This is a genomic window from Pseudokineococcus basanitobsidens, from assembly GCF_037482545.1.
Classification (GTDB): domain Bacteria; phylum Actinomycetota; class Actinomycetes; order Actinomycetales; family Quadrisphaeraceae; genus Pseudokineococcus; species Pseudokineococcus basanitobsidens.
Window position 1 is genome coordinate 65715 of record NZ_JBBIAA010000003.1, and the last position, 57671, is coordinate 123385.

Consider the following 57671-nt stretch of genomic DNA (forward strand, 5'->3'; position numbering starts at 1 on the left):
CCGCGCCGGATGCGGTAACCTCCGCATCCGGCGCAGCGGTGGCGCCGAGAGGGCGATTGGCTCAGCGGTAGAGCGCCTCGTTCACACCGAGGAGGTCACTGGTTCGATCCCAGTATCGCCCACCGCACACGACGACGGCCGGTCCCCGACGGGGCCGGCCTTCGTCGTCCCCGGTCCTCGTCGTCCCCGGTCCTCGTCGTCCCCGGTCCTCGTCGTCCCCGGTCCTCGTCGTCCCCGGTCCTCGTCGTCCCCGGTCCTCGTCGTCCCCGGTCCTCGTCGTCCCCGGTCCTCGTCGTCCCCGGTCCTCGTCGTCCCCGGTCCTCGTCGTCCCCGGTCCTCGTCGTCCCCGGTCCTCGTCGTCCCTGGCCCACCAGTACCCGCAGGAGGCCCCGTGCACGCCAGCCCGACGCTCCCCCCGGACGCCGGTGAGGTCGTCGGCCGCGTCGCCCGCCTCGCCCGGTACCCGCTGCGCTCGGCCGGCGGCGAGGACCTGCGGGCGGTCGCCTGCACGGCGGACGGCCTCGAGGGCGACCGCGCCCACGTCCTCGTCGACGGCCGCGGCACGGCGCTGCGGGGCAAGGACGTCCCCGCCCTCGCCGGGCTCGCCGCCGCGCTCGTCGACGGCCGGCTGGAGGTCCGGGACGCCACCGGGCGGGCGCTCGACGACGCGGCCCTGGCGGACGCGACCGGCGTCCCGGGCGCGCGCGCGGCCGCCGCCGCGGAGCACGGGGCCGCCCCCGGCGGGGACGCCGTGGCGCCGCTGCACGTGGTGAGCGAGGGGGCCGAGCAGGGGCCGGGCGGGGACGAGTGCGACCCGCACCCCCGCGCGAACGTCGTGCTGGCCCTCGCGCCGGACCGGGCTCCCGGTGCCGAGCGGGGCTGGGTCGGCGCCGAGCTCGCGGTCGGGACGGTGCGTCTGCGCGTGGCGCGGACCCCTCGCCGCTGCCTCGGCGTCTACGCCGACGTCCTCGAGCCGGGGGAGGTCGCGGTGGGCGACGAGGTGCGGCTGGTCGAGAGGCCCCCAGGGCGCTGACCGTTCGGCTCCGCGGGGAGACCGGGCGCGCCGGCGCCCGTGGCTAGCATCGCCGCCGTGCCCGAGATCCCCAGCTCCCCAGCCGCCGACGGTCCCGACGAGCCCAGGAGCGACGAGCCCAGGAGTGACGAGTCCGGGCGCGCGACGCCGCCGGGCGCGGGGTCCGAGGGGCCCGCGGGGCCGCCGGTGCAGGTGGTCGTGGTGGGGCCGGACGGCAGGGCGGGGCGGACGCTGCCCGCGGGCTCGACCGCGGGGGACGCGCTCGCCGAGCGCCGCGGCGACCGCGGGGAGGACGCGCTGGTCGTCGCCCGCGTCGGGGGCGAGCTGGTCGACCTCGACACCGTGCTCGCGGACGGCGACGTCGTCGAGCCCGTGACGGCGGGCTCGGCGGACGGCCTGCAGGTGCTGCGGCACTCGGCGGCGCACGTGCTGGCGCAGGCCGTGCAGGCCGCGCGACCGGACGCCCGGCTCGGCATCGGCCCGCCCGTCGTCGACGGCTTCTACTACGACTTCGACGTCGACGTGCCTTTCACGCCGGAGGACCTGCAGGCGCTGCACAAGGCGATGGGACGCATCGTCAAGGAGGGGCAGCGGTTCTCCCGCCGCGTCGTCACCGAGGAGCAGGCGCGCGCCGAGCTGGCGGACGAGCCGTACAAGCTCGAGCTCATCGGCCTCAAGGGGCCGGCCGGCGGGGGCGAGGTCGCCGAGGGCGCCGCCGTCGAGGTCGGGGGCGGCGAGCTGACGATCTACGAGAACCTGCGGCGCGACGGCTCGGTGGCGTGGCGCGACCTGTGCCGCGGCCCGCACGTGCCGAGCACGAGGGCGCTCGGCAACGCGTTCGCCGTGACCCGGTCCGCCGCGGCCTACTGGCGGGGGGACCAGGAGAACGCGCAGCTGCAGCGCGTGTACGGCACCGCGTGGCCGACGAAGGAGGCGCTGACCGCGTACGTCGAGCGCCTCGCCGAGGCCGAGCGGCGCGACCACCGGCGTCTCGGCACCGAGCTGGACCTCTTCTCCTTCCCCGACGAGATCGGCTCCGGCCTGCCCGTGTTCCACCCGCGCGGCGGCGTCGTCAAGCGGGAGATGGAGGACTACGTCCGTCGCCGGCACGTCGAGGAGGGCTTCGACTACGTCGGCACCCCGCACATCTCCAAGCAGCAGCTCTTCGAGACGTCCGGGCACCTGCCGTACTACGCGGACACGATGTTCCCGCCGATGGAGCTCGAGAACGCCGAGTACTACCTCAAGGCCATGAACTGCCCGATGCACAACCTCGTCTACCGGTCTCGCGGGCGCTCCTACCGCGAGCTCCCGCTGCGGTTCTTCGAGTTCGGGTCGGTCTACCGGTACGAGAAGTCCGGCGTCGTCCACGGGCTCACCCGTGTCCGCGGGATGACGCAGGACGACTCGCACAGCTACTGCACCGCCGAGCAGGCGCCCGGGGAGATCTCGAAGCTGCTCGGGTTCGTCCTCGGGCTGCTGCGCGACTTCGGGATCGACGACTACTACCTCGAGCTGTCCACCCGCGGCGACTCAGCCAAGTTCATCGGCTCCGACGAGCAGTGGGAGCAGGCGACGGAGGTCCTGCGGCAGGCGGCGGTCGAGACCGGGCTGGAGCTCGTCCCGGACCCGGGGGGCGCCGCGTTCTACGGCCCGAAGATCTCGGTCCAGGCGCGCGACGCCATCGGGCGGACCTGGCAGATGTCGACCGTCCAGTACGACTTCAACCAGCCGGAGCGGTTCGGCCTGGAGTACCAGGCCGCCGACGGCTCCCGGCAGCAGCCGGTGATGATCCACTCGGCGAAGTTCGGCTCGATCGAGCGCTTCCTCGGCGTGCTCGTCGAGCACTACGCCGGCGCCTTCCCGCCGTGGCTCGCGCCCGTCCAGGTGGTCGGGATCCCCGTGGCCGGCGACTTCGCCCCGTACCTCCACGACGTCGCCGCCCTCCTGCGCCGCCGCGGCGTCCGGGTCGAGGTGGACGACTCCGACGACCGGATGCAGAAGAAGATCCGCACCCACACCAAGCAGAAGGTGCCCTTCCTGCTCATCGCCGGTGGCGAGGACGTCGAGAAGGGCGCCGTGAGCTTCCGCTTCCGCGACGGGCGTCAGGACAACGGGGTGCCCGTCGACGAGGCCGTCGAGCGGGTGCTCACCGCGATCACGACGAGGGCGCAGGTGTGAGCGTCGAGCCGGCCGCGGGCCTGCCCGGCGACCCGGACGGCTTCGAGCGGCTGTGGACGCCGCACCGCATGGCCTACATCGGCGGCCAGGACAAGCCGGCCGACGCCGGCGAGGGGCCGCAGTGCCCCTTCTGCCGCGCCCAGCACGCCGACGACGAGGACGGCCTCGTCGTCGCGCGCGGCGAGGAGTGCTTCGCCGTGCTCAACCTGTACCCGTACAACCCCGGCCACCTCATGGTCTGCCCCTACCGGCACGTGGCCTCCTACGTGGACCTCACCGAGGCCGAGACGGTCGAGGTGGCCCGGATGACACGGACCGCGCTGCGGGTGCTGGCGGACGTCAGCGCCCCCCACGGCTTCAACCTCGGGATGAACCAGGGCGAGGTCGCCGGGGCCGGCATCGCCGCCCACCTGCACCAGCACGTCGTGCCCCGGTGGGGCGGGGACGCGAACTTCCTGCCCATCGTCGGCCGCACCAAGGCCGTGCCGGAGCTGCTCGCCGACACCCGCAGCAGGCTCGCCGCGGCCTGGCCGGGGCCGGACCGCACGCAGCCCTGAGGGAGGGCCCGAGCGCCGGCCCGAGCGCCGGCAGGGCCGGCGTCGGCCGGGCGCGGCGGGCAGGTCGGGCCCGCCCCGCTGGCTAGGGTCTGCCCACGATGCTGAGCCGCTACGCACGCGCCGTGATGTCCGCCGTCTTCGCACCGCTGGCCCGGGCGCTCGTGCGCCGTGGGGTCAGCCCCGACGTCGTCACGGTCGTCGGGACGCTCGGCGTCGTGCTGTCGGCGCTGCTGCTGCTGCCGACCGGCCACCTCGTCGTCGGGCCCCTCGTCATCACCGTCTTCGTGCTCTCCGACACCCTCGACGGCGCCATGGCCCGCGAGACCGGCCGGTCGGGCCCCTGGGGCGCCTTCCTCGACTCCACGCTCGACCGCTTCGGCGACGCGGCCATCTTCCTCGGCGTCGCGCTGTGGTTCCTCGGTCGCGGCGACGACGCCCTGGCCGGCGTCCTCGCCCTCGCCTGCCTCGCCCTCGGGTCGGTCGTGTCCTACGCGAAGGCACGCGCCGAGGGCCTCGGCATGACGGCCGACGTCGGCGTCGCGGCCCGGGCGGACCGGCTCGTCGCCGTCCTCGTCGCCACCTTCCTCGTCGGCCTCGGTGTGCCGTCCGTCCTGCTCGTCGTCGTCCTGGCGGCCCTGGCCGTCCTCAGCGCCGTGACGGTCGGCCAGCGGGTCGCGACGGTCCGCCGCCAGGCGCTGCCGCGGCGCCCCGTCGCATGAGCCGTCGGACGAGCCGTCGGACGAGCCGTCGGACGGGTCGTCCGGCGGGCGCTCGAGGTCGCGGTGCCGGGCGGGGGCGCGGCCGGCCGGGCCGGCACCCGCTGCTCCTGGCCTGGCGGGCGGCACGGGCGCTGCCCGAGCCCGTCGTGCGGGGCGTCGCCGCGGCGGTGGCCGACGGGCTCTGGGCGGCCTCGGCGGTCCCGGGGCTGCGCGGGGCGGCGGCGCTGTCGGGGCTCCGCGTGCTCGCCGAGAACCTGGCGGCGGCGCGGCCGGGGGCGGACCGGCGCACGTCCCGCCTCCTGCTGCGCGCCGCGCTGCGCTCCTACGCCCGGTACTGGGTGGGCTTCTTCCGCCTGGACGGCTGGGACGAGCAGCGCCGCCGCACGGCCTACCGCCCGCACGGCTTCGAGGGGCTGCGCGCCGAGCTGGCGGCCGGCCGGGGCGTCGTCGTCGCCCTGTCGCACTCGGCCAGCTGGGACGTCGCGGGCGCGTACGCGGCGCTCGAGCTGGCGCCCGTGACGACCGTCGCGGAGCGCGTCGAGCCGGCGGTCGTCTACGACGCCTTCGTGGCGGCCCGCGCCGCCGTCGGCGTGGAGGCCCTGCCGCTGACCGGCGGGAGCCCACCGCTGCCCCGGCTCGTGCGGCGGCTCCGGGCCGGCGGCATGGTCCCGCTGCTGGTCGACCGGGACCTCGGCGGCGCCGCGGTGGAGGTCGACCTCCTCGGCGGGCGCGCGCGCGTCGCGTCCGGCGCGGCGGCGCTCGCGGACGTCGCCGGCTGCGCGCTGTTCGCCCTGGAGTCCTGGGACGAGCGCGACCCCGCCGCCCCCGGCGGCTGGGTCGTGGCCGGGCGCGCGCACCTCGTCGAGCGCGCGACCGAGGGGACCCGCGCGGAGCGCGTCGCGGTGACGACCCAGCGCGTCGCCGACGTGCTCGGCGCCGCGCTCGCCCGGCACCCGCAGGACTGGCACGTGCTCCAGCCCGTGCTCCTGACGCCGCAGGGGGGCGCGGCGTGAGCGACGGGGCCCCGCGGGGCCGGTCGTGAGGATCGGGGTCGTCTGCCCCTACTCCGTCGACGTCCCGGGCGGCGTCCAGCTGCACGTCCGCGACCAGGCGCGCGAGCTGCGGGCCCTGGGGCACGACGTCGCGGTGCTCGCGCCGGGGGAGGAGCGCCCCGCCGGGTGGGACGGGCCGGCGCCGGAGCTGGTCGGCCGAGCCGTCGCGGTGCCCTTCAACGGCTCCGTCGCCCGGCTGTCCTTCGGGCCGGTGGCGAACGCCCGGACCCGCCGGTGGCTGGGGGCCGGCCGCTTCGACGTCGTCCACGTGCACGAGCCCGCCTCGCCGAGCCTGGGTCTCCTGGCGCTGCTGGCGGCCGACGCGCCCGTCGTCGCCACCTTCCACAGCGCCCTGGACCGGTCCCGGGCGATGCTCGCGGCGCAGCCCCTGCTGCGGCCCGGGCTCGAGCGGCTCTCGGCGCGCATCGCCGTCAGCGAGGACGCGCGTCGCACGGTGGTCGAGCACCTGGGCGGCGACGCCGTCGTCGTGCCCAACGGCGTCCGGGTGGCCGACTACGCGGGCGCGGCCCCGCGCCCGCGGTGGCAGGGCCTGCGGGCCGGGCGTCCGCCCGTCCTCTGCTTCCTCGGCCGCGTCGACGAGCCGCGCAAGGGCCTGGCCGTGCTCGCCGGCGCGCTACCCCGGCTGCGCGCGCAGCACCCCGGCCTGCGGGTGCTCGTCGCCGGCACGGGCGACGGCGCGGGGCTGCGCGACCTGCCGCGCCGGGACGCGGCGGCCGTGGAGGTGCTGGGCGCGGTCAGCGAGCAGGACAAGCGCGCGCTGCTGGCCTCCGTCGACGTCTACGTCGCCCCGCAGACCGGCGGGGAGAGCTTCGGGGTCGTGCTCGTCGAGGCCATGGCGGCGGGCGCGCCCGTCGTCGCCAGCGCGCTCCCGGCCTTCCGGCGGGTGCTGGACGACGGCCGTCTGGGCGCGCTCTTCCCCGTGGGCGACGCCGCGGGGCTCGCCGACGCCGTGCAGGCCGTCCTCGCCGACACCCCGGGGACGGAGCGACGCCGTCGCGCCGCGACGACCGCGGTGCGGCGCTACGACTGGTCGGTCGTCGGGCGCGAGCTCGTCGCCGTCTACGAGACCGTGCTGCAGGGCGTCGGGGCCGTCGCGCTCGTCGCACCGGCCCCGGACGACCCGCCGCCGTCGTCGCGGTGGCGCGCCCGGCTCGTCCGGGGTACCCGTCCGACCTCCGCCCGTCGGGGACCGGGCGCGTCGGGACGCCGGAGGTCCGGGGGCGCAGGGGGCTCGCGGTGAGCGGGGGGTGGGCGGTGCTCGTCGACGTGCGGGTGCTGCTGCTCGTGGGCCTGCTCCTCGTCGTCCTCGCGCTCGCCACGCTCGTGCTGAGCACCGCGGCGCGGCGCCTGGACCGCCTGCACCGGCGCGCCGACGGGGCGCGCGCCGCCCTCGTCGAGCAGCTGGTGCGACGGGCCGCGGCGACCGACCGCCTCGCGCGCAGCGGCCTGCTCGACCCGGCGGCGTCGGTGCTCCTCGCCGGGGCCGCCGCCGAGGCCCTCGGCGTCGGCGAGCCCGCCCGGACGGCCCCGGTCGTGCCCCCGCCCGACGGAACCGCCGAGCCGGCCGGTGCGGTGCGCCTGGCGCAGGGGCGCGAGAGGGCGGAGAGCGACCTGTCCGCGGCGCTGCGGGCGGCGCTGCCGCCCGAGGTCCTCGCCGACCTGACCTCGCGGCCGGAGGCGGAGGGGCTGCTGGGCGACCTCGCGACGTCGTGCCACCGTCTCGCCCTGGCCCGGCGCCTGGCCAACGACGCGCAGGTGCAGGTGGCCCGCCGCCGGCGCTCCCGCCTCGTGCGCTGGGCGCACCTGGCCGGCCGCGCCCCGGCGCCCCGCACCTTCGAGGTCGACGACGAGCCGCCCCCGGGCCTGCTGCCCTGAGCCGGGGCCGCCGAGCGGGGCCCGAGCGGGCCCGGGGGCCCCGGGGGCCTCCGCGTCGGAGGCCTACCATGGCCCTGTCCGGCGCCCCCGCCGCGCGCGGCCCGGGGGAGCGGTGCGAGACCCGCCGGACGACTCCCGCCACGACCACTGCGAGGTACCGGTGCCCACGCCCGAGACGACCCAGCCCTCCGCCGACCAGGCCCCCGGGGCGCAGCCGCCCACGGGTCCCGGCGAGGCGGCCCGCGACAGCGCGGCGCGCGGCACCGCCCGGGTCAAGCGCGGCATGGCCGAGATGCTCAAGGGCGGCGTCATCATGGACGTCGTCACGGCGGAGCAGGCGAAGATCGCCGAGGACGCCGGCGCCGTCGCGGTGATGGCCCTCGAGCGGGTCCCCGCCGACATCCGTGCCCAGGGCGGTGTCGCGCGGATGAGCGACCCCGACCTCGTGCAGGGCATCGTCGACGCCGTCTCCGTGCCGGTCATGGCCAAGGCCCGCATCGGGCACTTCGTCGAGGCCCAGGTCCTGCAGAGCCTCGGCGTCGACTACGTCGACGAGTCCGAGGTGCTCACGCCCGCCGACTACGCCCACCACATCGACAAGTGGCGCTTCACCGTGCCCTTCGTCTGCGGCGCCACGAACCTCGGGGAGGCGCTGCGCCGCATCACCGAGGGCGCGGCGATGATCCGCTCCAAGGGGGAGGCCGGGACGGGCGACGTCTCCAACGCCACCGGGCACATCCGGACGATCCGCGCGGAGATCGCCCGGCTGACGTCCATGAGCAGCGACGAGCTGTACGTCGCCGCGAAGGAGCTGCAGGCGCCGTACGAGCTCGTCGCCGAGGTCGCCGCGGCCGGGAAGCTGCCCGTCGTCCTCTTCACCGCCGGCGGCATCGCGACGCCCGCCGACGCCGCGATGATGATGCAGCTCGGGGCCGAGGGCGTCTTCGTCGGCTCGGGCATCTTCAAGTCGGGCAACCCCGCCGAGCGCGCCGCCGCGATCGTCCGGGCCACGACCTTCTTCGACGACCCCGACACCATCGCCAAGGTCTCCCGCGGCCTGGGCGACGCGATGGTCGGCCTGAACGTCGACGCCATCCCCGAGCCGCACCGGCTGGCCACGCGCGGCTGGTGACCTCCGCCCGCGCGGTCGTACACGGCGCCCCGACCCCCTCACGGCGGCCGGGGCGCCCGCGGCCCGCGGGTCTTCTCCGAAACCTCTCAGACCGAAACCTCTCAGACCGGGCACCCGCTGCCGATAGGGTCCGGGCACCGCGGGCACGGAGCCCGCTCCCACCCCGAAGGGGCCTCCATGCGCCGCACGACCACCCGCCGAGCCGCCTCCACCGGGCTCGGCGCCCTGGCCGCGACCACCGCCCTCGCGCTCGCCGCGCCCAGCGCGAGCGCGGCGACGAGCGAGATCGTGCTCGACCCGGCCGCCGAGGAGGTCTTCCTCAGCCTGTCGGCCTACCCCACCTCCTCGGACCTGCAGGAGTCGGCGGACTACGCGCCGGTCCCCACCTCCGGCGAGGTCACCATCGCCCTGCCCTCCCTGGCGCGTGCCTCCGGCGACCTGTCCGCCGGGGTCTACGAGCTCGACGCCTACGAGCAGGCCGCCGGGGACGACGACCTCGAGCCGATCGCGACGACGGAGACGGCCCCGGACGACTTCACCGTCGCCCCGGGCGAGGACGGTGCCTCCTCGGTGGACGTGGTGCTCCCGGTCGAGCTCTTCGACGACCTCCAGGTCGACGAGGTGGTCGTCCTCGTGGACGGCGTCCAGGTCGACGGCTTCACCGAGGGCCCGGTGCTCGACTTCGCCGTGGAGGCCACCCCGTCGGCCTCCTCCGGGCGCGACGACGTCGTCCCGCTCGAGCTCGCCGCCGACCTGTTCGCCGTCGCCGCGCTCGAGGACACCCTCGAGGCGACGGCCGGCGCCCCCTTCGACCTGGCGCTGCCCGAGGAGTCGTCGTTCACGGCGCTCGGCGTGACGTCGCTGGAGGACGCGGCCCTCTCGCTCTACCCGTTGGGCGACGGGGACGACTTCGCCTGGGTCTCCGAGGTGGGGACCGACGCCGGCGCGGCCGTCGCCGCGAGCCCGTCGGGTGCCGCGGCCGCCGCCGCGCTCGCCGAGGGCGCCGACGCCGTCACCGCGGTCGAGGCGGCTGCCGCGGCGCCGGTGGCGGCGACGGACGCGGACGACATCGACTACGAGGACCTCGAGCCCGACGTCGAGGTCTCCGACGACGGGCGCACGGCCCAGGTCACCCCGTCGGCGGACCTGCCGGAGGGTGACTACCTGCTCGAGCTCCTGCTCCCCTCGACGACGGACGACGCCGTGCTCACCGTCGTCTTCGGCGACGTGGAGCTCGCCGCCGCCGCGCCGGAGCCGACGCCCACGGTCACGGTGACGCAGCCGGCGCCCACGACGACGGTGACCGCGGCGCCGCCGCGGCAGAACCCGGGCCTGCGCTCGAACACCGGTGTCGAGGACGCCGCTCCCGGCCTGCCCGACGGCGGCCTCGTCCTGCTCGGCTCCGGGATGCTCGCCGTCGCCGGGGCGACCGGTGCGGCGGCGGCCCGCTCCTCCCGGCGCGCCCGCCGCTGAGCGTGAGCACGGACAGCACCCCGCCGACGGGCGGCGCCTCCCCCTCGCGGGGGCGGCGTCGCCCGTCGCGGCGCGCTGCGGCGCTCGCCACCGCCGCGGTCCTGGCGGTCGGCGGAGCGGTGCTCGTGGCCGCAGGCCTGGGCGACGCCGAGCCCGTCGTCGCGTCCGCGCCCGTGCCGGCCCCCACCGCGCCGCCACCGAGCCCTCGGCCGACCCTCGCGCCCAGCCCGTCACCGTCACCGTCACCGACGACGTCCCCCGCCGTCGTCACGCCGCAGCCCGAGCCGGAGGCCCAGCCGACCGCCGTGCCCTCCCTGGAGGCCGACGCCGACACCCGCCTGCGAGTGCCGTCGGTCGGGCTGGACCTGCCCGTGCACGAGCTGCGCCCGGACGACGGGGCCATCAACCCGCCGACCATGACGGACGCCTACTGGATCGCGCCCTACGGCGAGCCGGGCGCCGGTGACGACGCGCCGGACAACACCGTCTACGTCGCGGCGCACTCGTGGAGCCGCGGCGACGCCGCCTTCGACCCGCTGCTGGACGCCGACTTCGAGGGCGGTGCCGTCGAGCCGGGGGACGAGGTCGTCCTGGACACGCCGTCCGGGGAGGTCGACTACGCCGTCACGGACGTCCGCCGCTACGGCAAGGACGCGCTCCCCGACGCCGACGCGGTCTGGCAGGTGCACCCCGGGCGCCTCGTCCTCATCACGTGCTTCCAGCGCGAGGACGGCCGCCGCTCGACCGAGAACCTCGTCGTCACCGCCGAGCAGACCGGCCCCGCGGCGGGCTGAGCCCGGTCCCCTGTCCCCGCGCGGTGAGCCCCGCAGCGGCGGGGCTCACCCCTCGAAGGAGTGCTCTGCCGCCGGGAAGGCCCCGCTCTCGACGTCGTGCACGTACGCCTGCGCCGCGGCGGAGAGCGCACCGCGCAGGTCGGCGTACTGCTTGACGAACCGGGGGGTGCGCCCGCCGCCGAGGCCGGCCATGTCCGTCCAGACGAGGACCTGCGCGTCGGTGCCAGGGCCCGCCCCGATGCCGACCACGGGCACGACCAGCTCGTGGGCGAGCCTCGCGCCCACGTCCGCCGGCACCATCTCGACGACGACGGCGAAGGCGCCGGCGTCCTGCAGCGCCCGCGCGTCGCGGACGAGCCGCTCGACGTCCTCCCCCCGGCCCTGGACCCGGTAGCCGCCCAGCGCGTGCTCGGACTGGGGCGTGAAGCCGACGTGCCCCATGACGGGGACGCCGGCGTCGACGAGGGCGCGCACCGACGGCGCCACGGCCGCCCCGCCCTCGAGCTTCACCGCGGCGGCGCCGCCCTCCTTGAGCATCCGCACCCCGGTGCCCAACGCCTGCGCCGGTCCCTCCTGGTAGCTCCCGAAGGGCAGGTCGGCGACGACGAGCGCGCGCGAGGTGCCGCGCACGACCGCCCGGGTGAGGACGAGCATCTCCTCGACGGTCACCGCCAGCGTCGAGGTCTGGCCGAGGACCGTCGTCCCGGCGGAGTCCCCGACCAGCAGGACCGGGACGCCGGCGTCGTCGAGGACGGCGGCGGTGAGCGCGTCGTAGGCGGTGAGCATCGCCCACCGCCGGCCCTCGTCCTTCCAGCCCTGCAGGGTCCTCGTGCGGACGACCCGGGGCCGGCGGGTCGGCCCGGGGGCCGGTGCCCCCTCGTCGCTGCCGGTCGCCGGATCGCCGCCGTAGGGGGCGGGCACCTCGTCGCTCACTCGTCCTCCTCGCGCCAGTGCGTCGTCACGGGGAGCCGGCGGTCGCGGCCGAAGGAGACGGGTGTCGTCTTGGGACCGGGGGCGCCCTGGCGGCGCTTCCACTCGGCGCGGTCGACGAGGCCGACGACGCGCCGGACGTCCTCGGGGTCGTGGCCCGCCTCGAGCAGCTCCGAGCGGCCCATGGCCCGCACGACGTAGTCCTCGAGCAGCGCGTCGAGGACGTCGTACTCGGGCAGGGAGTCCTGGTCGGTCTGGTCCGGGCGCAGCTCCGCGGACGGCGCCTTCGTGATCGAGGCCTCCGGGATCGGCTCCCGCTCGCCGCGGGCCCGGGCGTCCTCGTTCCGCCAGCGGGCCAGCCGCCAGACGTCGGTCTTGGCGACGTCCTTGAGCGGGGCGAAGCCACCGACCGAGTCGCCGTAGATCGTCGAGTAGCCCACCGAGAGCTCGCTCTTGTTCGACGTCGTGAGCACGAGCTGGCCCTCGGAGTTCGAGATGCCCATGAGCAGCGTCCCGCGGACGCGCGCCTGCAGGTTCTCCTCCGCGACCCCGCTCATCGGCACGTTCTCCAGGAAGGCGTCGACCATCGGGGCGATCGGGTGGGTGCGGTAGTCGATGCCCAGGCGCCCGGCGAGGTCGTCGGCGTCGCTGCGGGAGTGGGCGGTCGAGTACCCGCTCGGCATGGAGACGCCGACGAGCCCCCCGGGGCCGAGGGCGTCGACGGCCAGGGCCGCGCAGACGGCGGAGTCGACGCCCCCGGACAGGCCGAACAGCACCTGCGTGAAGCCGTTCTTGCGCACGTAGTCCCGCAGGCCCAGGACGAGCGCCGCCCAGAGCTCGGCCATCTCCCCCAGCGGCTCCGCCACCGGGGCGGGGACGGGCTCGCGGTGGGGCGCCGGCTCCTCGCCCACCACGACGCGGTCGACGCCGGGGACGTCCGCCGGGGACGCCGAGCCCTCGGGCAGGTCCAGGTCGACGACGACGAGCTGCTCGACGAAGGCCTCCCCGCGGGCGAGCACCTGCCCGTCGGCGGCCACGACGAGCGACCCGCCGTCGAAGACCAGGTCGTCCTGGCCGCCGACCGTGTTGACGTAGGCCAGGACCGCGCGGGCTTCGCCCGCCCGCCGGCGGCACAGCTCGAGCCGCGTGTCGTCCTTCGACCGCTCGTACGGCGAGGCGTTGAGGACGACGAGCAGCTCCGCGTCGGCGTCGTGCGCCGCGGCGACCGGGCCGCCCTCCTGCCAGAGGTCCTCGCAGATGGCGACGGCGACGTCGACCCCGCGCACGCGGGCCACCAGGAGGTCGCGGCCGGGGACGAAGATGCGGAACTCGTCGAAGACGCCGTAGTTGGGCAGGTGGTGCTTGGCGTAGCGACCGACGCGCGCCCCGCGGTGCAGCAGCCCGGCGCAGTTCTGGGGCAGCCCCTTCGGGACCCCGGTGCCGCCGCCGTCCCGTCGGCCGCCCTCGCGCTGCAGGCCGTGCGGCGGCGCCGACGCGTCCCCGCCCTCGCGCTGGCCGCGGCCGGCGGCGCCGACGCCCTCGGCGAGGGGGCCCTCGACCCGGTCGACGTAGCCGACGAGGACGGGCAGCTCGCCGAGCCCGTCGGCGGCGAGGTCGGCCGCGAGCTGGTCCAGCGCGGCGCGCGAGGCGTCGACGAACGAGCGGCGCAGCGCGAGGTCCTCGACGGGGTAGCCGGTGAGGGCGAGCTCGGGGAGCACGAGCAGGTCGGCCCCGGCCGCGGCGGCCTCCGCCGCGGCGCGGCGGACGCGGGCGGCGTTGGCCGCGAGGTCGCCGACCGTCGTGCCCACCTGGGCCAGGGCGAGGCGCAGGGACGGCATGGCGCGAGCGTAGCCACGCAGGCCGGGCGCCCCGGCGTGCTCCCGGCCGGTGGCGCGCGCCGTCAGGCGTCCTGCCGCTGCTGCCGCCGCTCGTCGCGCAGGTCGGCGACGGCGGGCACGAGGCTGAGCAGCACGAGCGCGACCGCGACGAGCAGGCTCGCGACCAGGCCGGCCGTGAGGTCGGCCCCCTGCAGCCCGCCCCCGGCGCCCGAGGCCGCGCCCCCGCCGGCCACCCCGGCGACGCCGAAGAACACGGCCCCCACGACGGCGATGCCCACCGAGGAGCCGATGCGCTGGCTGGTCTGCAGGACGCCGCTGGCCGAGCCCGACCGCGGGCCGGTGACGACCGACAACGTCAGCGTCGTGTTGGGCGAGATGACGACGCCGCTGCCCGCGCCGGCGACGAGCAGCGGGACGACCAGGGCGAGGCCCAGCTGCCACGGCGGCAGGACGTCGGCCAGCGTCGCCACCACCGCGAGGGTGCCCAGCAGCCCGACGGCGACGGTCGAGAGGCCGCCCACGACGAGCCGGCGCCCGAGCCGGCTCACCGCGCTCCCGGCGACGACCGGCGTGAGCGCACCGCCGACGGCGAACGGCGTCTGCGTGAGCCCGGCCTGCAGCGGGGTCATCCCGAGCCCGTCCTGCAGGTACAGGGACAGCACGAAGAAGATCGTCGTGAAGCCGGTGAAGTACACGAGCCCGACGAGGACGCCGTTGCGGTACCGGCTCGTGCGGAACAGGGACAGGTCGACGACGGCGTCCCGCCCGCCGTCGGTGCGGCGGCGCTCCCAGCGGACGAAGGCGACGCCGAGCCCGGCGGAGGCGAGCCAGAGCAGCGCCCAGACGAGTGCGGGCGGCTGCTCCAGCAGCGGCAGGAGCAGCGCGGTGAGGGCGCCCGCGAGGAGGGCGACGCCGACGACGTCCACGTCGGCCCGGCGCCCGCCCTCCGGGCGCGACACCGGGAGCCAGCGCATCGCGAGCACGGCACCGGCCACGCCGATCGGGATGTTGACGAAGAAGACGAGACGCCACGCCGAGGGGTCGGGGTCCAGGCTCAGGATGGTCCCGCCGAGCAGCGGACCGACGGCCGTGGACAGCCCGATCGAGGTGCCCAGCAGGCCGAAGGCGCGCCCGCGCTCGCGGCCCGAGAAGAGCGTCTGGATGAAGGCGGCGACCTGCGGCTGCAGCAGGCCACCGCCGACGCCCTGGAGCAGCCGTGCGGCCAGCAGGAGCCCCGGCGTGGGCGCGAGGCCGCACAGCAGGCTCGCCGTGGTGAACGTCGCGAGCCCGGCGACGAACACGCGCCGGCGGCCGCGGGCGTCGCCCAGCCGCCCGGCGGGCACGAGCACGAGGCCGAAGGCGAGCGCGTAGCCCGACAGGACCCACTGCAGGTCACCGCCGCTCGCCCCCAGGTCCGCGCTGATCGAGGGCAGGGCGACGTTGATGATCGAGACGTCGAGCAGCGTCATGAAGCCTGAGACGAGGCACACCGCCAGCGCCTTCCAACGCCGTGGGTCCGGCTCCGACGGGGAGCCGTCGGGGCGCCCGGACGCGGGCCTGCCCTCGTCGGGACCGCTGGAGGAGGAGGCGGGCTGCTCGCGGCGGTCCGTCGTCACCGCGGAACGGTATGCCGGGGCACCGGCCGGCACGCCGCCGGGGCGGGAGGCGGGGTCGGCGGCGAGCGCGCGTCCTCGGGCGTCGGCCGGCCCCGCGGCGCTGGCAGGATGACGCGGCAGCAGGGGCACCAGGCCGGCCGCACCAGGTCGGCGTCAGGTCAGGCACACCGCACCGAGCACCGAGGCAGGGGGACGGATGGACCGTCAGCAGGAGTTCGTGCTCCGCACCATCGAGGAGCGCGACATCCGCTACGTGCGGCTCTGGTTCGCCGACGTCCTCGGGAGCCTGAAGTCGGTGGCCGTCGCCCCGGCGGAGCTCGAGAGCGCCTTCGCGGAGGGCATCGGCTTCGACGGGAGCGCCATCGAGGGGCTCGCCCGGCGCTCCGAGTCCGACATGCTCGCCCGCCCCGACCCGTCGACGTTCCAGGTGCTGCCGTGGCGCGGCGAGGACGGCCAGGCCGGCGTCGCCCGCATGTTCTGCGACATCCTCACCCCGGACGGCGAGCCCGCCCTCGCCGACTCCCGCAACGTGCTCAAGCGCACCCTCTCCCGGGCCGCCGAGTCGGGCTTCACCTTCTACACGCACCCCGAGATCGAGTTCTACCTGTTCCGGGGGACCCCGGCGGACAGCGTCGGCGCCGAGGGCGGCGCCGTGCACGCACCCGTGCCGGTGGACACGATGGGCTACTTCGACCACGTCCCCGGCGGCACCGGGCAGGACTTCCGCCGCGCCGCCATCGCCATGCTCGAGGCGATGGGCATCTCGGTCGAGTTCAGCCACCACGAGGGCGGTCCGGGCCAGAACGAGATCGACCTGCGCTACGCCGACGCGCTCACGACGGCCGACAACGTCATGACCTTCCGCACGGTGGTCAAGGAGGTCGCCCTCTCCGAGGGCGTCTACGCCTCCTTCATGCCGAAGCCGCTGGCCGACCACCCGGGCAGCGGGATGCACACCCACCTGTCGCTGTTCGAGGGCGACCGCAACGCCTTCCACGAGCCGGGCGCCCAGTACGAGCTCAGCGCCACCGCGCGGCACTTCATCGCCGGGCTGCTGCGGCACGCGCCCGAGACCTGTCTCATCACGAGCCAGTTCGTCAACAGCTACAAGCGGCTGTGGGGCGGGTCGGAGGCCCCCTCGGACATCGCGTGGGGGCACAACAACCGGTCCGGCCTCGTGCGCGTGCCCCGCTACAAGCCCGGCAAGGCGCAGTCCTCGCGGGTCGAGCACCGCGGCATCGACACGGCGGCCAACCCCTACCTCGCCTTCGCGGTCCTCCTGGCGGCCGGCCTCAAGGGGGTGGCGGAGGAGTACCCCCTCGCGGAGGGCGCGGAGGAGGACGTGGCGCTCCTCACGGACGCCGAGCGCCGCGCCATGGGCATCGGCCAGCTGCCCGCCAGCCTCGACCACGCCATCCACCTCACCGAGGGCAGCGAGCTCGTCGCGGAGACGCTGGGCGAGAGCATGTTCGAGCACGTCCTGCGCAACAAGCGGGCCGAGTGGGTGGACTACCGGGCCCAGGTGACGCCCTTCGAGCTGCGGCGCTTCCTGCCCTGGCTCTGAGGCGCCGCCCCGTGGACGCCGACCTCCGGACCGCTCCGGGCAGCCCCGCCGCCGGCGACGGCCCCGGCGCGCTGCGCGTGCTCGTCGTCCAGCACGAGGACGGCTGCCCGCCGGCCCTGCTGGCCGACGCCCTGGTCGCGCTCGGCGCCGTCGTCGACGTCGTCCGCCCCGACCTGGGCCTGCCCCTGCCCACCTCGCTCGGTCGCCGGGGGCCCGGCCGGCCGGCCGGGGGGCACGACGCCCTCGTGGTCCTCGGCGGCAGCGCGGCCGCGGACGACGACGCGGCCTGGCCGTGGCTGCCCGCCGTGCGGGGGCTGCTGGCGGCCTGCGCCGCCGACGGCACGCCCGTGCTCGGGGTGTGCCTGGGGGCCCAGCTGCTCGCCGCCGCCACGGGCGGTCGCACCGGCCCAGCGCCGTCGGGGCCCGAGCACGGCCCGGGCGACGTCGAGGCCGTGCCCGGCGCCGGGCAGGACCCCCTCGTGGCCGCCGTGGGGAGCCCGCCGCCGCCCGGGGCGACCGTCGGCGGCGGGCCGGGGCACGAGCCGACCGGCGCCCCCGACGACCGCACCGGCGCGGACGACGCGGAGCAGCCCGTCCTGCGCTGGCGGGCCGTGCAGTCGCACGGCGACGCCGTGCTGGAGCTCCCGCCCGGGGCCCGCCTGCTCGCCTCGTCGACGGCCTGCCGGGTCCAGGCCTTCGCCGCCGGTCGCGACGGCACCGCCTGGGGCGTGCAGTACCACCCGGAGGCGACGTCCGAGCTCGTCGCGGGCTGGTGCGCCTCGGAGGGCACCCGCTCGCAGCTGTCCGCGCTCGGGCTGACCGCCGAGGACGTCGTCGCCGCCGTCGTGGGGGAGCAGCCGGCGCTCGTCGTCTCCGCCCGGCGCCACGCCCGGGTGCTGCTCGAGGCCGCCGCGGCGCGGCGGGCCCGCGCGGAGGAGCCCGCGTGAGCGCCCCGGTCGTCTCCGTGGGGCTGCTGGCCCGGCGCGGGTACACCGACCCGGAGGCGGCGCAGCGCGTCCTGGCCGACCCGGCGCTCGCCGGCGCCCTGCGCCGGTGGGGGGCGGGCGAGGCGTCGACCCCGCGCCGGTCCGCCGCGGACGGACGGCGCGGCCCGGCGCAGCGGCCGGCCCCGCGCTCGCCGCAGGAGGCGGCCGACGAGCTCGTCGACCTGCTCGCCGGGGCGGCGGACCCGGACGCCGCGCTGCGCGCCGTCGCCCGCCTCGCCGAGCACCCCGGGTCCCCGGCCCTGCGGCTGCTCGCCCGCCCCGGACCGGCGCGGGCGCGCCTCGTCGCGGTGCTCGGTGCCTCGTCCGCCCTCGCCGACGGGCTCGTGCGCCACCCCGGGGACGCGGACGTGCTCGAGGACGACGACGTCCCCGTGCCCGCGGCCGCGCTGCGCGCCGAGCTGCTGCGCGGCGTCGGCGCCGACCCCGACGACGACGGGCCGGTCGCGGCGGACGGGGCGAGCCGTGATGACCTGCGCCGCGCGTACCGCCGGCGCCTGCTGAGCCTGGCCGGGCGCGACCTCGCCGCGCCCGCGCCCGAGCGCCGCCTGGGCGACGTCGCCCGCGAGCTCGCCGACCTCGCCGCCGCCGCCCTGGAGACGGCGCTGGCGCTGGCGCGACGGGACGTCGGCCCGGAGCACGCCGGCGCCCGGCTCGCCGTGATCGGGATGGGCAAGTGCGGCGGGCGCGAGCTCAACTACGTCAGCGACGTCGACGTCGTCTACGCGGTCGAGCCCGCCGACGGGGTCGCGGAGCAGCAGGCCCTGGCCGTCGGCACCCGGCTGGCGCGGCTGCTGGCCCAGCACTGCTCCGCCTACACCGCGGAGGGCGCGCTGTGGCCGGTGGACGCCAACCTGCGACCCGAGGGCGGCGCGGGACCGCTCGTCCGGACGGTGGACAGCCACCGGGCGTACTACGAGCGCTGGGCGAGCACGTGGGAGTTCCAGGCGCTGCTCAAGGCCCGCCACGTGGCCGGGGACCCCGTCGTCGCCGAGGCCTACCTCGAGGCGGTGCGCCCCGGGGTGTGGACGGCGGCCGAGCGCGCGGGCTTCGTCCCCGACGTCCAGGCGATGCGGCGCCGCGTCGAGGAGCACGTCCCGGCGAAGGAGCGGCCGCGCCAGCTCAAGCTCGGCCCCGGCGGGCTGCGGGACGTCGAGTTCAGCGTCCAGCTGCTGCAGCTCGTGCACGGCCGTGCCGACGCGCACCTGCGCAGCGGCACGACCCTCGACGCGCTCGAGGCGCTGGCCGCCTACGGGTACGTCGGGCGGGCCGACGCCGGGCGGCTCGACCGGGCGTACCGCTGGCTGCGGGTGCTCGAGCACCGCGTCCAGCTGGCGCGGCTCACGCGGACGCACCTCATGCCGGTGGACGAGGACGACCGGCGCCGGCTCGCGCGCGCCGCCGGGGCCGGGGACGTGGCCGGGCTCGACGCGCGGTGGGCCGAGACCCGGCGGACCGTCCGGCGCCTGCACGAGCGGTTGTTCTACCGGCCGCTGCTGGGGGCCGCCGCCCGGCTGTCCACCGAGGACGTCCGCCTCGGGCCCGACGCCGCCCGGGCGCGCCTGTCGGCCCTGGGCTACCGGGACCCGGCCGGCGCGCTGCGCCACCTGCAGGCCCTCTCCGGCGGGGTGAGCCGGCGCGCGGCCATCCAGCGCCAGCTGCTGCCGGTGCTCCTGGGCTGGTTCGCCGACGGCGCCGACCCCGACGCCGGGCTGCTGTCCTTCCGGCGGCTGTCGGAGTCGCTCGGGGGCACGCACTGGTACCTGCAGATGCTGCGGGACGACGGCGTGGCCGCGGAGCGCCTCGCGAACCTGCTCGCGGGCAGCCGGATGGCCGCCGACCTGCTCCTGCAGGCGCCCGAGGCGGCCCGGTGGCTGGAGGGCGAGGTCGAGCTGCGCCCGCGGCCCGCCGCGCAGCTGCGCGCCGAGGTCGGGTCGGTCGTCGCCCGCCACCGCGACCCCGTCGACGCGGTGAACGCCGCCCGCGCCGTCCGCCGGCGGGAGATGACGCGCACGGCCGTCGGAGACCTCTCCGGGGTCCTCGGCCTGGAGGAGGTGGGCGAGGCGCTCACCGCGGCGACCGAGGCCGTGCTCGCCGGCGGTCTCGCCGCGGCGCTGCGCTCGGTGGCGGGCCGTCGGGGCGAGCCGCTCCCGGTCCGGATGGCGGTCGTCGGGATGGGCCGCCTCGGGGGGCGCGAGCTCACCTACGCCAGCGACGCCGACGTGTTGTTCGTTCACGAGCCGGTGGGCGGCGCGCCCGAGGCGCTGGCGCAGGAGGTCGCCGTCGCCGTGGCGGGGGAGACGCAGCGGCTGCTGACCTCCCTGGGCCCCGAGCCGCCGCTGGCGGTGGACGCCGCGCTGCGGCCGGAGGGGCGCAGCGGGCCGCTGTCGCGCTCGCTGTCCTCCTTCGCCTCCTACTACGCGCGGTGGTCGGACGTGTGGGAGGCGCAGGCCCTGCTGCGCGCCGAGCCGGTCGCCGGGGACGTCGAGCTCGGCGCCGCCTTCTGCGCGCTCGTCGAGGGCGTGCGCTACCCCTCGGCGGGCCTGGACGGGGCGCAGGTGCGCGAGGTGCGCCGGATCAAGGCGCGCGTGGAGTCCGAGCGGCTGCCCCGCGGCGTCGACGCGCGACGGCACGTCAAGCTCGGCCCCGGCGGGATCTCCGACGTCGAGTGGACGGTCCAGCTGCTGCAGCTGCAGCACGCCCACGTCGAGCGCGGCCTGCGCACGACGTCCACGCTGGGGGCGCTGGCCGCGGCGGCTGCGGCCGGGCTCGTGGACCCGGAGGACGCCTCCGTGCTCGAGGACGCCTGGCGGTGGGGCTCGCGCGTGCGGGCCGCCCTGGCGCTCTGGACGGGCCGGCCCGGCGACGTCGTCCCCACCGACCTCGACGACCTGGAGGGCGTCGCGCGGCTGCTGGGGATGCCCGCCGGCTCCGCCGGCGCGCTGGAGGACGAGCACCGCCGCCGCACGCGCCGCGCCCGCGCCGTCGTCGAGCGGCTGCTGTTCGGGTGGCAGGACGGCTGACGCCCGGGCCCGTGCCGGCGGCGCCCGGAGGGCCGCCAGGTCGCGTCAGTACTCGGCGCCGCTGTCGAGCGGCGAGCCGTGGCGACGGCGCAGGTGCACCTTGCGCGTCAGCCGGATGACGGGACGGATCATCAGCTCGACGCTGCCGACGAGGAAGAACCAGGTGCCGACCGTGCTCGTCGACTCCCAGAAGAACAGGACGCTCCCGGCGATGAACCAGGCCGCGACGAGGACGTCGTTGACGATGCTCAGCACCTCGTAGCGCTGCCGCAGCACGAGCTCGTCGTGGCCGAGACGGACCTGCAGGTCCTGCGGGTGGGTGCTGCTGCTCACGGGAGGGACCTCTCGGGTGCGGGTGCGGACGGCGGCCATGGTGGTCACCTCGAGATCTCCTGCGCGAGCCGGTGGGACGGCCGCGGCGACGGCGCTACCGTCCCGGCGTGGCCCTCACCGTGCCCGTCGACCGCGCGCGTCCCGCCTTCCTCGACTCCGTCACCTCCTTCGTCGACGCCGTCGGCGCGCTGGACGAGCTCGCGCTGCTGGAGGCGTCCCGCTGCCGCGGCTGGACGCGCCTCGACGTCGTGGTGCACGTCCTGACGGGGTGGCAGGAGGTCCTCGCCGGGCTCGTCTCCCCCGTCGACGACCCGCCGACGGTGGACGCCGCGAGCTTCTGGACCGCCTTCGCGGACGCGGCGGACGCGGACGAGGTCGCGGTCCTCATGGCCCAGCGGCGCCGCAGCGCCGCCTACGCCCGGCCCTCCGCGGCGGTCGAGCACCTGCGCGACGTCGCCGGGTCCGTGCGCCGCGGGACCGCGGCGGCCGCGTCGGGAGACCGGCGGTGGCTCGGCGAGGTCTTCGACGTCGGCGACTTCCTCGCCACCTGGGCGGTCGAGGACGCGGTCCACCAGCTCGACCTCCGGTGCGCCGGCCCGGTGCCGCCGGACGCGCTCGCGCTCGCACGGGAGACGGTCGAGGCGCTGGCGGGTCGGGCCCTGCCGACCGACGACCACGTCGAGGCCGTGCTCGTCGGGACCGGACGGCTGGGCGCCCCCGTGGGCTGGGGCGAGGACCTCCGCGGGCGGCTCCCTGCCCTGGGGTGAGCGGACCCGTCCGGCGGGCGGGGTCAGGCGTCGAGGGCGCGGTCGACCGCGGCGGCGAGGTCCCGGAGGTCGCCGAGGTGGTCGAGCGAGGCCAGGACGAGGTCCGGGTCGACGTCGACGTACCCGTGCACGAGCACGTTCCTCATCCCCGCGGCGGTCCGTAGCCTCGCGGCCAGGGGGCCCGGGAGGACGCCGCGCTCCGCGAGGGCGACGAACGCGTCGCCGTAGCCCTCGACGCGGCGTCCGGGCTCCTCGGCCACGAGGTGGAGGGCCACGTCGATCGCCGCCTGGAGGGCGAGCTGGAGGTGCCGCTCGACCTGGGCCTGCAGGGCTACGTCCCGCCGGTAGTCGGGCAGGGACGTCCCGCGCAGGTCGTCCAGCAGGAGCAGGCGGCGGTCGAGCTCGCCCAGGCGGCGGCGGACGCGCTCAGCGTCGACCAAAGGTGCCCTCCGCGAGGCGGCGACCCAGGGCGTCGGCCAGCTCACGACGCAGCGGCTCGGTGTCGAAGTAGCGGTCCAGGACCTCGGCGTGGTGCCGCACCCGTGCCTCCTCGTCGGCCCGGACGAGCACGACCCCCTCCTGGACGACGCGGACGCCGAGAGCCGGGGGGACGTCGTCGAGGAGGACGAGGTCCACGCGCCGGCCGCCCGCCGCGCTCTCGAGGTCCGCGAGGAGCTCGAGCCGGCGCGCCGGGGCCAACGGCGCCCGGGGGAGCACGGCGACGTCGACGTCGGAGTCGGGTCGCGCGCTCCCGCTCGCGCGGGAGCCGAAGAGGTACGCGACCGCGACCTCCGGTGCGGCTCCCAGGACCCCCGCCAGCGCCACGACGTCGACGGACGCCGGGGACGCCGGGGACGCCGGGGACGCCGGGGACGGGGGCACGGCGACGACGGTAGCGCCGGCCCGTGGCGTAGGAGAGCGGCGACCGGTGCTCAGCCCGCGGCGGCGAGCGCCCGCAGCCCCGCCTCGACCGCCGGCGGGTTCGGGCGCCGGGCCCGCAGCGCGGCGGGCAGGGACGTCACGGCCGCGCGCAGCGCGGCGGGGTGCGTCCGCGCCGTCCGTAGCGCGGTGCGGGCGACGACGCGCCACGGCCGGCGCATCACGGCGGTCAGCAGGGCCGAGCGCGCGATCCCCGCCGCCCGCACGGACGGGGCGTCCCGGTGCGGGGAGGGGTGGTGGTGCACGACGAGGTCGTCGACGTAGGCGAGCCCGCGCCCCGCGGCCGCCAGGTCCCAGGCGAGACGCTCCTCCTCCCCGGGGAAGACGACGACGTCGTCGAAGCCTCCGGCGGCGAGGAAGGCGTCGCGGCGGACGGCGGCGGCGCAGGCCACGAAGCCGAGCAGGGAGGGACCGGGGAGGTCGTCGTCGGTCCCGAGCGCCGAGCGGGCCATGACGCCGCTGATGCCGTCGGGACGCTCGTCCGGGCCGACGAGGACCCGCGCGTTCACCAGCGCCAGCCGCGGTGCGGCGTCGAGGAGGTCGGCCACGCGCCCGAGGGCCCCCGGCGCCCACCACGAGTCGTCGTCGGCGAAGGCGACGTACGGGGTGCGGGCCCGCTCGACGCCGAGCGTGCGCGCGGCCGCCCCGCGGTTGGTCGGCAGCGCGAGCACGTCCACGTGCGGGAGCTCGGCGCGGACGGCCTCGACCGTGCCGTCGGAGCTGGCGTTGTCGACCAGGACGACCGGCCCCTCGTGACGGCGCAGGCTGGCGAGGAGCTCCTCGCGCCGGTCGCGGCTGGCCACGACGACCGTGACGCGCGCACCGCGGCGCCCGGACGGGGCCGGTGCCGTGGGCGCCGCAGGGGGTGGGGAGGACGTCCCGGGAGGAGACGTGGGATGGGGGCCGGGAGGGGACGCGGGGGAGGTGGCGGGCGGGGGCTGCGTCACGGCGGCGGACGCTAGCGGCCGGTCGCCGCGCGGGCCGCGGGAGGGCACGGCAGAGTGTCCGGCGGCCGGCCCCCTGCTCCCGGGCCGGGGACCGCACGAGGGCCGTGAGCCGGTGCTCCACCGTGCCGCCGGCCCGACCCGTACGCACAGGAGGACCCATGGCGAACCGCCCGAACCCGATCGAGCTGCAGAAGCACCTCTCCGGCCTGGACTACCCGGCCGGCAAGGACGCCATCGTGAGCAAGGCCCAGGACAGCGGTGCCCCCGAGGACGTGCTCGAGGCGCTGCGGGGGATCCCCGACCGCGAGTACGAGGGCCCCAGCGGCGTCAGCTCCGCCTTCTCCGACCAGGCCTGAGGCACGGCCCGCCCGTGAGCGACGAGACCCCGAGCCCCGCCGCCCCCGGGCGGGCCGACCCGCCCCGCCGCGCCGTCGTCACCGGCGCCGCCGGATTCCTCGGCAGCCACCTCGTCGAGGAGCTGCTCCGACGTGGCACCGAGGTCGTCGGCCTCGACAGCTTCCTCACCGGCACGCCGGAGAACCTGGCGCACGTCGCGGAGCACCCGGGCCTGCGGCTCGTGCGGTGCGACATCACCGACTACGTGCACGTGCCCGGCGACGTCGACCTCGTGCTGCACCTGGCCTCGCCCGCCTCGCCGGTGGACTACCTGAAGCTCCCGATCGAGACGCTGAAGGTCGGCTCGATCGGCACCCTGCACGCCCTGGGCCTGGCGAAGGACAAGGGCGCCCGGTTCCTGCTCGCCTCGACCTCGGAGGTCTACGGCGACCCGCAGGTGCACCCGCAGCCGGAGGACTACTGGGGCCACGTCAACCCGGTGGGCCCGCGCGGCGTCTACGACGAGGCCAAGCGCTACGCCGAGGCCCTGACGACCGCCTACCGGCAGACGCACGGGGTCGACACCGCGATCGTGCGGATCTTCAACACCTTCGGCCCGCGGATGCGCCCGTACGACGGGCGAGCCATCCCGACCTTCGTCCGCCAGGCGCTGGCCGGCGAGCCGCTGACCGTGGCCGGCGACGGGCTCCAGACCCGCTCCGTCTGCTACGTGGACGACCTCGTCCGCGGGATCCTCGCCCTCGCCTCGTCCGACCTGACGGGACCCGTCAACATCGGCAACCCCGAGGAGCGCACCGTCCGGCAGATCGCCGAGGACGTCGTCGCGGCGACGGGGTCCCGGTCGTCGCTGGTCTTCGTCGGCCGCCCCGTCGACGACCCGCAGGTCCGGCGACCGGACACGGCGCTGGCGGCCTCGGCGCTCGGGTGGAAGCCCGAGGTCGAGTGGGCCGACGGGCTGGCACGCACCGTCGCGTGGTTCCGGGAGGCCGTCGTCGCCGGAGGCGCGGGGACAGCGCAGGGGTCGCGCTGACGCGGCCGTCGGACGCCGTCCTGCGCGCCGGCGTCGTGCTCGCGCCCACGGTCTGCCGTCCGCCCGACGCGCCCGCGAGCGAGGGACAGCGGCCCGCACCGCCCTTCGGCGCCGGCCCGTGCGCCCGTGGGCGCCGGACCTCTCACGCGGCGGCGCGGGCGGCCCGGCCGGCGGCCGGGCCGTAGGGGCCGCCGAACATCGCCGCGTGCGCGAGCAGCGGGACGAGCTGGTGCAGGCCGACCCGCTCCCGCCACCCGTCGGCGAGGGGGTGCACCTCCGCGTAGGCGCCGAGCAGCCGGTCCGGGACCCCGCCGAAGAGGTCGAGCAGGGCGAGGTCGGCCTCACGGTGCCCGCCGAGCGCCGACGGGTCCACGAGCCAGCGCCGGCCGGAGGCGTCGCGGACGACGTTGCCCCACCACAGGTCGCCGTGGCAGCGCGCGGGCGGCTCCGGCGGTCCCATGAGCTCGGCGGCGCGACGGGTGACCCGCTCGACCGCGGCGAGGTCCCGCGGGTCGAGGCGTCCGCGGTCGAGCGCGGTGCGGGCCAGCGGCGCGACCCGCTGGTGCGCCCAGAGGTCCGGCCAGGACGACGTGGGCTCGACCGGCACACGCAACGAGCCCAGGTGCGGGGACGCGCCCTCGGGCACGGTGCCGAAGGCGTCCGCGCCCGCGTCGTGCAGCGCGGCGAGCTCCCGGCCCAGCTGCTCCAGCCCGGGGTCGTCCGCCGCGCCGCTGCCTTCGACGTCCACCCACGCCAGCGCCAGCACACGCCCCTGCGCGGCCACCACCTCGGGCACGGGAGGGCCGCCCGGGGCCTCGGCGAGCCACCGGAGGCCGGCGGCCTCGGCCGCGACCATCTCCTCGCCGTGCTCGCGCTCGTACCGCTTGACGAACAGGAGCCGTCCGTCCGCGAGGCGCACGCGCTCGGAGCAGCCGACGTCGCCGCCGCCGAGGCGCCGCCGCTCGACGACGTCGCCCAGCGACGCGGGGAGGTCACTGCTCCGGGGGCTGCTCATGCGCCCATCGTGGGGTGAGCGCCCGCACCCCGCCGGGCGCGGCGCGCGCCGGGGCCTCCGTCGACGGGGTCAGGTGCGCTTCGCGCGCTTCCCGCGCCAGGCGAGGCTGCGCGCGTCCAGCGCGGCGACGAGGTCCGCGCCCTCGACGCCCATCCGCTCGGCCAGGCCGACGGCCCGCTCCAGGGCGGCGTCGTCCAGGCGGGCGAAGGCCGGTCCGCGGCCCGGCGGCAGCACCTGGCGCCAGGCGCCGCCGAGCGCGTTGTCCAGGACGACGCGACCGAGGCAGTGGTCCGCGGAGACGACCCAGCCCTCCGCCCGCCCGCGGCGGGGCAGCTCCCGCAGCACCAGCTGCCGGTAGCGGGCGAGGAGGTCCTCGCGCCGGGCCGCGTCCACCCGGCCATGGTCCCCCGGGCGGGCGGGACCCCTCCGCCCGGGTCTCCTGCCGGGTCTCCTGCCGGGTCTCCTGCCGGGTCTCCTGCCGGCTCTGCTGCCGGCTCTGCGCGCCGCCGGGCCCGCCGTGCGCGAGCATCGCCCCTCGTGACCGCACTGCTCGTGGCCTTCGCCGCCGTCCTGCTCGTGGCCGTGCTCGTCTCGCGCCTGGCGGGCCGCACCATCCTGTCCACGGCCGTGCTCTTCCTCGTCGCCGGCTTCGTCCTCGGCAGCGGCGTCACCGACGTGCTGCCGCTGACGCCCGAGGACGGCGTCGTCGGCACGCTGGCCGAGCTGGCGCTCTTCGCCGTCCTCTTCACGGACGGCATGCGCGCCGGCTGGTCGGACCTGCGCTCCGCCTGGCGCCTGCCCGGGCGCGCGCTGGCGCTCGGCATGCCCCTGACGCTCGGCGTCACCGCCGTGCTCGCCCACTGGCTCGTGGGGCTGCCGTGGGCGGAGTCGCTGCTGGTCGGCGCGGTCCTGGCCCCGACGGACCCCGTCTTCGCGGCGGCCCTCGTCGGCAACGAGAAGGTGCCGCAGCGGCTGCGGCACCTGCTCAACGTGGAGTCGGGCCTCAACGACGGGATCGCCCTGCCCTTCGTCGTCGTGCTGCTCGCCGTCGCCTCCGGGTCGCAGGAGCTGGAGCTCGGCACCCTCGGGACCGAGCTGGCCGTCGGTCTCGTCATCGGCGTCGTCGTGCCCCTCGTGGCGGTGAGGCTGGAGGCGACGCGCTTCCTCGCCGCCTCGCGTGCCTACGAGCCGCTCACCGCGGTCGCGATCGGGCTGCTCGTGCTGGGCCTGGGGCAGGCCACCCACGGCAACCTCTTCCTCGCCGCCTTCGCCGCCGGCATCACGACGGCGACCGTCGGCCCCCGCCAGCACGAGGCCTTCGAGGAGTTCGGCGAGCTCGTCTCCGAGCTGCTGAAGCTCGCCGCGCTGCTCGTCTTCGGCGCGCTCATCTCCCCGCAGTTCCTCGCCGAGATCCCCTTCCTGGGCTGGGTGCTCGCGCTGGCGGTGCTCGTGGTGGCCCGCCCGGTGGCGCTCTTCCCGTCCTTCCTCGGCACCCCGCTGACCGTGCGCGAGCAGGTGGCCGCGGCCTGGTTCGGGCCCAAGGGGTTCGCCTCGGTCGTGTACGGGCTGCTCGTGCTGGACGCCGGCATCCCCGCGGGCGAGGAGATCTTCCACCTCGTCGCGCTCACGATCGTGCTGTCGATCCTCCTGCACTCCTCCACCGACGTCGTCGTCGCGCGGTGGTTCGACGGCCCGAAGGAGACGCCGGCGTGGCACGACGGGGAGCGCGCGCCGACGTCCGCCGGCGGCCCGCCGGGAGGGGGCGCGTCCGGGTGACGCCGGTCCCGGTGCGGGCCGGCGGCGGCCGTCAGCCCCCGGGCAGGGCGTTGAGCGCGTGCGGCAGCACGCCCCACAGGTGCTGGAGGGCGTAGCCGCGGACGGGCGACCACGCGGTCGAGCGTCGCTCGAGGCCCCGGGCGTCCTCGGCCAGCCCGAGCGTCCGTGCGGCGACGAGGGCGCCGAGGTCGCCGGGGAGGAAGGCGTCGTCGTCGCCGAGGCCCCGCAGGGCGACGGTCGAGGCGGTCCAGGGACCGACGCCCGGCAACGCCCGCAGCGCCGTGAGGTGCTCCGTGCGGGCACGGGCGTCGGGTCGCCCGGGGGGCACGTCGAGCAGGCCGTCGCGCAGCGCCGCCACCAGCCCGAGCAGGGTGCGCTGCCGCGTCCGCGGCAGCGCGAGCTCGGCGGCCGTGACCGCCGCCAGCTGCCCCGGCGTGGGGAACAGGTGGGTCACGCCGGCCACGGGGCGGGGGAGCGGGCTGCCGTGCGCGGCGACGAGGCGGGCCGTGTGCGTCCTCGCGGCCGCCGTGCTGACCTGCTGGCCGAGCACGGCGCGGACGGCCTGCTCGGCGGCGGAGACGGACCGGGGGACGCGGCGGCCCGGGGCCGCGCGCACGAGGGGCGCCAGGTCCGGGTCGCCCCCGAGGACGGCGTCGACGGCCGTGGGGTCGGCGTCGAGGTCGAGCCACCAGCGCACCGCGGCGGCGGCGGCGTCGAGGTCGCCCGGGTCGCCGGCGAGCAGGTCGAGGACGACGACCGCGGCGCCGTCGGCGGGAGGGGTGACGCGGACGACGGCGGGTCCGTGGGGCAGCCCCAGGGCGCGGTGCAGGGCGCCGTCGCGCCACCCCTCCACCCCGGGGACGGCGGTCGCGGCCAGGTGGCCCAGCAGCTGGTCGACGTGCAGCGGCGGCGTGAAGGGGAGGGCGACGGACGCCAGCGGGTGCGGCGCGCTCACGAGGTCGGGGGACCGGGCAGGGACCGCAGCGCCGCGAGGACGTCCGAGGCGCTCGTCCGGGCCAGCACCGGGTCGAGCCCGTCGGCGTGCGGGTCGCCGCGGTAGGACGGCGACGGCGCGGGCCAGAGCACCCGGTGCCGGTCGTGGTCGACCGCGGGTCCCCAGGCGCCGGGCGGCACGGGGCCGAAGAGCAGCACCGAGGGCGTCCGCAGGGCGGTCGCGAGGTGGGCGACGCCCGTGTCGCCGCACACCAGGGCCCGCGCGGAGCCGACCACGCCGGCGAGCTGCTCGAGGTCGCAGCGGCCGGCGAGGTCGACCAGGGCGCCGCTGCCGGCCTCGGGGGCGTCGGTCCCCTGCCGCCGGACCCGCCCGGCGACGTCGGCGGTGAGCGCCGTCTCGGCCCCGCCGCCGGTCAGCACGACGTCCGTGCCCCCGCCGAGCAGCGCCGCGGCGACCGCGGCCCAGCGCCCGGCCGGCCAGCGGCGGGCACCGGAGGCCGCCCCCGGGTGCAGGACGACAGCCTCCGGCGGTGCGGCCGGGACGAGTCCCGGTGCGCGGCAGGAGCCCTCGACGGCGGGAAGCACGAGGTCCTCGGCGCCGCTCCTCCCGCCGACGCCCGCGACGAGGCGCCGCCACCGGTCGACCTCGTGGAGGTCGACCTCCCACGCCGGGCCGTCGTCGAGACCCGCGGCGGCACAACGGTGCCCGAGCAGGCGGGACCCCGGCGCCCCCCGCTCGTCGAGGAGGCGGCGCAGGGCCCGGACGCTCTGCGGGCCGCGGCCGTGCAGGTTCACGGCGAGGTCCACGCACCGCCCGGGCGGCAGGACGTCGGGGTGCTCGTGCAGCGCGGCCCCGAGCGCCCCCTCGTCGAGCGACCCGACGCCCTCGACGGGCAGCACGCGGTCGACGACGCCGCGGGCCTGCAGCAGCGCGCCGGGACCCGGGGGGCCGGCGAGCACGAGCACGTGGTCCGGCCTGGCTCGGCGCAGGGCGCGCAGCGCGGGGACGCCGGTGAGGGTGTCGCCGAGCCCCAGCGCCCGCAGCACGAGGACCGCGCGTCGGCCGCCGCCGGCCGGGCGCTCCGCGTCGGCCGTCCCGGGGGCGTGCGCGTGCGCGCTCAGGGCCAGGAGGGCTCGGTCGAGACGGTGACGACCATCTCGCGGACCTCGGTCCCGACGGGCTGGCGCAGCGCGTGGACGACGGAGTGGGCGACCACGCGCGGGTCCATCAGGTCGGCGTCCGGGCCGGGCTTGTACTGCTCGGTACGGCCGTCGAAGAACTTCGTGCGCATCCCGGCGGGCACGAGCATCGTCACGCCGACCTCGCCGGCGAGCTCCAGCTGCAGCGCCCGGGTGAGGCCGACGACGCCGAACTTGCTGGCGCAGTAGGCGGTCGCGTCGCTGGCCGCCCGCAGCCCGAGCGAGCTGGACACGGTGACGACGACGCCGCGCGAGGCCTTGAGGTGCGGCAGGCACGCCCGCACCGCCGCCGCCGTGCCGACGAGGTTCACGCCCACCACCTGGGCCCACCGCTCGGCGGGGACGTCCTCCAGCCGCCCGACGGCGTCGGTCCCGGCCGCGGTGACGACGGCGGTCGGCGGGCCGACGCGCTCGACCAGCTCGGCGACGGCCCGCTCGACCGAGGCGGCGTCCGCCACGTCGGCGAGCGCGTGGGGTGCGCCGGAGGCGGGCGCGTCGCGGTCGACGACCGCCGCCGTGCCGCCGAGGGCGGTGACCACCTCGACCACGGCCGCCCCGAGGCCCGAGGAGCCACCGGTGACGTAGACGGTGCCGAGCTCGCGCTGGCCGGCCATGCCGCCGTGGGGACCCACGGCGGGCCCCGTGGCGGGGGGGATGGTGCGGCCGGTCCCGCTGCCGGGGCCGTCGGTCGGGGGGGCGGTGGTGCTCTCGCTCACGAGTTCTCCTGCTCTGCGACGGCCGCCGCGGGAGCCCCGCGGCGGAGGATCTCGGTGGTGGAGCGCCCGTCGAGGTAGGGGAGCAGGACGACGCGCCCGCCCCACCCCCGGACGAGCGCCGCCTCGGGCATCTCGCTCCCGGCTGCGCCGCCGTAGTCGCCGCCCTTGGCCCACACGTCCGGCTGCAGCACGCGCAGGGCCTCCCGCGGGTCGTCCTCGTCGAAGACGGCGACGGCGTCGACGGCGTCGAGCGCCTGGAGCACGCGCACGCGGTCCGCGAGGCTCTGCACGGGGCGGCCCTCGCCCTTGAGCCGGCGGACGGACTCGTCGGAGTTCACCAGCACGACGAGCGCGTCGCCGAGCCGGCGCGCCGCCTGCAGGCACCCGACGTGGCCCGCGTGCAGCACGTCGAAGCAGCCCCCGGTGGCGACGACGACGCCGCCCGCGGCGCGCACGCCCGACAGGACCGCCGCGACGTCCTGCGGCGCGTGCGGGGCCGCACCGGCGCGGGCGCGGTCGGCCGGGGAGGGGGAGGGAGCGGGGGCGACCGCCCGGCGGGCGCGCCAGCCCGACGCGCCGCCGCCGGCGACCCACGCCGACGCGTCGGTGACGGCCTCGACGACGGCCTCGGGCAGCACGGCACCCCGGGCCAGGGCCAGCGCCGCCGTCGCGGCGAAGCGGTCCCCGGCACCGCACGGGTCTCCGCCCGCGACGAGCGGCGCAGGGACGTACGTCGGCTCGCTGCCCGGCAGCCCCAGGTACGCCCCGCGCTCGCCGGCCGTGACGACCACGCCGCGGGCCGCCCACCGCCGGGCGAGGGCGCCGGCCGCGTCGTCGGCGCGCGGGGCGCCGCCGAGCACGCGGGAGGCCTCCGCCACGTTGGGCGTCACCAGGGCGCACCCGTGCACCGGCTCGCCGCCACGGGGGTGCGGGTCCCAGACGACGGGGACCGAGGACGCGGCCGCCCCCAGGAGGGCGCGCACGCCCGGGTCGTGCGTCGTCCCGGCCCCGTAGTCGGAGACGAGGACCACGTCGGCGCGGGCGAGGACGGCGCGCAGCTCGTCCAGGTCTGGCTCCGCCGGCGTCCCGGGCCCGCCCGAGTCGAGGCGCACCAGCGACTGGCCGGCCGCGCGCACCCGCGTCTTCGTCCGCGTCGCGCCGGTGTGGGGCAGCGCCACCAGCTCCAGCGCGCTGCCGGAGGCGGCGAGCGCCGCGCGCAGCCGTGCGCCGTCCTCGTCGTCGCCGACGGGCGCGACGAGCACGACGTCGACGTCGCCCGGCCCGGACCCGGCCGGCCCCGCGCCCGCGGCGACGAGCAGGGCGGTCAGCCCGGCGCCCCCGGGGCTCTCGGTCTGCGAGCGCAGGTCCACCACCGGGACCGGCGCGTCGGGGGCGACCCGCTCGACCACCCCGTCGAGGTCGCGGTCCAGGACGACGTCCCCGACGACGACCACCCGCCGGCGGCGCCGGTCCCGACCCCCGGCGGTCTCGGTCGTCGTCGCGGCTCCCGGGGCGTCGACCCGCGCACCGGCGTCCTCGCCGACGGCGCCGCCCGCGCCGGCGGTCCCGGGGGTCGTGGGAGGCGCGAGGGGCGTGGGCTCCGGCAGCGCGCCGCCGGTCCTCGCCGGAGCAGCCTCGAGGGCCGCGTCGACCGCGGCGCACAGGGCGTGGACGAGGACGAGGTGGCCCTCCTGGACGCCGGACGTCGAGGGGGCGTCGACGGCGACGACCTCGTCGGCGAGCTCGGCCAGCGGGTTGGGCGTCGGGCCGGTGAGGGCCCACACGCGCAGCCCGGCCGCCCGGGCGCGCGAGGCGGCCTCGAGGACGTTGGCGCTGCGGCCGGACGTCGACAGCAGCACGAGCACGTCGCCGGGGCGCCCGTGCGCCTGCACCTGGCGGGCGAAGACCTCGCGCTCGCCGTAGTCGTTCGAGATGGCCGTCGTGCTCGAGCTGTCGGCGTGCAGCGCGATGGCCGACAGCGGGCGGCGCTCGCCGACGAAGCGGCCGACGAGCTCGGCGGTGAGGTGCTGCGCCTCGGCGGCGCTGCCCCCGTTGCCCGCGGCGAGCAGGCGACCGCCGCCCGCGAGCACCCCGGCGAGCTCGGCGCCCCAGCGGTGCAGGACCGGCGCGCTGGCGCGCAGCCGCTCCAGCGCGTCCCGCAGCTCCTCGACGTGGGCGTCGAGCCACGGCGGCCCACCGGCGCCCACCTCCTCGTGGGGCCCCGCGGCGGCGCCGGGCTCCCGACCGGGACGGGCGCGCACGGCCTCGCCGGCCCCGGGAGCCGGCGTCGGACCAGACGTCGGGCCCGACGTCGGGCCAGACGTGGGGTGGGGCGTCGTCGCGTCGGTCACAGGGCCTCCAGCCTCGTGCGGGCGAGGACGCCCGCGTAGACGTCCTCGGTGCGGGCGGCCACGGACCCCCAGCCGTAGCCCTCCTGCGCCCGGCGCCGACCGGCGCGCCCCCACGCGGAGCGCCGGTCGGGGTCGTCGAGCAGCCGGCCGAGCGCCGCGGCCAGGGCGACGGGGTCGCGCGGCGGGACGAGGGCCCCGCTCACGCCGTCCTCGACCGTGTCGAGCAGCCCGCCCACGGCGGTGCCCACGACGGGCACCCCGCACGCCATCGCCTCGAGCGGGACGATGCCGAAGGGCTCGTACCAGGGGGGTGCGACGACGGCGTCCGCGCTGCGCAGCAGGGCGGGCAGGTCGGCGTGGTCGACCCGGCCGAGCAGGTGCACGCGGTCCGCGACCCCCACCTCCTCGGCCACGGCCCTCAGGCGCTGCGCCTCGGCGTCGATCCGCAGGTGCCCCGGCGGGGGGCCGCCGGCGACGAGCAGCTCGGTCCGGGCGAGGGGACCACCGGGCGCGAGGGCGAGCGCGCGGACCGCGTCCTCGACGCCCTTGCGCTCTACCAGGCGGCCGACGGCGACCACCCGGTGCTCCTGCTGCCGCGGGGGCCCGCCGTGCGGGCCGTCGGGGGAGAAGAGGTCGAGGTCGACGCCGCACGGGACGACGTGCACCCGCTCGGCGGGCGCCCCCAGCGCCGCGAGCTCGCGCACCTCGTCGGAGCAGGTCGCGAGCACGGCGTCGACCGCGGCGGCCAGCTCGGTCTCCACCACCACGCGGGAGGGAGGGCTGGTGTCCTCCTCGCCCTGCCACCGCCGCTTCACGGAGCCGAGGGCGTGGAACGTCTGGACGAGGGGGAGCCCCACGGAGCCCGCCGCCTCGCGGGCGGCGACGCCGCTCATCCAGAAGTGGGCGTGGAGCAGGTCCGCCGGACGCTCCAGCAGCGCGGCGGCCAGCTCGCGGCCGAAGACCTCCATGTGCGGCAGGAGCGCGTCCTTGGGCAGCGGGAGCGCCGGCCCGGCGTCCACGTGCACGACCTGGACGCCCGGGCCCACGGGCACGGTGCGCGGCAGGTCCTCGGCGTCGCGCCGCGTGTAGACGTCGACCTCGTGCCCCCGCGCCGCGAGGGCCGCCGCCAGGTGCGCGACGTGGACGTTCTGGCCGCCGGCGTCCACGCCGCCGAGCGCGGCGAGCGGGCTGGCGTGCTCGGACACCATGGCCACCCTCACGCGGCCACCTCCCGCCGGGCGCCGCGTGGCAGGTCCCCGACCACGACCGCGTCGAGGACCTCGTCCCAGTCGCGCAGGAAGCGGGCGAGGCCGAAGCGGGCGAGGGCGTGCTCGCGCGCGGCGGCCCCGGCCTCTCGCGCCGCCGCGGGGTCGTCCAGCCACACCCGGCCGGCGGCGGCGAGGACGCGGGGGTCGGCGGAGACGACGCCGCCCGCCGCGGGCACGGCGTCGGCCGCGGCGGTGCTCGCCACCGCGAGGACGGGCATGCCGACCGTCATCGCCTCGACCAGCGCGAGGCCCAGGCTCGTCCACCGGTAGGGGTGGAGGTAGGCGCGGTGCGCCCCCAGCTCGGCGTGCATCCGGTGCTGCGGGAGGTCCTCGTGCAGGGACCCCGACGCGGTCCCCAGGGAGGGCACGCCGCGCTCGTCGGCCAGCCGCCCGAGGGCGGGCATCCCCATCCCGTACACCTCCACGGGCAGCTCGCGGGCGAGGTCGAGGACGACGTCCGTCCCGGCGACGCGCTCACGCCGGACCGGTTCGTTGACGACGACCCCGAGCGAGCGACGCCTGCCCGTCGCCAGCGGCCCGGGGTCGACGACGCCGTGCTCGACGACGGTCGTCGGTGCCGACCCGTTGTCCCACATGAGCGCGTTGTAGGCGGTGACGTGGACGACGAGGTCGTGGCCGTCGGCGGCACGCTGCCGGCTGCGGGCGGCGTGGCCCGTGGGGGCGTCGTGCTCGAGGTGCACGACGGGGACGTCGACGCCGGCGCGCAGCCCGGTCCACCGCTCGAGCAGGTCGGCCTCGTGCGCGCGCTGGATCACGACGACGTCCGGTGCGGCGGCGGCGATCTCGTCCGGCGCGAGCTCGACCGCGGCAGCGGGCCAGTCCCACGTGCGCGCCCGCCCTCGGCCGTCCGGCCCGCGGTCGGGCAGGACCGGGAGCAGGTAGGTGTGCGGGCCCTGGACGAACGACGTCGTCCACGAGCCGTGGACGTGCCACAGCAGGACCCTCACCGGTGCACCTCTCCTCCCGCGCGGACCGACGGCGCGACGGGCGTGCCCGCCTGGCTCCCGGCGGCGGCGCGGGGGCCAGGGGACCGCTCCACCGGGGGCACGTCGGGCCGGGCGCCTCCTGGTCGGACGCCGACGACCGACCGTACGGCCTCCGCGACCGTGCGGCCGCCCAGCTGCAGGCACGGGTGGCCGAGGACGGGGCACTCCCGCGCCCGCGAGAGGGCGCAGGGCGCGTCCTGGTCCCCGAGGAGCACCGTCGGCACCCCCCACGGGGCCCACCGCTCGGCGGGGACCACGGGGGCGAACAAGGAGACGACCGGGGTCCCGACGGCGGCCGCCAGGTGCGCGGGCCCGGTGTTGCCGACGACGACCGCCGACGCCGTCCGCAGCAGAGCCGCGAGGCCGGCGAGGTCGGTCGTGCCGGCGGCGTCGACGAGACGCGCCCGCGCCGCGCCGTCCGGCCCGCTGCTCCCGGCCCTGCTGACGACACTGCGTCCGGAGACCCCGGCGGCCCGTCCCTGCACGTCGGCGACGAGGCCCCGCTCGGCGGGCGAGCCGGTGAGGACGACGTCCCACCCGTCGTCCAGCAGGGCCGCCACGGCCTGCGCCGCCACCTGCGGCGACGGGGCCCGGGCCGGCACGGACGCCCCGGGGTGGACGACGACGAGTCCACGGGAATCGCCATCCTGCAGCACCTCTCGCAGCCCCGGCAGCACCAGCAGCTGCTCCTCGGCCGCGTCGACGACGTCGGTGCGCACGGCGAGCCGCGGCCGCTCGGGGACGGTGCGGCCCGTGGCGGCGACGAGGTCCAGCGCGGCGAGGACCTCGTGGCCGCCGCCGCTGCCGTCGGCGGCGCCGTCGCGCCGGTGGCGCACGTCGAGCAGGGACCCGGGGTAGTCCTCGCTCGTGCCGACCACGACGGGGGCTCCGGCCAGCCGCGCGAGCAGCGCCATGGGCAGCGGGCTCTGGTGGAACGACGTGACGACGACCACCTCGTCGTGCCGGCGCCCGCGCATCCACGTCAGGAGCTCCTCCACCGCCGCCGGGTCGAGCACGGCCGGCGCGTAGCCGCTCCAGGGGGCGTCGAAGACGCGGAGCTCGGCGACGCCCGGCAGCAGGCCGCCCGCGGCCCGGCCGGCGGGGGAGACGAGGAGGTCGACCTCGCACGCCCCGCCGTCGGGTCCCGTCCCCAGGGCCCGGACGGCCGGCCCGGTGAGCAGGACGTCGCCGTCGCTGTCGAGCCGGACCGCGAGGACGCGTCCGCCCGGTGCGCGGGTCCCGGCGGCGGTGGCGCTCACGGCGTCGGGCTCGTGCCGGTCGTCGTCGTGCCGGTCGCCGTCGTGCCGGTCGTCGTCGTGCCGGTCGCCGTCGTGCCGGTCGTCGTCGTGCCGGTCGCCGTCGTGCCGGTCGTCGTCGTGCCGGTCGCCGTCGTGCCGGTCGTCGTCGTGCCGGTCGCCGTCGTGCCGGTCGTCGTCGTGCCGGTCGCCGTCGTGCCGGTCGTCGTCGTGCCGGTCGCCGTCGTGCCGGTCGTCGTCGTGCCGGTCGCCGTCGTGCCGGTCGTCGTCGTGCCGGTCGCCGTCGTGCCGGTCGTCGTCGTGCCGGTCGCCGTCGTGCCGGTCGTCGTCGTGCCGGTCGCCGTCGTGCCGGTCGTCGTCGTGCCGGTCGCCGTCGTGCCGGTCGTCGTCGTGCCGGTCGCCGTCGTGCCGGTCGTCGTCGTGCCGGTCGCCGTCGTGCCGGTCGTCGTCGTGCCGGTCGCCGTCGTGCCGGTCGTCGTCGTGCCGGTCGCCGTCGTGCCGGTCGTCGTCGTGCCGGTCGCCGTCGTGCCGGTCGTCGTCGTGCCGGTCGCCGTCGTGCCGGTCGTCGTCGTGCCGGTCGCCGTCGTGCCGGTCGTCGTCGTGCCGGTCGCCGTCGTGCCGGTCGTCGTCGTGCCGGTCGCCGTCGTGCCGGTCGTCGTCGTGCCGGTCGCCGTCGTGCCGGTCGTCGTCGTGCCGGTCGCCGTCGTGCCGGTCGTCGTCGTGCCGGTCGCCGTCGTGCCGGTCGTCGTCGTGCCGGTCGCCGTCGTGCCGGTCGTCGTCGTGCCGGTCGCCGTCGTGCCGGTCGTCGTCGTGCCGGTCGCCGTCGTGCCGGTCGTCGTCGTGCCGGTCGCTGTCGTACCGGTCGGGGCCGACCGGGCAGATCGGGCCGACGGGGTGGGCGGGGCGGACGACGAGGGCCTCGGGACGACGAGCCCCGGCACGAGCAGCTCGACGGCGCGGGCGAGGTCGTCGGCGACGAGCGGTGCGTCCCGGACCTCGCGCGCCCGGGTCACCGGGGTCGGCACGAGCACCGACCGCGCGCCCGCCGCCTGGGCGGCCCCCACGTCGGCGCCGATGTCCCCCACGACCGCGCACTCGCCCGCCGCCACCCCCAGCGACGCGGCGGCGCGCTCGACCAGGCCGGGCCCGGGCTTGCGGCACCGGCACCCGTCCTCGGCGCCGTGCGGGCACCACTGCCAGGTCGCGAGGGGACCCACCCGGCGGTCGACCTCCGCGTTGACGGCGTCCACCTGGCCCGGGGTGAGCAGCCCTCGCGCCACCCCCGACTGGTTGCTGACGACGCCGACGGCGACGCCGGCGTCGCGCAGCGCCTCGACGACCTCGCGCGCGCCCTCGACGGGCTCGACGCGCGCCGGGTCGCCGTTGTACGGGACGTCGTGCACGAGGGTCCCGTCGCGGTCGAACAGGACGGCGCGCACCGGAGGGCGCCAGGGCGCCAGCCCGGCCCGGGTCCGCCACGCGCCGACCACGCGGTGCCGGACCGCCGCCGGGGGGATGGCGACGCTCGTCAGCACCATGGCCCGCACCTCCGCGGCCGTGCGCGGGCCGGGCGCGATGCGCCGTCGCGCGAAGTCGGCCGTCAGCGCCGCCCACCCGGCCGCCCCGAGGGCTGCGGTGCGGGGCCGGCCCAGCAGGACGCCGGCGGCTCCGAGGGCGGCCGCGGCGCACGTGGCCGCGTGCCAGCGCAGCCGGCCCCTCGGCACCTGCGCCTGCGTGCGCCAGCCCGCGCCGTGCAGCGCGCGCATCGTCGCGTCGTCGCGGTTGCCCGCCTGGACCCGCAGGCTCACCCACGGGTCGGTGGGCCGCACCGGGTGGGTCGTCGTCCGGCGGCCGCGCACGAGGGACCACCCCGCCCGGCGCACCCGCAGGGCCAGGTCGGCGTCCTCCCGGTACGCGCGGGGGAAGCGCTCGTCGAAGCCGTCCACGGCCACGAGCGCGCTGCGGCGGTAGGCCATGTCGGCCGTCGCCCAGGCGGCGTCCTCCAGCCCCCTCGTGCCGCGCTCCCAGTCCGTCGGGCGCCGGTCGGCGGGCAGCGGCACCGACAGGCGGCCCTGGGTGCCGCCGGTGCGCTCGTCGCACGCGGCGAGGTCGGCCGCGAGCCCGTCGGCCCAGCCGCCCGGGAGCAGCACGTCGTCGTCCAGGAACGCCACCCACGGCGACGACGCCACGGCCCAGCCGAGGTTGCGCGCGCCCGCGGGCCCGCGTCCGCGGCTGCGGACGACGCGCAGCGGCCACGCCGGGGCGTCGTCGCCGACGAGCGCGGCGAGGAGCTCCTGCTCGAGCCCGTCGTCCGGTGCGGCGCGGTCGTCGACGACGACCACCTCGGCCGGGGGCGGGCCGTCCTGCGCGGCGAGGCTGCGCAGCAGCGCCAGGAGGCTCGGGCGCCCGATGCTCGGGACGACGACGTCGTAGCGGGGCGGGGCGTCCGTGGCGCTCCCGTGGCCGCCGGCCCCCCCGTGGCCGTTGTCCTCCCGGTCCTCGGCGGCCGGGCTCACGTCGCGAAGGCGTCCGCGCGGCGGACGAGGTGCGGCCCCATGACGAGCACGTCCACGGGCGCGGAGCCGAAGAGCTCGAGGGCGTCCCGGGGGTCGTCGACCATCGGGCGCCCGGCGGTGTTGAGGCTCGTGTTGACGACCACGGGGAGACCGGTGCGCTCGGCGAAGGCCTCGAGCAGGGCCGCGACGCGCGGTGTCCGCCCGGCGTCGACCGTCTGGATCCGTGCGGTGCCGTCGACGTGCGTGACGGCCGGGATCCGCTCGCGCCACTCCTCGCGCACCGTGTGCACGAAGAGCATGTAGGGGCTCGGGAAGGGCCCGTCGGCGAAGATCTCCTCCGCCCGGTCGGCGAGCACCATCGGTGCCACGGGCCGGAACTGCTCCCGACCCTTGACGTCGTTGAGGCGCTCGAGGTTCTCCGCCCTCCCCGGGTGCGCCATGAGGGAGCGCCGGCCGAGCGCGCGAGGACCGAACTCGGCCCGGCCGTCGAACCACGCGACCACGCCGTCGGCGGCCAGCACGTCCGCGACCTCGCCGGCCAGGTCGTCCGGGGTCGTGAAGGGGACTCGCGCCGTACGCAGCCAGGCCGCGAGCTCCTCGTCCGGCCAGGAGCGCCCGAGGTCGGCGCCCGGCATCGGCTCGACGCGGACGCCGGCCTCCGCGCTCACCTGCAGCGCCGCGCCCAGCGCGGTGCCGGAGTCGCCCGACGCCGGCTGGACCCAGACCTCCTCGAAGGGCGACTCGCGCCAGACCCGGCTGTTCGCGACGCAGTTCAGCGCGATGCCCCCGGCCATCGTGAGGACGCGGTCACCCGTCCGGCCGTGCAGCCAGGTGGCGAGCTCGACGAGCAGCTCCTCCACGAGCAGCTGGACCGAGGCCGCGAGGTCGGCGTGCGCACCGCCCCACGTGCCGTCGTCGACCCGTCGGGGGGCGAAGCGCGTCCAGTCCGGCTCGCGGGCGACGTAGCGGCCGTCCCCGGTGGCGTGCAGGTGCTCGCGCAGCTCGTCCGCGAAGCGCGGCTCGCCGTAGGAGGCGAGCGCCATCACCTTGAACTCGTCGCTGCTGCGCAGGAACCCGAGGTGATCGGTGAGCGACTCGTAGACGAGACCGACCGAGTCGGGCAGGTCGGTGGTCGCGAGGACGTCGAGCTTCCCGTCGGCGTACCGGCCCGCGAGGGAGGAGGCGCGCTCGCCGCGCCCGTCGAGGACGAGGACGCTCGAGTCGCCGGCGACGGCGAGGCCCGCCGAGGCGGCGTGGGCGACGTGGTGGCGGACGAGCACGACCTTGTCGCGGTCCAGGCCGGGCAGGGCCGTGGCGAGGAAGCCGGGGACCTTCTCCGCGTACGTGGTCCGCAGGTGGTCCCACGGGTCGGAGAGCCCCATCTCGTCCGCGGGGCGGCACCAGGACGCGTCGTAGGAGTAGGCGACGGCGTCGAGGTCCGAGGGCTGCAGCCCCGCCTCCTGCAGGCACCAGCGCATCGCCATCTCCGGGAGCTCCCAGGCGGAGAAGGGGACGGGGCGCTTGCCGTGCTTGCGCCGGCTGAAGCGCTCCTCCTCGGCGGCGGCGACGACACGTCCGTCGACGACGAGGGCGGCGGCAGGGTCGTGGAAGACGGCGTTGACGCCGAGGACGCGCATGGGCACTTCCTACCGCCTCCCCCCGACGACGGACGGGACCGGGTGGCTCGCGCCGGCTCCGTCCTCACGCCGGCCTTCCCGCCGCGCCGCCCGCGCCGCTCGGCGCTCGACGGGTCGACCGCCGACCGCCGACCGACCACGGGGGCGGCGGCCACCCGGGCAGGCGTCCGACACCATGTCCGCGGAGAGGCGGAGCGACGCGACATGGAGCGCGACCGCCTCGGAGCCACGCCGGTCGGCTCGCGGCGGGCGCCCACCGAGGCCCGCGTCGCCTCGGACGTCGTGTCCTCGAGGCCGCGCCGTCGACCAGCCGTCACGCTCTTGCCGCCCCACCTGCGCCCGACGCCTCGGCGCGTCCTCGCCACCACCCCTCAGCCGTGCCGGCGGCACCCGGTGCCCCGACGTCGTGCCGGCGGCCGGGCCACCGGTGCCCCCTGCACCCGGCGTCCCGTCGTCCTCGTCCGGTAGAACGGTCCCCCGTGACCTCCTCCGCGCCCGAGCCCGCCGAGCCCTCCCTCGTCCCCGGCCGTGACGTGCCGGCGACCGGCGGGCCCCGACCCGCCGTCGTCCCTGCTCGTCGCCTCGCCGAGCACCTCGTCGGTGGCCGGTCGGTGGCCGCGGGTGGCGCACGCACCCTGCAGCTCGTCGACCCCGCCACGGGCGGGGCGGCGGGTGAGCTCGTGCCGGCGGACGACGACGAGGTGGCCGCGGCGGTGGACGCGGCCGACGGCGCACGGGCCGCCTGGCGGCGCACCGCGCCGGGGGAGCGCGCGGCCGCGCTGCGCGCCGCGGCCGCCGCCGTCCGCGCCGACGCGGACGAGCTCGGGGCCCTGCTCACCGCGACGACGGGTCGCCTGCTCGGCCAGGCGCGCGCCTCCGCGGAGGTGGCCGCCGAGCTGCTCGAGGAGGCCGCCGTCACGGGCGTCCTCGACACCGGGCGCTCGCTCGGCGGTGCGGTGGACGCGGTCGACGTCGTCCGCAGGGAGCCACGCGGCGTGGTGGCCGTCCTGACCCCGTGGAACGACCCCTACCCGGCGGCGGCAGGGCTTCTCGCCGCCGCCCTCGTCACCGGGAACACGGTGGTGCACAAGCCGTCCGAGCGGTCGGCGCGTCCGGGCCTCGAGCTGGGGAGGCGCATCGCCGCCGCGCTCCCCGACGGCGTGCTGTCGGTCCTCGTCGGCGACGGCGAGACCGGCGCGGCCCTGGTCGCCGACCCTCGGGTGCACGTCGTCGCCCACGTCGGCAGCACCGCCACGGGACGTCGCATCGCCGCCGTCGCGGGCGCCCGCGGCGGACGCGTGCTGCTGGAGAACGGCGGGAAGGACGCGCTCGTGGTGGACGAGGGCGTCGACCCCGCCTGGGCAGCCCAGCAGGTGGCGCTGGGGGCCTTCACGAACACCGGCCAGCTGTGCACGGCCGTCGAGCGCGTGTACGTGCACGAGGCGGTCGCCGACGCCGTCCTCGCCGAGCTCGTCGAGCTCGCCGAGGGCCTGCGGACCGGTGACCCGGCGGACCCCGGCACGACCCTCGGCCCCCTCGTCGACGAGCGGCAGCTGGACCTCGTCGCCGAGCACGTCGGCGAGGCCGTGGCCGCGGGCGCCCGCCTGCTCGCCGGGGGAGCGCGCGTCGACCGCGCCGGCTGCTTCTACCCGGCGACCGTGCTCGACGGCTGCACGCCGGCGATGCGCCTGATGACGGAGGAGACCTTCGGCCCCGTGGCCGCCGTCACGCGGGTCGCCAGCTTCGCCGAGGGGCTCGACCGCGCCGACGCCGGCGCGTACGGGCTCGCCGCGACCGTCCTCACCCCGTCCCAGGCGCACGCCCTCGAGGCGGCGGAGCGCCTCGAGGTGGGCACCGTCAAGGTCAACGCCGTCTTCGGCGGGGCGCCCGGAGGCTCGGCGGACCCCCGCCGGGGCAGCGGTCAGGGGCGTGGTTTCGGACCCGACCTGCTCGGCGAGCTGACGGCCCTCAAGGCCGTCCACCTGGAGGCGGCGCCGACCTCCTGAGGCGCCCTCGGGACGGGTCGTGCGGCGGTCGTCGTCCGACCGGACCGGTGGGGGACGCGTGCCCACGGCGGCGGTCGGCCGATCGGGTGACGCGTCCCCGCCGCGGCGGGTCGGGGTCCTCGGAGAGCAGGACCCGCGCGGATCCGCGCGGCTACTCTCGACCTCACCTGGAGCCGCCCGGTGACGGGCGCGGACGAGGAGGGGGCAGCCATGAGCACGCGCCGTCTCCTGCGCAACCCCGCCGAGGCCGTGACCGTCGGCACCGGGGTCGTCCTGCTCGTCGCGGCCGGGCACAGCGCCCTGGCGTCCGCGACGGGTGGCACGGTCGTCGTCGCCGCGGCGACGACGGCCGCCGAGGGGGCCGTGCCGCGACCGCAGCCCACCCCGGACGCCGCCGGTGACCCGTTGACGACGGGCGCACCGACGTCGTCGACGCACCGGTCCGAGGACGGCGGCGACGTCGAGGCGCAGGCGGCCGCGGCCCGGGCACGGTTCTACGCCTACCCGGGGGAGGCCGAGGGCTTCGCCGCCCCGCGCCGGCCCGGCGCCGGCGTCGCCCAGGCTCCGGGGTCGGTCGGCGACCTCGCCCAGGCGGCCCCGTCCGCCGGTGCCGTCGGACCCGCGGACGGTGCCGCCCCCCAGGACGGCGCCCCGCAGGACGGCGCGCCGCAGGGCGACGCCCCCGCCGGCGACGAGGCGGCGCCCGGCCAGGACCAGCCTCCGGTCGTCGACGTGCCGACCGGTCAGCCCGACGACGGGGCCGTCGAGGAGCCGGACGAGCCCACCCCCGGTGAGCAGCCCGGTGGCGGCGAGCAGCCCGGTGGTGAGCAGCCCGGTGGTGAGCAGCCCGGTGGTGAGCAGCCCGGTGGTGAGCAGCCCGGTGGTGAGCAGCCCGGTGGTGAGCAGCCCGGTGGTGAGCAGCCCGGTGGTGAGCAGCCCGGTGGTGAGCAGCCCGGTGGTGAGCAGCCCGGTGGTGAGCAGCCCGGTGGTGAGCAGCCCGGTGGTGAGCAGCCCGGTGGTGAGCAGCCCGGTGGTGAGCAGCCCGGTGGTGAGCAGCCCGGTGGTGAGCAGCCCGGTGGTGAGCAGCCCGGTGGTGAGCAGCCCGGTGGTGAGCAGCCCGGTGGTGAGCAGCCCGGTGGTGAGCAGCCCGGTGGTGAGCAGCCCGGTGGTGAGCAGCCCGGTGGTGAGCAGCCCGGTGGTGAGCAGCCCGGTGGTGAGCAGCCCGGTGGTGAGCAGCCCGGTGGTGAGCAGCCCGGTGGTGAGCAGCCCGGTGGTGAGCAGCCCGGTGGTGAGCAGCCCGGTGGTGAGCAGCCCGGTGGTGAGCAGCCCGGTGGTGAGCAGCCCGGTGGTGAGCAGCCCGGTGGTGAGCAGCCCGGTGGTGAGCAGCCCGGTGGTGAGCAGCCCGGTGGTGAGCAGCCCGGTGGTGAGCAGCCCGGTGGTGAGCAGCCCGGTGGTGAGCAGCCCGGTGGTGAGCAGCCCGGTGGTGAGCAGCCCGGTGGTGAGCAGCCCGGTGGTGAGCAGCCCGGTGGTGAGCAGCCCGGTGGTGAGCAGCCCGGTGGTGAGCAGCCCGGTGGTGAGCAGCCCGGTGGTGAGCAGCCCGGTGGTGAGCAGCCCGGTGGTGAGCAGCCCGGTGGTGAGCAGCCCGGTGGTGAGCAGCCCGGTGGTGAGCAGCCCGGTGGTGAGCAGCCCGGTGGCGAGCAGCCCGGTGGCGGCGAGCCGACGACCCCCAGCGTGCCGGACGGCCCCTCCACCTCCGAGCCCTCGCTCCCGGACCCGTCACCCGAGCCTCCGGACAGCCAGCCGCCGACGTCGGAGCCGCCGGCGTCCCAGCCCCCGGCGTCCCAGCCCCCGGCCGAGCAGCCCCCGGTCGAGCAGCCCCCGGTCGAGCAGCCCCCGGTCGAGCAGCCCCCGGTCGAGCAGCCGGAGAAGCAGGCGCCGGAGGAGCAGGCGCCACGGGACGAGGAGCCGGCCGGAGCACCGGCAGCGGACCCGGCAGAGGTCGAGGACGCCGCCGCCGGTGTCCACGAGCCGTCCGGGTCCGACGAGCCGGTGGTCGAGGACGAGCCGGTGGTCGAGGACCAGCCGGTCGTGGACGAGCCGGTCGTGGAGGACGAGCCGGTGGCCGCCGAGGAGCCGGTGGTCGAGGACGAGCCGGTGGTGGACGTCGTCCCGGTCGCCGACGAGCCGGTCGCCGACGACCCGGGGACGGCGCAGGAGCCGACCGACTGCCCCGACGGCTCCGCACTCCTCGGCGCCGCCGCGCTGCTGCCGCCGTGGCTGCGGCGCCGGCGGGAGGTCGTGCTGGTACCGGTGGTCGCTGCCGCTGCACCCCCGTCCCACCGGGGCTGACGAGGGGCTCGTCGCTCCCCGCCGCCCGAGCAGCGCGTGGCGGGTGGCGTCAGCCCGGGGAGGTCCCGGTCGGTCCGGGTGCCGTCACGGCCTCCGCGGCGAGCGCCGCCGCCCCGACGATGCCGGCCGTGTTGAGCAGCTGGGCCGGCACCACGGGTGCTCTCAGGTCCAGCAGCGGGAGGTACTTGTCGCTCTTCTTGCTCACGCCGCCGCCCACGACGAACAGGTCGGGCTGCAGCAGCGCCTCGAGGGTCGAGAAGTACCGCTGCAGCCGCTTGGCCCAGTCCTTCCAGGACAGGTCCTCGCGGTCGCGGGCCGCGTCCGAGGCCCGTGTCTCGGCGTCGTGGCCGTCGACCTCCAGGTGACCGAGCTCGGTGTTCGGCACCAGGACGCCGTCGTGGAGCAGCGCGGTGCCGATGCCGGTGCCGAGCGTCGCGACGAGCACGACGCCCCGCACGCCCTTCGCCGCCCCGTAGCGGGCCTCGGCGACACCCGCGGCGTCGGCGTCGTTGACGACGTGGACCTCGCGGCCGGTCAGGGTGCGCAGGAGGTCGCCGGCGTCGGTGCCGATCCAGCTCTTGTCGACGTTGGCGGCCGTCATCGCGACGCCGTCCTTGATGACGGCGGGGAAGGTGACGCCGAGCGGGCCCTCCGGCCATCGCGCCGCGATGGCGGCGACCACGTCGGCGACGGCGCCCGGCGTCGACGGCTGCGGGGTGGGCTCGCGGACCCGGTCCTCGGCGAACTCCCCGGTCGAGAGGTCGACGGGGGCCCCCTTGATCCCGGAGCCGCCGATGTCGATGCCGACGGCGCGGTCACCGCCGGTGCGCACGTCGTCGCTCACGGCAGCGTGAGGATCTCGGGGCCGGACTCGGTCACGAGGACGGTGTGCTCGAACTGGGCGCTGCGGCGCCGGTCCTTCGTCACCACCGTCCACCCGTCGTCCCACGTGTCGTGCCGCTCGGTGACGAGGCACAGCATCGGTTCCACGGTGAAGGTCATGCCCACCTCGATGACGTCGTCGTGCAGCGGTGCCGCGTCGTGGTGCGGGACGACGAGGCCGGAGTGGAAGGACGTGCCGATGCCGTGCCCGGTGAAGTCGCGCACCACGCCGTAGCCGAAGCGCCGGGCGTAGGCCTCGATGACGCGCCCGACGACGTTGAGCTGCCGGCCCGGCAGTGCCGCGCGGATCCCCCGGCGCGTGGCCTCGCGGGTGCGCTCGACGAGCAGCGTCGACTCCTCGTCCAGCTCGCCCGCGGCGAAGGTGGCGTTGGTGTCGCCGTGGACCCCCACGCCCTCGAGCACCATGAACGCGGTGATGTCGACGTTGCAGATGTCGCCCTCGGCCAGCACCGTCGAGTCCGGGATCCCGTGGCAGATGACCTCGTTGACGCTGGTGCACAGGGACTTCGGGAAGCCCCGGTAGCCCAGGGTCGACGGGTAGGCGCCGTGGTCGAGCAGGAACTCGTGCCCGACGCGGTCCAGCTCGTCGGTCGTCACCCCGGGTGCGACGTGCCGTCCGACCTCCTCGAGCGCGCGGGCCGCCGTGCGGCACGCGACCCGCATGCGCTCCACCGTCTCGGCGTCCTTGACCTCCGACCCGCGGAAGGGCTCCGGGGCCGGTCGGTCGACGTACTCGGGGCGCGGCAGCCGGGGCGGGACGGCGCGACGGGGCGAGACGCGCCCCGGGCGCAGCTCCCGGCCGGGTGCGGTCGTGGCGACGGGCGGGGCCATGGGGGGAGTCAAGCACCGCGGGCGCCCGCGCGGCACGTGCGGCCGGCAGGGACCGGGCGGACCTGGTGGGCCTCGCGCGCGGCAGGCACCATGGTGGCCGTGGCGGACACCGAGCGGACGGCGTGGTTCTACAACGTCTCGACGGGGGAGGTGGAGCACGGGCCCCAGAGCCTCGGCCGCACGCTGATGGGCCCCTACGGCACGCGCGAGGACGCGCAGCACGCGCTGGAGACGGCACGCGCCCGCACCCGCGCCTGGGACGAGGCGGAGCGCGAGGACGAGGCCTGACCGGCCCGGACGGCGACGGGCCTCCCGTCTCCTGCCCGAGCGGCTCCAGGACCGGCCGCCGGTCACCGATGATGCGGGGGTGAGCCACGTGAGCCCCCACGCCGACGAGCGGCCGGCCCCGACCGCCGAGCCGACGGGCGCCCGTCGGGGGCGGCGACCGGCCTGGGTCCTCGGGGTCGGTGGCCTCGCCGTCGGGCTCGTGGTCGGCGGGTGCTCCGGCCTGGGCGTCGGCGCCGTGGGCGGCGCCGCGCTGGTCGCGGACGGCTCGTCGCTCGGTGACCTGCTCACGGGCGACGGCGGCGACGAGCGCACCGTCGCGGAGGCGCTGCCCGACGAGCTGCCCCGGCTGCGCGCCTTCGTCGCCGAGGAGCGCGGGCTCGCGTGGGAGCGGGAGGTGCCCGTCGAGGCCCTCGACGACGAGGCCTTCGAGACGGCGCTCGCCGGCCCCGACGCGGGCGACGCAGGGCCGCGGGACGCGGGAGAGGGGGACGCGGTCGAGGGGGACGCGGTCGAGGGTGACGCGGAGCTCGAGGAGGACGGGGCGGTGGCGCTCGACGACCCGGACGGCGGGCGGGCGGAGACCTACGCCGCCCTCGGCCTCACCCCGTCCGCCACCGCGTACCGCGAGGCCTGGGACGACGGCGACTCCGCCGTGACGGGCTTCTACGACACCGAGACCCGCGAGGTCGTCCTGCGCGGCCAGACCTGGACGCCCGCCGTGGAGGAGACGCTCGTGCACGAGCTGACCCACGCGCTCGACGACCAGCACGTCGACCTCGACGCCGTCGTCGCCGAGGGGGCGACGCCGGAGCAGGTGAGCGCCGCGACCGCGGTCGTCGAGGGGTCCGCCGAGGCGGTCGCCTGGGCCTGGTACGACACGCTCGACGACGACCGGCTGGACGCCTACGACGAGGCGTGGGAGGTCGGCCCGGAGGACGGGACGCCGGAGGGGGAGGGCGTCGCCGAGGGCGACCCGGCGTACGACCCGTTGCTCGACGCCCTCTCCCTCTTCCCCTACGACTACGGGTACGTCGCCGTCGAGGCCGTCGGCGACGACGGGGGTCCCGAGGCGGTCGACGAGCTCCTGCGTGCGCCCCTCACGACGACGGAGCAGGTGCTGGCGGCCCGGCCCGACCCCGGTGCGGTCCCGGGGCTGGCGCCCGCGGTGGAGGTCGACGCGCCGACCGCGCCCGAGGGCGTCGAGGTGCTGGGCTCCGGCACGCTGGGCCTGTTCCCGCTCGCCCTGCTGCCGCAGGTCGCGCAGGCCGGGGACGAGGGCTACTGGCTCGACCCCGAGGACGTCGTCACCCACGCGTGGACGGGGGACGCGTGGACGACGTGGGTCGACCCGGCGGACGACGACCGTGCGTGCACGGCCGTGCTCGTGCGCCTCGAGGACGCGCGTGGCCGGGACGACCTCCTCGACGCCCTCGGCCCGTGGGTCGCCGACGCGAGCGACGTGGGCGCCGCGCTCGAGCCGGTGGGGGACGGCGACCTCCGGCTCACCGGCTGCGGCGAGCGCTGACGACCGGCCGACGCCGCCTCGTCTAGCGGTGCAGCGCGGGCAGCACCTCGCGCCCGAAGACCTCGACCCACTCGCGCTGGTTGCGGCCGACGTTGTGGAGGTACACCCGGTCGAAGCCGAGGTCCAGGTGCGCCTGGATCGCGGCGCGGTGCACGTCGGGGTCGCTGGAGATGACCATCCGGCCCTCGAAGTCCTCCTCGCGCACGAGCTGCGCCATCGCGGCGAAGTCGTGCGGCGAGCGGATGTCCGCCTTGGGGAACCGCATCCCGCCGTTCGGCCACTCGCGCAGGGCGTTCTGCAGCGCCTGCTCGTCGGTCTCGGCCCAGGACAGGTGCAGCTGCAGCACCTTCGGCATCGCCTGCGGGTCCTTGCCCGCCTCGCGGGCGCCCTCGTCGAAACGTTCGAAGAGGCCGGAGATCTTCTCCAGCGGGGCGCCGACGGTGATGAGCCCGTCGGCGAGACGGCCGGCCTTCTTCGCGTTCAGCGGCCCCGCCGTGGCCACGAGCACCTCGGGCGCCTGCTCCGGCATGGTCCACAGCCGCGTCGTCTCGTGCCGGTAGTACGTCCCGCGGAACCTCACGTCCTTCCCGGCGGCGGAGGCGTCGAAGAGCCTCTTCACGAGCTCGACGGCCTCGAACATCCGCGCCGAGCGCTCCCCGCCCTCGGGCCAGTAGTCCGCGACGACGTGCTCGTTGAGGGCCTCGCCCGCCCCGACGCCGAGCCAGTGGCGGCCCGGGTACATCGCCGCGAGCGTCGCCGACGCCTGCGCGACGACGGCCGGGTGCCAGCGCCACCCCGGGGCGACGACCCCGGTGCCGAAGTCACCGCGCGTGCGCTCGCCGACCGCCGTGAGCACGGGCCAGACCGACGCCGCCTGCCCCTGCTGCGGCACCCAGGGCGCGAAGTGGTCGCCCGCCATGCACCCCGAGAAGCCGTGCTGCTCGGCCAGGGCCGTCAGCTCCACCGCCTCCGTGGGCGAGAACTGCTCCAGCATCGCCGCGTAGCCGACCGTGAGCGGGTCCGAGGTCATGCCGACGACGCTACCCGCGACGGGCCCGGTCGCAGGGCGGCCGTGGTCGCGGGGCTCAGCCCGGGGACGGGCCCAGCGGGACGCCGGTGGCGTCGCCGACCAGGTCCTGCGTCAGCACCCAGAGACGTTGTGCCGCAGCACGGTCCGCGACCGTGCGGGCGGGGCGGACCAGCGCCGGACCTCCCGCGAGCTCCGCCGGACCGGTGGGACCGACGTAGGCGGGGACGCCCTCGCGCGCCCCGTCGAGGGCGGACGGCCCGAGGACGGCGGCGACGGCGGGCCGGGCGCCACCGGCCTTGCCCTGCAGGAGGCCGGCCCGGGCCAGGACCCGGGCGCCGGCCCTGGTCGCGTGCGTCACGTCGTCGCGGCCGTCCCGATCCGTCTGCGGCCGCACGTCGTCGAGGACGTCGACGGCGTAGCCGGGGTGGAAGGCCAGCGCCCGCACCGGCGCCCCGGCGGCGACGAGCCGCCGGTCGAGCTCGGCGGTGTGCAGCAGCACGGCCAGCTTCGAGCGCGAGTACGCCCGGAAGGAGACGAAGCCGCGGCGCGACTGCCAGCCGTCGACGTCCGCAGGCGGCCGGACGAACCGGTGGGCGATGCTGCCGGCGCCGACGACGCGCGCGGGACCGGCGCCCGCGGACACCTGCGCTCGCCCACCCTCGGCGAGCGAGGGCAGCAGCAGCGCGACGAGCGCGGCGTGCCCCAGGTGGTTGGTGGCGAGCATGAGCTCCGAGCCCTGGGCGCTCGTCCGACGTCCGGACGTCCCGGTGAGGCCGCCGTTGGCCAGCAGGCCGTGCAGGGGCCCTGACGACGCGACCTCCTGCGCCGCCGCCACGACGGAGCCGAGGTCGGCGAGGTCCAGGCGCACGACGCGGACGTCGGCGCCGGGGACCGCCGCCGCCAGGGCGTCCGCCGCGCGACGCCCGCGGCCGGGGTCGCGCGAGCCCAGGAGGACGCGGACGCCGCGCTCGGCGAGGCCGCGGGCGGCGTGCCAGCCGATGCCCGAGCTCGCGCCCGTGACGAGGACGCTGCGGCCCGCGCCGGTCCTGTCGGGGGACACCTCGGCGGGAGGGGTTCCCCCGCAGGGGCTGGCGGTGCTCACGTGACCGTCGACCGCACGGCGTGCGCGGGGTCCACGTGCTCGCCGGCGTCGAGCACGGCCCGCAGCGCGAGCACCCCCTCGACGAGGTCGGCGTGCGTCGTCGTCGGGGCGCAGACGCCGAGGCGGACGAGGTCGGGGGCACGGAAGTCGCCGACGACCCCCCGGGCGGCCAGCGCCCGGACGACGCCGTAGGCGTCGGGGGAGCGGACGGCCACGTGGCCCCCGAGCAGCGCCGGGTCACCCGGTCCGGCGAGGGGCAGCTCCGGCACGACGTCGCGCAGCGCGCGGACGAGGAGCCCGACGAGAGAGGTCGAACGCTCGCGCAGCCGCGAGGGCTCGACGTCGTCGAACACGTCGAGCGCGGCGTCCAGCGCCAGCAGCGAGACCATCGGCGGCGTGCCGATCCGCATCCGCCGGACGTCGTCGGCGGCCTCGTAGCGCCCGTCCATGGCGAAGGGGTCCGCGTGGCCGTGCCAGCCCGTCAGCGGGGGGTCCACGGACCGCTGGTGACGGGAGGCGACGTAGACCCACGCCGGCGCCCCCGGGCCCCCGCACAGGTGCTTGTACGAGCACCCGACGGCGAGGTCCGCGCCGGCGGCGTCGAGGTCGACGTCGGTGGCGCCGACCGAGTGCGCGAGGTCCCACAGCGCGAGCGCGCCGGCGCCGTGCGCCGCCGAGGTCAGGGCGGGGACGTCGCACCGCTCCCCGGTGCGGTAGTCGACCTCCGACAGCGCCACGAGGGCGACCTCGGCGCCGCGCGCCGCGAGCAGGGTCGGCACGTCCGCCGGCCGCGCCGGCACGACGTCCAGGTCGAGCAGCCGCGCCGCCGAGGAGAGCAGGTGCAGGTCGGTGGGGAAGGCGTCGGGGTCCGCGACGACGACCCGCCGGCCCGGGCGCAGGCGCGCCGCCGCGACGTAGCACTGGAACAGGTGCACGGAGGTCGAGTCGCCGACGACGACCTGCCCGGGCGCGGCGCCGACGAGGCGCCCGACCCGGTCGCCCACCCGCTGCGGTGCCTGCCACCAGCCCTCGTCGTTCCAGGACGCGACCAGCCCCTCGCCCCACTGGCGGCGGACGACGTCGGCCACGGCGTCCGGCACGTGCCGCGGGAGCGCGCCGAGGGAGTTGCCGTCCAGGTACACCAGGCCCTCGGGGAGCAGGTAGCGGGAGGGGAGGTGGCGCAGCGGCTCGTGCTCGTCGAGCGACGCGGCCAGGCGGCGCAGACCGGCCGGCGACGTCGGGGTGGCCGTGGCGTCGGGAGGCACGACGCGGACTGTGCCACGCGACGCGCGCCCGCCCCCGGACGCCCGCCTACCCTCACGGCGTGGAGGGGCCGTCGCGCGACCGCGACCGCGGCCGCCGGGGCCCGTGAGCCGTGAGGCGCTCGGGCGGCGGCGGGAGCCGCCCGCGCCGCCGGGCGGACCGGCGCAGGCCCGGGGGGCGCCCGACCGGGACGGGCCCGACGCGAGCGGGCCCGACCCGAGCAGGCCCGACCCGGACGAGCTCGACGCCCCTCGTGCGACGCGCGCCGGGCCGGATCGTCCCGGGCGCCGGTCCCGCGGGGCGCGCCTGCGCGGGGCGACGGCGCTGCTCCTCGCGGCGGCGCTCGGCGCGGGCGGTGCCCTGCTCGCCGTGCGCGGCGACGGCACCGACGTGCGGCTCGTCGTCGTGTCCGCCGCCCCGGACCTCGGTGCGGACGTCCGCGCGGGTCGACCGGCCGACGGGCTCGCGGTGCGGCTCGTGGTCGCGAGCCTGGCGACGCAGGACCTGACCGTCGTCGGCGGGGGGACGAGCGGGCCCCGTGGTCGGCTCGAGGGGGCGGTCGGGACGGCCGGAGCGGCCCGCGCCGGCGGCCCGGGCCTGGACCGGGCGCCGGCCGTGCCGGCGACGGGCACGGGGGAGCTGGTCCTGGAGGTCCCCGGCACGTGCGACGACCCGCCGCCGTGGCGACCCTGGCTGCGGGTGCTCGGCGCGTCGGGCGCGACCGAGGTCGTCGACCTGGAGGGGCTCCCGGAGGCCGCCCGGGACGAGCCGCTGCGGGACGTGTGCGCGCTGCAGGCCCGGACGCGGCTCTCGCCCGTCTCCGTCACGGGCAGCCGGACGACGCCGGAGGGCACCGTCTCGCTGGCGCTGACGAGCACCGCTCCCGTGCCCTACCGCCTGCGCGTCGACGACGGCGGGATCTCCGGGCTGTCGCCGGTGGTCGAGGGCGTCGAGATCCCGCCGGGGACGACGACCCAGGTGGCCCTCGCGGTCGCGCCTCCCCGCTGCCTCGGCGCCGTGCGGGCGGACGACCTGCTGGGGGACGCCCTCGTGCAGGCCGTGCGGTCGGGCGGCGACGACGGGGACGGTCCGGAGGTCGTCCCGGTCGACCTGTCGGTGGCGGAGGCGCACATCGCCCTCGCGGTGGGCCGCGTCTGCGCCGGCGCGTGACCGCGCGACGCCGACGCGGCACGCGCAACCCGGACGGACCCTCACGTCCTCGGGCAGCGGCCACCTTGTGGACGACTCGGGACGGCTCGTACGGTGCGCCCGGTGGTGGGCGACGGTGCCCGCCCGAGACGCGACGGAGCTGTAGATGCCGCACCTGCCCCTGCGGGGCCCGGACGCCGCCCACGAGGCCGGCGCCGGAGCACCGCCCCCACCCGGCCGCCGCGGAGGTGCGCTGAGCCGCACGGTGGCGACGTCGGCCGCCGCCTCGCTCGTGCTCACCGGGCTCACCGGGCTCACCGGGCTCGGCGCCGTCGGTGCCGCGGCCGCGCCGGCGCCCGAGCGTGACCTCGCGCGGACGGCGCTCGTCACCGCGACCGCCGAGCAGGACGACGCGGACGGCACCTTCCCCGTCGCCGCGCTGACCGACGGCGACCCGGCCACCCGCTGGGCCAGCGGCAACGGCCCCGACGCCGACGTCCCCTTCGAGGCCGAGGTCACCGCCGACCTGGGCGTGCCCGCCGACGTCCGCAGCGTCGAGGTCGACTGGGAGGCGGCCTACGCCACCCGGTACGCCGTCCAGGTCTCCGACGCGGCGCCGGGCACGGACGGCGCGGCCTGGGAGACGGTGGAGACCGTCGAGGGCGCGGACGGGGGTGACGACGTCGTCGAGCTCGGCGACGCCGGCGACGACGTGCGCGCCGTCCGGCTCCAGATGCTCGAGCGCCGCTCGCAGTGGGACTGGGACCCGGGCACGCCGCACCGCTACGGGTACTCCGCTTTCGCGCTGCGCGTCCTCGGCACGACGGACGTCTCCGCCGCCGCCTTCCCGAGCGCCTCGACCTCCGCGGAGCCGGGCACGACGGCCACCGTGCCGGTCCGCCTCGGCCAGCCGGCCGACCGCGACGCCACGGTGCACGTGAGCACGACCGGCGGTGACGCCGTCGTCGGCGAGGACGTCGCCGCGGTGGACGAGGACGTCGCCTTCCTCGCCGGCGAGACCGAGGCGTCGCTCGAGGTCCCGGTCCTGGACGGCGCGACCCCGGGCCGCACGGCCGAGCTGGTGCTGTCCGACCCGACCGACGCGATCGCGCTCGGGGCCCGCACGTCGACGTCCGTGGTCGTCGCGCAGCCCGAGGCGCCGCCCGCGCCGCCGGCGCCCGTCTCCGAGGGCGACGTCACGGTCGTCGACGCATTCGACGCCGAGCCGTTGCCCGTCTTCGCGTGGGGCTCCGCCGCGTCCTCGACGCCGCAGCTGTCCCTCGTGCCCGCCGAGCGGGAGGGCACGGACGGCAGCGCGCTGCGCGCGCAGGTGGCCGAGATGCCGGACGGCGGCTGGGGCGGCTTCACCCACGACTACGGCACCGCGCAGGACTGGTCCGACGCCGACGGCTTCGGCTTCTGGTTCCTCGGCCGCGGTACCGGTCGGACGCTGGCCTACGAGCTGAAGAGCGGCGGGACGAACGCCGACTCGGCGACGAAGTTCGAGGTCCAGCTGGCCGACGACACCGAGGGCTGGCGCCGCATCGCCGTCCGCTTCGCCGACCTGCGGCAGAAGGGTGTCCCGGACTCGGACGCCCGCTTCGACCCGAGCACCGTCTTCGGCTACGCCGTGACGCTCTCGTCGCTCGGCGCCGGCGACTGGCGCTTCGACGACGTGGGCGTCTTCACGCAGCGCCTCGTGGTCGACGACTTCGAGGGCGACGTCCCGCTGGTCGCACCCGGCAGCACCACCGGGATCTTCGGCTGGGGTGCGTCCGACGACGCCGTGCCGAGCATCGAGGTCCAGCAGGCCGACCGCCCGGGGGCTCCCGAGGACAACCACGTCCTGGCGGGGGAGTACTCGATCCCCTCCGGCCAGTACGGCGGCCTGTCGCACAACCTGGCGCAGACGCAGGACTGGAGCGACTACGGCGCCTTCGAGATGTGGTGGTACGCGAGCCAGGACTCCAACCCCGCCTCGCCGACCGCCGGCAACGAGATCGTCGTCGAGCTCAAGGACGGCGGCACCGACGGGGAGCACTCCGAGCTGTGGCGCGCGTCCTTCCTCGACCGCTGGGGCAGCGCGGACAGCCGCTGGAAGCACGTCGTCATCCCCTTCGAGGACTTCGCGCTCTCGGGCTACCAGCCCGGTGACGCGGCGACCCGCAACGGGACGCTCGACCTGGACCGCTCGTGGGGCTACGCCGTCACCTTCACGCCGGGCACGCCCGAGCCGGTGCAGTACCGCTTCGACGACGTCGCCGTCAGCGGCTCGCCGGCGCCCGTCGTCACGACGTCGGTCGCGGCGGCGCAGGACGTCGTCCTCGTCGAGCCCGGCGAGACCGCCACGGCGGGCCTGCGGCTCGGGCTCTCCGGCGACGAGCCGCTGGCCGAGGACCTCGTCCTCGACTGGGCCGTGGCCGACCCGGAGGACCCGGCGACCGGCGCCGTCGTCGGCGAGCACGTCGCCGCCGCGAGCGGGCAGGTCGTCTTCCCGGCCGGTTCCGTGGACGGCGACGTCGTGACCTTCGACGTCCCCACGCTGCGGGGCGAGGCGGAGGAGGACTACGCCCGCACCGTCGCCCTCGAGGTCACCGCCCCCACCGGGGTGCAGGTCTCCTCGGTGCCGCGCGTCGTCCTCGACGCCTACGGGTTCGGTTACCTCGACGCCTCGCGGCCGACCGACGAGCGCGTCGCCGACCTGCTCGGGCGGATGACGCTCGCCGAGAAGGTCGGCCAGATGGCGCAGGCCGAGCGTCTCGGCCTGTCCTCGCCGCAGCAGATCGCCGACCTGGGTCTCGGGTCGGTGCTGTCCGGCGGCGGCTCGGTGCCGGAGGACAACACGCCCGCCGGCTGGGCCGACATGGTCGACGGCTTCCAGCGCGAGGCGCTGTCCACGCGGCTGCAGGTGCCGATCGTCTACGGCGTCGACGCCGTGCACGGCCACAACAACGTGGTCGGCGCGACGCTCTTCCCGCACAACATCGGCATGGGCGCCACCCGCGACCCGGGACTGGTGCGGGCCGAGGGGCAGGTCACGGCCGCCGAGGTGCGGGCCACCGGTATCCCGTGGACCTTCGCGCCGTGCCTGTGCGTGACGCGGGACGAGCGGTGGGGTCGCAGCTACGAGTCCTTCTCCGAGGACCCGGCGCTCGTGGAGTCCTTCGCGGCCCCGGCCGTGCAGGGCCTGCAGGGGGACGACCCGACCGACATCTCGGCACCCGACGAGGTGCTCGCCACCGCCAAGCACTGGGTCGGCGACGGCGGGACCGACTACGACCCGTCGCTGGCCGGTTCGGGCTACCCGATCGACCAGGGCATCACCCGGGTGAAGAGCCTCGAGGAGCTGCGGCGGCTGCACGTCGAGCCGTACGTGCCGGCGATCGACGCCGGCGTCGGGACGATCATGCCGTCCTACTCGGCGGTGCAGATCGGTGACGGCCCGGTCGTGCGGATGACGGAGAACGAGGACCTCAACGTCGGCCTGCTGAAGGGCGAGCTCGGCTTCGACGGGTTCCTCATCAGCGACTGGGAGGCCGTCGACAAGCTGCCCGGCGGCACCTACGCCGAGAAGGTCGAGCGGTCCCTGACCGCCGGCATGGACATGGTCATGGCGCCGTACAACTTCGGCGCCTTCATCGCGGCGGCCACCGACGGCGTGGAGGCCGGTCGCCTGCCGGTCTCGCGGGTGGACGACGCGGTGACGCGGATCCTCACCGAGAAGATGGACGCGGGGCTGTTCGAGCAGCCGTTCGCCGACCGCAGCGGGGTCGACGAGGTCGGCTCGGACGCGCACCGCGCCGTCGCCCGCGAGGCCGCCGCGGCCTCGCAGGTGCTGCTGGCGAACGGCCCGGTCGGCGAGCCCGTCCTGCCGCTGGCCAAGGAGGGCCGGATCTACGTCGCCGGCTCCAGCGCCGACGACCTCGGCCGCCAGCTCGGCGGCTGGTCGATCTCCTGGCAGGGCGGCTCCGGGGCGACCACGGAGGGCACGACGATCGCCGACGGCATCGCGCAGGTGGCGCCGGACGCGGACGTCGTCGTCAGCCCGGACGCCTCGGCGGACATGACGGGTGCCGACGTCGGCGTCGTCGTGGTCGGCGAGCGCCCGTACGCGGAGGGGCAGGGCGACGTCGGCAACAACGGCTTCACCCTGCAGCTCACCGACGCCGACCGGGCGACGGTGGCGAAGGTCTGCTCCGCGGTGGAGGACTGCGTCGTCCTGCTCGCCACCGGGCGCCCGCTGGTGCTGGGCGACGTGCTCGACCAGGCCGACGCCGTCGTGGCGACGTGGCTGCCCGGCACCGAGGGCGAGGGCGTCGCCGACGTCCTCTTCGGGGACCGGCC

The 57671-nt window shown here is 77.6% G+C and carries 46 protein-coding genes and 1 tRNA gene (1 of these 47 only partly in view); 24 read left to right on the plus strand and 23 right to left on the minus strand.

Annotated elements, in window-relative coordinates; genetic code table 11:
- Positions 1-50 precede the first annotated feature (50 nt).
- The 11 genes from WDZ17_RS04610 (at position 51) to WDZ17_RS04660 (ending at position 10837) form a co-directional block, all read left to right on the plus strand.
- A tRNA-Val gene (locus WDZ17_RS04610) sits at positions 51-122 on the plus strand.
- A 269-nt stretch (positions 123-391) separates the two neighbouring features.
- Positions 392-1033: an MOSC N-terminal beta barrel domain-containing protein gene (locus tag WDZ17_RS04615; RefSeq protein ID WP_339573958.1), complete on the plus strand. Its 642-nt coding sequence runs from the start codon at positions 392-394 to the stop codon at positions 1031-1033.
- 192 nt (positions 1034-1225) lie between these two features.
- Complete coding sequence (thrS, locus tag WDZ17_RS04620) at positions 1226-3214, plus strand: threonine--tRNA ligase (protein ID WP_422631831.1); 1989 nt, start codon at positions 1226-1228, stop codon at positions 3212-3214.
- Positions 3211-3771: an HIT family protein gene (locus WDZ17_RS04625; protein WP_339573960.1), complete on the plus strand. Its 561-nt coding sequence runs from the start codon at positions 3211-3213 to the stop codon at positions 3769-3771. The genes thrS and WDZ17_RS04625 overlap by 4 nt, the downstream gene beginning before the upstream one ends.
- A gap of 98 nt (positions 3772-3869) precedes the next feature.
- A complete protein-coding gene (pgsA, locus tag WDZ17_RS04630) occupies positions 3870-4490 on the plus strand; it encodes a phosphatidylinositol phosphate synthase (protein ID WP_339573961.1) in 621 nt (206 codons plus the stop codon).
- On the plus strand, positions 4487-5503 hold the full coding sequence (locus WDZ17_RS04635) for a phosphatidylinositol mannoside acyltransferase (RefSeq protein ID WP_339573962.1): 1017 nt from the start codon (positions 4487-4489) through the stop codon (positions 5501-5503). The genes pgsA and WDZ17_RS04635 overlap by 4 nt, the downstream gene beginning before the upstream one ends.
- A gap of 25 nt (positions 5504-5528) precedes the next feature.
- A complete protein-coding gene (locus WDZ17_RS04640; RefSeq protein ID WP_339573963.1) occupies positions 5529-6803 on the plus strand; it encodes a glycosyltransferase family 4 protein in 1275 nt (424 codons plus the stop codon).
- Positions 6800-7438 (plus strand): hypothetical protein, encoded by a 639-nt coding sequence (locus WDZ17_RS04645; RefSeq protein WP_339573964.1) that lies wholly within the window; start codon positions 6800-6802, stop codon positions 7436-7438. The genes WDZ17_RS04640 and WDZ17_RS04645 overlap by 4 nt, the downstream gene beginning before the upstream one ends.
- Before the next feature lie 160 nt (positions 7439-7598).
- Positions 7599-8570, plus strand: coding sequence for a pyridoxal 5'-phosphate synthase lyase subunit PdxS (gene pdxS / locus WDZ17_RS04650; RefSeq protein WP_339573965.1), 972 nt, complete (start codon positions 7599-7601; stop codon positions 8568-8570).
- A 177-nt stretch (positions 8571-8747) separates the two neighbouring features.
- Complete coding sequence (locus WDZ17_RS04655; protein ID WP_339573966.1) at positions 8748-10043, plus strand: hypothetical protein; 1296 nt, start codon at positions 8748-8750, stop codon at positions 10041-10043.
- Between the two features lie 2 nt (positions 10044-10045).
- The gene (locus tag WDZ17_RS04660) at positions 10046-10837 is read left to right on the plus strand and encodes a class F sortase (RefSeq protein ID WP_339573967.1); all 792 of its coding nucleotides are present in this window, start codon (positions 10046-10048) and stop codon (positions 10835-10837) included.
- A 45-nt stretch (positions 10838-10882) separates the two neighbouring features.
- Here the strand turns inward: WDZ17_RS04660 and panB are convergent, their stop codons facing one another.
- The 3 genes from panB to WDZ17_RS04675 form a co-directional block, all read right to left on the minus strand.
- A complete protein-coding gene (panB, locus tag WDZ17_RS04665; RefSeq protein WP_339573968.1) occupies positions 10883-11770 on the minus strand; it encodes a 3-methyl-2-oxobutanoate hydroxymethyltransferase in 888 nt (295 codons plus the stop codon).
- Complete coding sequence (locus tag WDZ17_RS04670) at positions 11767-13605, minus strand: NAD+ synthase (protein ID WP_339573969.1); 1839 nt, start codon at positions 13603-13605, stop codon at positions 11767-11769. The genes panB and WDZ17_RS04670 overlap by 4 nt, the downstream gene beginning before the upstream one ends.
- A 62-nt stretch (positions 13606-13667) precedes the next feature.
- Entirely contained in the window at positions 13668-15221 is a 1554-nt protein-coding gene (locus WDZ17_RS04675) for an MFS transporter (protein WP_339573970.1), read from the minus strand.
- A 196-nt stretch (positions 15222-15417) separates the two neighbouring features.
- On the opposite strand from WDZ17_RS04675, the gene WDZ17_RS04680 reads away from it, so the two are divergent.
- The 3 genes from WDZ17_RS04680 to WDZ17_RS04690 are packed head-to-tail and all read left to right on the plus strand — an operon-like array spanning position 15418 to position 20812.
- Positions 15418-16785, plus strand: coding sequence for a glutamine synthetase family protein (locus WDZ17_RS04680; RefSeq protein WP_339573971.1), 1368 nt, complete (start codon positions 15418-15420; stop codon positions 16783-16785).
- An 11-nt stretch (positions 16786-16796) separates the two neighbouring features.
- Entirely contained in the window at positions 16797-17732 is a 936-nt protein-coding gene (locus WDZ17_RS04685) for a type 1 glutamine amidotransferase (protein ID WP_339573972.1), read from the plus strand.
- Positions 17729-20812 carry a bifunctional [glutamine synthetase] adenylyltransferase/[glutamine synthetase]-adenylyl-L-tyrosine phosphorylase gene (locus WDZ17_RS04690; protein WP_339573973.1) on the plus strand — a complete coding sequence of 1028 codons (3084 nt, stop codon included), beginning with the start codon at positions 17729-17731 and terminating at the stop codon, positions 20810-20812. The genes WDZ17_RS04685 and WDZ17_RS04690 overlap by 4 nt, the downstream gene beginning before the upstream one ends.
- 45 nt (positions 20813-20857) lie before the next feature.
- Here the strand turns inward: WDZ17_RS04690 and WDZ17_RS04695 are convergent, their stop codons facing one another.
- Positions 20858-21145 (minus strand): YrhK family protein, encoded by a 288-nt coding sequence (locus tag WDZ17_RS04695; RefSeq protein ID WP_339573974.1) that lies wholly within the window; start codon positions 21143-21145, stop codon positions 20858-20860.
- Between the two features lie 107 nt (positions 21146-21252).
- On the opposite strand from WDZ17_RS04695, the gene WDZ17_RS04700 reads away from it, so the two are divergent.
- Positions 21253-21912 carry a maleylpyruvate isomerase N-terminal domain-containing protein gene (locus WDZ17_RS04700; RefSeq protein ID WP_339573975.1) on the plus strand — a complete coding sequence of 220 codons (660 nt, stop codon included), beginning with the start codon at positions 21253-21255 and terminating at the stop codon, positions 21910-21912.
- Between the two features lie 23 nt (positions 21913-21935).
- Here the strand turns inward: WDZ17_RS04700 and hepT are convergent, their stop codons facing one another.
- From hepT to WDZ17_RS04715, 3 genes are read right to left on the minus strand one after another with little or no spacing between them, the layout of a single operon-like run.
- Entirely contained in the window at positions 21936-22352 is a 417-nt protein-coding gene (gene hepT, locus WDZ17_RS04705; protein WP_339573976.1) for a type VII toxin-antitoxin system HepT family RNase toxin, read from the minus strand.
- The gene (mntA, locus tag WDZ17_RS04710; protein WP_339573977.1) at positions 22339-22794 is read right to left on the minus strand and encodes a type VII toxin-antitoxin system MntA family adenylyltransferase antitoxin; all 456 of its coding nucleotides are present in this window, start codon (positions 22792-22794) and stop codon (positions 22339-22341) included. Before mntA ends, hepT begins: the two co-directional genes overlap by 14 nt.
- Before the next feature lie 50 nt (positions 22795-22844).
- Positions 22845-23654 carry a glycosyltransferase family 2 protein gene (locus WDZ17_RS04715; protein ID WP_339573978.1) on the minus strand — a complete coding sequence of 270 codons (810 nt, stop codon included), beginning with the start codon at positions 23652-23654 and terminating at the stop codon, positions 22845-22847.
- 302 nt (positions 23655-23956) lie between these two features.
- On the opposite strand from WDZ17_RS04715, the gene WDZ17_RS04720 reads away from it, so the two are divergent.
- Both WDZ17_RS04720 and WDZ17_RS04725 read left to right on the plus strand, forming a co-directional pair.
- Positions 23957-24154 (plus strand): DUF2795 domain-containing protein, encoded by a 198-nt coding sequence (locus tag WDZ17_RS04720; RefSeq protein WP_339573979.1) that lies wholly within the window; start codon positions 23957-23959, stop codon positions 24152-24154.
- A gap of 14 nt (positions 24155-24168) precedes the next feature.
- Positions 24169-25185, plus strand: coding sequence for a UDP-glucuronic acid decarboxylase family protein (locus WDZ17_RS04725; RefSeq protein ID WP_339573980.1), 1017 nt, complete (start codon positions 24169-24171; stop codon positions 25183-25185).
- Between the two features lie 142 nt (positions 25186-25327).
- Here the strand turns inward: WDZ17_RS04725 and WDZ17_RS04730 are convergent, their stop codons facing one another.
- Entirely contained in the window at positions 25328-26200 is an 873-nt protein-coding gene (locus tag WDZ17_RS04730; protein WP_339573981.1) for a fructosamine kinase family protein, read from the minus strand.
- A 69-nt stretch (positions 26201-26269) separates the two neighbouring features.
- The gene (locus WDZ17_RS04735) at positions 26270-26593 is read right to left on the minus strand and encodes a hypothetical protein (protein WP_339573982.1); all 324 of its coding nucleotides are present in this window, start codon (positions 26591-26593) and stop codon (positions 26270-26272) included.
- Between the two features lie 144 nt (positions 26594-26737).
- Between WDZ17_RS04735 and WDZ17_RS04740 the strand changes: the two genes are divergently transcribed.
- Positions 26738-27976 carry a cation:proton antiporter gene (locus WDZ17_RS04740; RefSeq protein WP_339573983.1) on the plus strand — a complete coding sequence of 413 codons (1239 nt, stop codon included), beginning with the start codon at positions 26738-26740 and terminating at the stop codon, positions 27974-27976.
- A 31-nt stretch (positions 27977-28007) separates the two neighbouring features.
- Here the strand turns inward: WDZ17_RS04740 and WDZ17_RS04745 are convergent, their stop codons facing one another.
- The 9 genes from WDZ17_RS04745 to WDZ17_RS04785 all read right to left on the minus strand — a co-directional run bounded on the left by WDZ17_RS04745 (position 28008) and on the right by WDZ17_RS04785 (position 40881).
- A complete protein-coding gene (locus WDZ17_RS04745; protein WP_339573984.1) occupies positions 28008-28931 on the minus strand; it encodes a DNA-3-methyladenine glycosylase family protein in 924 nt (307 codons plus the stop codon).
- Complete coding sequence (locus tag WDZ17_RS04750) at positions 28928-29977, minus strand: glycosyltransferase family 9 protein (RefSeq protein ID WP_339573985.1); 1050 nt, start codon at positions 29975-29977, stop codon at positions 28928-28930. The genes WDZ17_RS04745 and WDZ17_RS04750 overlap by 4 nt, the downstream gene beginning before the upstream one ends.
- 71 nt (positions 29978-30048) lie before the next feature.
- Positions 30049-30744 carry an SDR family oxidoreductase gene (locus WDZ17_RS04755; RefSeq protein ID WP_422631832.1) on the minus strand — a complete coding sequence of 232 codons (696 nt, stop codon included), beginning with the start codon at positions 30742-30744 and terminating at the stop codon, positions 30049-30051.
- Positions 30745-30842: 98 nt separating this feature from the next.
- Complete coding sequence (locus tag WDZ17_RS04760; RefSeq protein WP_339573987.1) at positions 30843-33107, minus strand: PfkB family carbohydrate kinase; 2265 nt, start codon at positions 33105-33107, stop codon at positions 30843-30845.
- A gap of 86 nt (positions 33108-33193) precedes the next feature.
- Positions 33194-34417, minus strand: a complete 1224-nt coding sequence (locus tag WDZ17_RS04765; RefSeq protein WP_339573988.1) for a glycosyltransferase — start codon at positions 34415-34417, stop codon at positions 33194-33196.
- Positions 34414-35433, minus strand: a complete 1020-nt coding sequence (locus WDZ17_RS04770) for a glycosyltransferase (RefSeq protein WP_339573989.1) — start codon at positions 35431-35433, stop codon at positions 34414-34416. The genes WDZ17_RS04765 and WDZ17_RS04770 overlap by 4 nt, the downstream gene beginning before the upstream one ends.
- Positions 35430-36731, minus strand: coding sequence for a glycosyltransferase family 9 protein (locus WDZ17_RS04775; protein ID WP_339573990.1), 1302 nt, complete (start codon positions 36729-36731; stop codon positions 35430-35432). Before WDZ17_RS04775 ends, WDZ17_RS04770 begins: the two co-directional genes overlap by 4 nt.
- On the minus strand, positions 36728-39244 hold the full coding sequence (locus WDZ17_RS04780; protein WP_339573991.1) for an HAD-IIIA family hydrolase: 2517 nt from the start codon (positions 39242-39244) through the stop codon (positions 36728-36730). The genes WDZ17_RS04775 and WDZ17_RS04780 overlap by 4 nt, the downstream gene beginning before the upstream one ends.
- Positions 39241-40881 (minus strand): carbamoyltransferase family protein, encoded by a 1641-nt coding sequence (locus tag WDZ17_RS04785; RefSeq protein ID WP_339573992.1) that lies wholly within the window; start codon positions 40879-40881, stop codon positions 39241-39243. The genes WDZ17_RS04780 and WDZ17_RS04785 overlap by 4 nt, the downstream gene beginning before the upstream one ends.
- 533 nt (positions 40882-41414) lie before the next feature.
- Here WDZ17_RS04785 and WDZ17_RS04790 point away from each other — a divergent pair.
- Both WDZ17_RS04790 and WDZ17_RS04795 read left to right on the plus strand, forming a co-directional pair.
- Positions 41415-42887 (plus strand): aldehyde dehydrogenase family protein, encoded by a 1473-nt coding sequence (locus WDZ17_RS04790; RefSeq protein ID WP_422631833.1) that lies wholly within the window; start codon positions 41415-41417, stop codon positions 42885-42887.
- 210 nt (positions 42888-43097) lie between these two features.
- Positions 43098-45236: a hypothetical protein gene (locus WDZ17_RS04795; RefSeq protein ID WP_339573994.1), complete on the plus strand. Its 2139-nt coding sequence runs from the start codon at positions 43098-43100 to the stop codon at positions 45234-45236.
- Positions 45237-45285: 49 nt separating this feature from the next.
- On the opposite strand, the gene ppgK is transcribed toward WDZ17_RS04795, so the two are convergent.
- Both ppgK and map read right to left on the minus strand, forming a co-directional pair.
- A complete protein-coding gene (ppgK, locus tag WDZ17_RS04800; protein WP_339573995.1) occupies positions 45286-46080 on the minus strand; it encodes a polyphosphate--glucose phosphotransferase in 795 nt (264 codons plus the stop codon).
- A complete protein-coding gene (gene map, locus WDZ17_RS04805) occupies positions 46077-46970 on the minus strand; it encodes a type I methionyl aminopeptidase (RefSeq protein ID WP_339573996.1) in 894 nt (297 codons plus the stop codon). Before map ends, ppgK begins: the two co-directional genes overlap by 4 nt.
- Positions 46971-47069: 99 nt before the next feature.
- Here map and WDZ17_RS04810 point away from each other — a divergent pair, with 99 nt between their 5' ends.
- Together WDZ17_RS04810 and WDZ17_RS04815 are read left to right on the plus strand one after the other, a co-directional pair.
- The gene (locus WDZ17_RS04810; protein ID WP_339573997.1) at positions 47070-47258 is read left to right on the plus strand and encodes an SPOR domain-containing protein; all 189 of its coding nucleotides are present in this window, start codon (positions 47070-47072) and stop codon (positions 47256-47258) included.
- A gap of 79 nt (positions 47259-47337) precedes the next feature.
- Positions 47338-48783, plus strand: a complete 1446-nt coding sequence (locus WDZ17_RS04815) for a hypothetical protein (RefSeq protein WP_339573998.1) — start codon at positions 47338-47340, stop codon at positions 48781-48783.
- Positions 48784-48805: 22 nt separating this feature from the next.
- On the opposite strand, the gene WDZ17_RS04820 is transcribed toward WDZ17_RS04815, so the two are convergent.
- Genes WDZ17_RS04820 through WDZ17_RS04830 form a run of 3 tightly spaced genes read right to left on the minus strand, consistent with a single transcriptional unit; the run spans position 48806 to position 52180 of the window.
- Positions 48806-49813 carry a TIGR03557 family F420-dependent LLM class oxidoreductase gene (locus tag WDZ17_RS04820; RefSeq protein ID WP_339573999.1) on the minus strand — a complete coding sequence of 336 codons (1008 nt, stop codon included), beginning with the start codon at positions 49811-49813 and terminating at the stop codon, positions 48806-48808.
- 55 nt (positions 49814-49868) lie between these two features.
- Positions 49869-50915: an SDR family NAD(P)-dependent oxidoreductase gene (locus WDZ17_RS04825; protein ID WP_339574000.1), complete on the minus strand. Its 1047-nt coding sequence runs from the start codon at positions 50913-50915 to the stop codon at positions 49869-49871.
- Positions 50912-52180: a kynureninase gene (locus tag WDZ17_RS04830; RefSeq protein ID WP_339574001.1), complete on the minus strand. Its 1269-nt coding sequence runs from the start codon at positions 52178-52180 to the stop codon at positions 50912-50914. Before WDZ17_RS04830 ends, WDZ17_RS04825 begins: the two co-directional genes overlap by 4 nt.
- Before the next feature lie 103 nt (positions 52181-52283).
- On the opposite strand from WDZ17_RS04830, the gene WDZ17_RS04835 reads away from it, so the two are divergent.
- Both WDZ17_RS04835 and WDZ17_RS04840 read left to right on the plus strand, forming a co-directional pair.
- The gene (locus tag WDZ17_RS04835; RefSeq protein WP_339574002.1) at positions 52284-53348 is read left to right on the plus strand and encodes a hypothetical protein; all 1065 of its coding nucleotides are present in this window, start codon (positions 52284-52286) and stop codon (positions 53346-53348) included.
- A 145-nt stretch (positions 53349-53493) separates the two neighbouring features.
- On the plus strand, positions 53494-57671 hold the 5' portion of the coding sequence (locus WDZ17_RS04840) for a glycoside hydrolase family 3 N-terminal domain-containing protein (RefSeq protein WP_339574003.1). It continues 487 nt past the right edge of the window; the window shows 4178 of its 4665 coding nt (coding positions 1-4178); its start codon is at positions 53494-53496; its stop codon lies beyond the right edge, outside the window.

What these genes read in the sequence shown, in the direction of transcription:
- pgsA (WP_339573961.1), top strand. Translation starts at nt 3,870, where the DNA reads ATGCTGAGCCGCTACGCACGCGCCGTGATGTCCGCCGTCTTCGCACCG.
- WDZ17_RS04635 (WP_339573962.1), top strand. Translation starts at nt 4,487, where the DNA reads ATGAGCCGTCGGACGAGCCGTCGGACGAGCCGTCGGACGGGTCGTCCG.
- WDZ17_RS04655 (WP_339573966.1), top strand. Translation starts at nt 8,748, where the DNA reads ATGCGCCGCACGACCACCCGCCGAGCCGCCTCCACCGGGCTCGGCGCC.
- WDZ17_RS04670 (WP_339573969.1), bottom strand. Translation starts at nt 13,605, where the DNA reads ATGCCGTCCCTGCGCCTCGCCCTGGCCCAGGTGGGCACGACGGTCGGC.
- WDZ17_RS04680 (WP_339573971.1), top strand. Translation starts at nt 15,418, where the DNA reads ATGGACCGTCAGCAGGAGTTCGTGCTCCGCACCATCGAGGAGCGCGAC.
- WDZ17_RS04720 (WP_339573979.1), top strand. Translation starts at nt 23,957, where the DNA reads ATGGCGAACCGCCCGAACCCGATCGAGCTGCAGAAGCACCTCTCCGGC.
- WDZ17_RS04730 (WP_339573981.1), bottom strand. Translation starts at nt 26,200, where the DNA reads ATGAGCAGCCCCCGGAGCAGTGACCTCCCCGCGTCGCTGGGCGACGTC.
- WDZ17_RS04755 (WP_422631832.1), bottom strand. Translation starts at nt 30,744, where the DNA reads ATGGCCGGCCAGCGCGAGCTCGGCACCGTCTACGTCACCGGTGGCTCC.
- WDZ17_RS04785 (WP_339573992.1), bottom strand. Translation starts at nt 40,881, where the DNA reads ATGCGCGTCCTCGGCGTCAACGCCGTCTTCCACGACCCTGCCGCCGCC.
- WDZ17_RS04795 (WP_339573994.1), top strand. Translation starts at nt 43,098, where the DNA reads ATGAGCACGCGCCGTCTCCTGCGCAACCCCGCCGAGGCCGTGACCGTC.
- map (WP_339573996.1), bottom strand. Translation starts at nt 46,970, where the DNA reads ATGGCCCCGCCCGTCGCCACGACCGCACCCGGCCGGGAGCTGCGCCCG.
- WDZ17_RS04820 (WP_339573999.1), bottom strand. Translation starts at nt 49,813, where the DNA reads ATGACCTCGGACCCGCTCACGGTCGGCTACGCGGCGATGCTGGAGCAG.